Origin of the sequence: Paenibacillus agri, from assembly GCF_013359945.1 — a bacterium.
In the GTDB taxonomy this organism is placed as follows: domain Bacteria; phylum Bacillota; class Bacilli; order Paenibacillales; family Paenibacillaceae; genus Paenibacillus_AQ; species Paenibacillus_AQ agri.
The window spans coordinates 1-57,671 of sequence record NZ_JABWCS010000188.1 but is presented as its reverse complement, the minus strand read 5'-3'; the positions used below and the strand labels follow the sequence as shown (position 1 = coordinate 57,671).

56 protein-coding genes, 1 rRNA gene and 1 riboswitch (1 of these 58 running past the window's edge) are annotated in these 57,671 nt (G+C 50.0%); of the genes, 55 read left to right on the top strand and 2 right to left on the bottom strand.

The window, feature by feature from the left end; all coding sequences use genetic code 11:
* The 5 genes from holB to rsmI all read left to right on the top strand — a co-directional run.
* Positions 1-524 carry the 3' portion of a DNA polymerase III subunit delta' gene (gene holB / locus HPT30_RS04200; RefSeq protein WP_175370232.1) on the top strand. Its footprint begins 451 nt before the window's first position, so only the last 524 of its 975 coding nucleotides appear in the window; its start codon lies off the left edge, out of view; it ends in the stop codon at positions 522-524.
* 138 nt (positions 525-662) lie between these two features.
* On the top strand, positions 663-1,463 hold the full coding sequence (locus tag HPT30_RS04195; RefSeq protein WP_066367989.1) for a PSP1 domain-containing protein: 801 nt from the start codon (positions 663-665) through the stop codon (positions 1,461-1,463).
* Between the two features lie 30 nt (positions 1,464-1,493).
* Entirely contained in the window at positions 1,494-1,859 is a 366-nt protein-coding gene (gene yabA / locus HPT30_RS04190) for a DNA replication initiation control protein YabA (RefSeq protein ID WP_066367987.1), read from the top strand.
* A 97-nt stretch (positions 1,860-1,956) separates the two neighbouring features.
* Positions 1,957-2,727 carry a tRNA1(Val) (adenine(37)-N6)-methyltransferase gene (locus HPT30_RS04185; RefSeq protein WP_175370231.1) on the top strand — a complete coding sequence of 257 codons (771 nt, stop codon included), beginning with the start codon at positions 1,957-1,959 and terminating at the stop codon, positions 2,725-2,727.
* Positions 2,724-3,629 (top strand): 16S rRNA (cytidine(1402)-2'-O)-methyltransferase, encoded by a 906-nt coding sequence (gene rsmI, locus HPT30_RS04180; protein WP_175370230.1) that lies wholly within the window; start codon positions 2,724-2,726, stop codon positions 3,627-3,629. Before HPT30_RS04185 ends, rsmI begins: the two co-directional genes overlap by 4 nt.
* Positions 3,630-4,726: 1,097 nt before the next feature.
* On the opposite strand, the gene HPT30_RS04175 is transcribed toward rsmI, so the two are convergent.
* Positions 4,727-4,981 (bottom strand): AbrB/MazE/SpoVT family DNA-binding domain-containing protein, encoded by a 255-nt coding sequence (locus tag HPT30_RS04175; protein WP_042123095.1) that lies wholly within the window; start codon positions 4,979-4,981, stop codon positions 4,727-4,729.
* Between the two features lie 306 nt (positions 4,982-5,287).
* Between HPT30_RS04175 and HPT30_RS04170 the strand changes: the two genes are divergently transcribed.
* The 13 genes from HPT30_RS04170 (at position 5,288) to HPT30_RS04110 (ending at position 17,988) form a co-directional block, all read left to right on the top strand.
* Positions 5,288-6,571 (top strand): HD domain-containing protein, encoded by a 1,284-nt coding sequence (locus HPT30_RS04170; RefSeq protein ID WP_175370229.1) that lies wholly within the window; start codon positions 5,288-5,290, stop codon positions 6,569-6,571.
* Positions 6,572-6,640: 69 nt separating this feature from the next.
* Entirely contained in the window at positions 6,641-7,411 is a 771-nt protein-coding gene (locus tag HPT30_RS04165) for a TatD family hydrolase (protein ID WP_175370228.1), read from the top strand.
* A gap of 199 nt (positions 7,412-7,610) precedes the next feature.
* Positions 7,611-7,838, top strand: a riboswitch (cyclic di-AMP (ydaO/yuaA leader).
* Positions 7,839-8,121: 283 nt separating this feature from the next.
* Positions 8,122-9,285, top strand: coding sequence for a resuscitation-promoting factor (locus HPT30_RS04160; protein WP_175370227.1), 1,164 nt, complete (start codon positions 8,122-8,124; stop codon positions 9,283-9,285).
* A 173-nt stretch (positions 9,286-9,458) separates the two neighbouring features.
* Positions 9,459-10,010 carry a ribonuclease M5 gene (rnmV, locus tag HPT30_RS04155; RefSeq protein ID WP_175370226.1) on the top strand — a complete coding sequence of 184 codons (552 nt, stop codon included), beginning with the start codon at positions 9,459-9,461 and terminating at the stop codon, positions 10,008-10,010.
* Positions 10,007-10,891: a 16S rRNA (adenine(1518)-N(6)/adenine(1519)-N(6))-dimethyltransferase RsmA gene (rsmA, locus tag HPT30_RS04150; protein ID WP_175370225.1), complete on the top strand. Its 885-nt coding sequence runs from the start codon at positions 10,007-10,009 to the stop codon at positions 10,889-10,891. The genes rnmV and rsmA overlap by 4 nt, the downstream gene beginning before the upstream one ends.
* Positions 10,892-11,003: 112 nt before the next feature.
* Positions 11,004-11,903 (top strand): sporulation peptidase YabG, encoded by a 900-nt coding sequence (gene yabG, locus HPT30_RS04145; protein ID WP_175370224.1) that lies wholly within the window; start codon positions 11,004-11,006, stop codon positions 11,901-11,903.
* 334 nt (positions 11,904-12,237) lie between these two features.
* The gene (gene veg / locus HPT30_RS04140) at positions 12,238-12,513 is read left to right on the top strand and encodes a biofilm formation stimulator Veg (RefSeq protein WP_066367960.1); all 276 of its coding nucleotides are present in this window, start codon (positions 12,238-12,240) and stop codon (positions 12,511-12,513) included.
* 124 nt (positions 12,514-12,637) lie between these two features.
* On the top strand, positions 12,638-12,817 hold the full coding sequence (locus tag HPT30_RS04135; protein WP_066367955.1) for a small, acid-soluble spore protein, alpha/beta type: 180 nt from the start codon (positions 12,638-12,640) through the stop codon (positions 12,815-12,817).
* A gap of 158 nt (positions 12,818-12,975) precedes the next feature.
* Complete coding sequence (ispE, locus tag HPT30_RS04130) at positions 12,976-13,830, top strand: 4-(cytidine 5'-diphospho)-2-C-methyl-D-erythritol kinase (RefSeq protein ID WP_175370223.1); 855 nt, start codon at positions 12,976-12,978, stop codon at positions 13,828-13,830.
* Positions 13,831-13,905: 75 nt separating this feature from the next.
* Complete coding sequence (gene purR, locus HPT30_RS04125; RefSeq protein ID WP_175370222.1) at positions 13,906-14,730, top strand: pur operon repressor; 825 nt, start codon at positions 13,906-13,908, stop codon at positions 14,728-14,730.
* 245 nt (positions 14,731-14,975) lie between these two features.
* On the top strand, positions 14,976-15,263 hold the full coding sequence (gene spoVG, locus HPT30_RS04120) for a septation regulator SpoVG (RefSeq protein WP_020425826.1): 288 nt from the start codon (positions 14,976-14,978) through the stop codon (positions 15,261-15,263).
* A gap of 283 nt (positions 15,264-15,546) precedes the next feature.
* Positions 15,547-16,947 (top strand): bifunctional UDP-N-acetylglucosamine diphosphorylase/glucosamine-1-phosphate N-acetyltransferase GlmU, encoded by a 1,401-nt coding sequence (glmU, locus tag HPT30_RS04115; RefSeq protein ID WP_281364456.1) that lies wholly within the window; start codon positions 15,547-15,549, stop codon positions 16,945-16,947.
* Positions 16,948-17,034: 87 nt separating this feature from the next.
* Positions 17,035-17,988, top strand: a complete 954-nt coding sequence (locus HPT30_RS04110; protein ID WP_066367931.1) for a ribose-phosphate diphosphokinase — start codon at positions 17,035-17,037, stop codon at positions 17,986-17,988.
* 104 nt (positions 17,989-18,092) lie between these two features.
* Here the strand turns inward: HPT30_RS04110 and HPT30_RS04105 are convergent, their stop codons facing one another.
* A complete protein-coding gene (locus tag HPT30_RS04105; RefSeq protein ID WP_175370221.1) occupies positions 18,093-18,293 on the bottom strand; it encodes a hypothetical protein in 201 nt (66 codons plus the stop codon).
* Positions 18,294-18,410: 117 nt separating this feature from the next.
* On the opposite strand from HPT30_RS04105, the gene pth reads away from it, so the two are divergent.
* The 37 genes from pth to HPT30_RS03920 all read left to right on the top strand — a co-directional run.
* Complete coding sequence (gene pth, locus HPT30_RS04100) at positions 18,411-18,971, top strand: aminoacyl-tRNA hydrolase (protein ID WP_175370220.1); 561 nt, start codon at positions 18,411-18,413, stop codon at positions 18,969-18,971.
* A gap of 85 nt (positions 18,972-19,056) precedes the next feature.
* On the top strand, positions 19,057-19,287 hold the full coding sequence (locus HPT30_RS04095) for an anti-sigma-F factor Fin family protein (protein WP_066367922.1): 231 nt from the start codon (positions 19,057-19,059) through the stop codon (positions 19,285-19,287).
* A gap of 131 nt (positions 19,288-19,418) precedes the next feature.
* Positions 19,419-22,943: a transcription-repair coupling factor gene (gene mfd, locus HPT30_RS04090; RefSeq protein WP_175370219.1), complete on the top strand. Its 3,525-nt coding sequence runs from the start codon at positions 19,419-19,421 to the stop codon at positions 22,941-22,943.
* On the top strand, positions 22,930-23,958 hold the full coding sequence (locus tag HPT30_RS04085) for a peptidylprolyl isomerase (protein WP_175370218.1): 1,029 nt from the start codon (positions 22,930-22,932) through the stop codon (positions 23,956-23,958). Before mfd ends, HPT30_RS04085 begins: the two co-directional genes overlap by 14 nt.
* Positions 23,959-24,239: 281 nt before the next feature.
* Entirely contained in the window at positions 24,240-24,782 is a 543-nt protein-coding gene (spoVT, locus tag HPT30_RS04080; protein WP_175370217.1) for a stage V sporulation protein T, read from the top strand.
* A gap of 173 nt (positions 24,783-24,955) precedes the next feature.
* Positions 24,956-26,626 carry a putative polysaccharide biosynthesis protein gene (locus HPT30_RS04075; protein WP_175370216.1) on the top strand — a complete coding sequence of 557 codons (1,671 nt, stop codon included), beginning with the start codon at positions 24,956-24,958 and terminating at the stop codon, positions 26,624-26,626.
* 124 nt (positions 26,627-26,750) lie between these two features.
* Positions 26,751-28,247 (top strand): bifunctional methyltransferase/pyrophosphohydrolase YabN, encoded by a 1,497-nt coding sequence (gene yabN / locus HPT30_RS04070; protein ID WP_175370215.1) that lies wholly within the window; start codon positions 26,751-26,753, stop codon positions 28,245-28,247.
* 525 nt (positions 28,248-28,772) lie between these two features.
* Positions 28,773-29,045 (top strand): HU family DNA-binding protein, encoded by a 273-nt coding sequence (locus HPT30_RS04065; RefSeq protein ID WP_066367909.1) that lies wholly within the window; start codon positions 28,773-28,775, stop codon positions 29,043-29,045.
* Positions 29,045-29,323, top strand: a complete 279-nt coding sequence (locus HPT30_RS04060) for an RNA-binding S4 domain-containing protein (protein ID WP_066367906.1) — start codon at positions 29,045-29,047, stop codon at positions 29,321-29,323. The genes HPT30_RS04065 and HPT30_RS04060 overlap by 1 nt, the downstream gene beginning before the upstream one ends.
* Positions 29,324-29,510: 187 nt before the next feature.
* A complete protein-coding gene (gene yabP, locus HPT30_RS04055; protein WP_066367901.1) occupies positions 29,511-29,795 on the top strand; it encodes a sporulation protein YabP in 285 nt (94 codons plus the stop codon).
* Positions 29,792-30,355: a spore cortex biosynthesis protein YabQ gene (gene yabQ / locus HPT30_RS04050; protein ID WP_175370214.1), complete on the top strand. Its 564-nt coding sequence runs from the start codon at positions 29,792-29,794 to the stop codon at positions 30,353-30,355. The genes yabP and yabQ overlap by 4 nt, the downstream gene beginning before the upstream one ends.
* Positions 30,356-30,376: 21 nt before the next feature.
* A complete protein-coding gene (locus tag HPT30_RS04045) occupies positions 30,377-30,709 on the top strand; it encodes an FtsB family cell division protein (protein WP_175370213.1) in 333 nt (110 codons plus the stop codon).
* A gap of 124 nt (positions 30,710-30,833) precedes the next feature.
* A complete protein-coding gene (locus HPT30_RS04040; RefSeq protein WP_175370212.1) occupies positions 30,834-31,334 on the top strand; it encodes a S1 domain-containing RNA-binding protein in 501 nt (166 codons plus the stop codon).
* A 395-nt stretch (positions 31,335-31,729) separates the two neighbouring features.
* The gene (spoIIE, locus tag HPT30_RS04035) at positions 31,730-34,240 is read left to right on the top strand and encodes a stage II sporulation protein E (RefSeq protein WP_175370211.1); all 2,511 of its coding nucleotides are present in this window, start codon (positions 31,730-31,732) and stop codon (positions 34,238-34,240) included.
* 381 nt (positions 34,241-34,621) lie between these two features.
* Positions 34,622-35,368, top strand: coding sequence for a vWA domain-containing protein (locus HPT30_RS04030; RefSeq protein ID WP_175370210.1), 747 nt, complete (start codon positions 34,622-34,624; stop codon positions 35,366-35,368).
* Positions 35,358-36,296, top strand: a complete 939-nt coding sequence (locus HPT30_RS04025) for a serine/threonine protein kinase (protein WP_217622245.1) — start codon at positions 35,358-35,360, stop codon at positions 36,294-36,296. The genes HPT30_RS04030 and HPT30_RS04025 overlap by 11 nt, the downstream gene beginning before the upstream one ends.
* Before the next feature lie 61 nt (positions 36,297-36,357).
* The gene (tilS, locus tag HPT30_RS04020; RefSeq protein ID WP_175370208.1) at positions 36,358-37,800 is read left to right on the top strand and encodes a tRNA lysidine(34) synthetase TilS; all 1,443 of its coding nucleotides are present in this window, start codon (positions 36,358-36,360) and stop codon (positions 37,798-37,800) included.
* 46 nt (positions 37,801-37,846) lie between these two features.
* Positions 37,847-38,386, top strand: a complete 540-nt coding sequence (gene hpt, locus HPT30_RS04015; protein WP_175370207.1) for a hypoxanthine phosphoribosyltransferase — start codon at positions 37,847-37,849, stop codon at positions 38,384-38,386.
* Between the two features lie 108 nt (positions 38,387-38,494).
* On the top strand, positions 38,495-40,543 hold the full coding sequence (gene ftsH, locus HPT30_RS04010; protein WP_175370206.1) for an ATP-dependent zinc metalloprotease FtsH: 2,049 nt from the start codon (positions 38,495-38,497) through the stop codon (positions 40,541-40,543).
* Positions 40,544-40,772: 229 nt separating this feature from the next.
* Entirely contained in the window at positions 40,773-41,711 is a 939-nt protein-coding gene (gene nadA / locus HPT30_RS04005) for a quinolinate synthase NadA (protein ID WP_175370205.1), read from the top strand.
* Between the two features lie 36 nt (positions 41,712-41,747).
* A complete protein-coding gene (gene nadB, locus HPT30_RS04000; RefSeq protein WP_175370204.1) occupies positions 41,748-43,364 on the top strand; it encodes an L-aspartate oxidase in 1,617 nt (538 codons plus the stop codon).
* A complete protein-coding gene (gene nadC / locus HPT30_RS03995; RefSeq protein WP_175370203.1) occupies positions 43,354-44,229 on the top strand; it encodes a carboxylating nicotinate-nucleotide diphosphorylase in 876 nt (291 codons plus the stop codon). Before nadB ends, nadC begins: the two co-directional genes overlap by 11 nt.
* Positions 44,226-44,993: a type III pantothenate kinase gene (locus tag HPT30_RS03990; RefSeq protein WP_175370202.1), complete on the top strand. Its 768-nt coding sequence runs from the start codon at positions 44,226-44,228 to the stop codon at positions 44,991-44,993. Before nadC ends, HPT30_RS03990 begins: the two co-directional genes overlap by 4 nt.
* Before the next feature lie 303 nt (positions 44,994-45,296).
* Entirely contained in the window at positions 45,297-46,181 is an 885-nt protein-coding gene (gene hslO / locus HPT30_RS03985) for an Hsp33 family molecular chaperone HslO (protein ID WP_175370201.1), read from the top strand.
* 9 nt (positions 46,182-46,190) lie between these two features.
* On the top strand, positions 46,191-47,135 hold the full coding sequence (locus tag HPT30_RS03980; RefSeq protein ID WP_175370200.1) for a peptidylprolyl isomerase: 945 nt from the start codon (positions 46,191-46,193) through the stop codon (positions 47,133-47,135).
* A gap of 89 nt (positions 47,136-47,224) precedes the next feature.
* Entirely contained in the window at positions 47,225-48,163 is a 939-nt protein-coding gene (gene cysK / locus HPT30_RS03975; protein WP_175370199.1) for a cysteine synthase A, read from the top strand.
* A 464-nt stretch (positions 48,164-48,627) separates the two neighbouring features.
* Positions 48,628-50,244, top strand: a complete 1,617-nt coding sequence (locus tag HPT30_RS03970; RefSeq protein ID WP_175370198.1) for an anthranilate synthase component I family protein — start codon at positions 48,628-48,630, stop codon at positions 50,242-50,244.
* Positions 50,241-50,822, top strand: a complete 582-nt coding sequence (gene pabA, locus HPT30_RS03965; protein WP_066367848.1) for an aminodeoxychorismate/anthranilate synthase component II — start codon at positions 50,241-50,243, stop codon at positions 50,820-50,822. The genes HPT30_RS03970 and pabA overlap by 4 nt, the downstream gene beginning before the upstream one ends.
* Positions 50,819-51,700 carry an aminodeoxychorismate lyase gene (gene pabC, locus HPT30_RS03960; RefSeq protein ID WP_175370197.1) on the top strand — a complete coding sequence of 294 codons (882 nt, stop codon included), beginning with the start codon at positions 50,819-50,821 and terminating at the stop codon, positions 51,698-51,700. Before pabA ends, pabC begins: the two co-directional genes overlap by 4 nt.
* Positions 51,697-52,554, top strand: coding sequence for a dihydropteroate synthase (gene folP / locus HPT30_RS03955; RefSeq protein WP_175370196.1), 858 nt, complete (start codon positions 51,697-51,699; stop codon positions 52,552-52,554). The genes pabC and folP overlap by 4 nt, the downstream gene beginning before the upstream one ends.
* A 26-nt stretch (positions 52,555-52,580) precedes the next feature.
* Positions 52,581-52,943, top strand: a complete 363-nt coding sequence (gene folB / locus HPT30_RS03950) for a dihydroneopterin aldolase (RefSeq protein WP_175370195.1) — start codon at positions 52,581-52,583, stop codon at positions 52,941-52,943.
* A 10-nt stretch (positions 52,944-52,953) separates the two neighbouring features.
* Positions 52,954-53,502 (top strand): 2-amino-4-hydroxy-6-hydroxymethyldihydropteridine diphosphokinase, encoded by a 549-nt coding sequence (gene folK, locus HPT30_RS03945; protein ID WP_175370194.1) that lies wholly within the window; start codon positions 52,954-52,956, stop codon positions 53,500-53,502.
* Positions 53,469-53,660, top strand: coding sequence for a helix-turn-helix domain-containing protein (locus HPT30_RS03940; RefSeq protein ID WP_217622246.1), 192 nt, complete (start codon positions 53,469-53,471; stop codon positions 53,658-53,660). Before folK ends, HPT30_RS03940 begins: the two co-directional genes overlap by 34 nt.
* Before the next feature lie 26 nt (positions 53,661-53,686).
* Positions 53,687-54,709, top strand: coding sequence for a tRNA dihydrouridine synthase DusB (gene dusB, locus HPT30_RS03935; protein ID WP_175370192.1), 1,023 nt, complete (start codon positions 53,687-53,689; stop codon positions 54,707-54,709).
* 202 nt (positions 54,710-54,911) lie between these two features.
* Complete coding sequence (greA, locus tag HPT30_RS03930; RefSeq protein WP_175370191.1) at positions 54,912-55,391, top strand: transcription elongation factor GreA; 480 nt, start codon at positions 54,912-54,914, stop codon at positions 55,389-55,391.
* Positions 55,392-55,635: 244 nt separating this feature from the next.
* Positions 55,636-57,156, top strand: coding sequence for a lysine--tRNA ligase (lysS, locus tag HPT30_RS03925; RefSeq protein ID WP_175370190.1), 1,521 nt, complete (start codon positions 55,636-55,638; stop codon positions 57,154-57,156).
* 450 nt (positions 57,157-57,606) lie between these two features.
* A 16S ribosomal RNA gene (locus HPT30_RS03920) occupies positions 57,607-57,671 on the top strand; the annotation flags it as partial.

Below are 57,671 nucleotides of genomic sequence, written 5' to 3'. Positions count from 1 at the left end.
TGCCGACGATACAATCGCGAACTCAGCGTATCCCATTCAGTCCTGTACATCCGGATCTAATGCTGCAGGCGCTTGCTTCTGACGGAGTTCCGCTTCCCTTGGCCCGCTGCGGCGTATCCTTGACCTCCGGTCTTGAGGGCTGCAGGCAACTTTTGGAACAGAATTGGTTTGCAGAAATGAGAAATCTAGTGTTACAATTAGCAAAGGAGTCTTTGGGCAAAGGCAGCTCCGCGCTTGCAACTGCGGGGGTGAAGCTGTTCAAGACCGGGCTCGGTGAACATTTGGATACTCTATTCAGCATGTTCCATCTATGGTTCAAAGATATGCTCTACTTCCTGTACCGAAAGCACGAAAGTATCGTTTTCATAGATCAGTTAGACTTTATTTCCAGACATGCCCGTCAGCGGACTACGGAACAGTGGGTTGGATACATGGAGTTTGCTGCAGAGAGCAAAAGAAAGCTGCGCTCCAATGCCAATGCCCAGCTTTGTCTGGAGCAGTTCTTAATCCGTCTGGAAAGCTAAAGGATAATTATGAATATCCTCCATATGTCGCTTCAGCCTGGAAATATTGGTGTAACCGATGAGGAAGGACAAGCATGCATTACCAGGGAGCGGACTTGCCCTTAGGTTCCTTTTACCGGCAAACAAGGGGGTTAATTTTTGTACAGCGTAGTAGGTGTCCGCTTCAAAAAAGCGGGTAAAATATATTACTTCGATCCGCTGGATTTTCCGATTGAACGGGATCAGTGCGTGATTGTTGAGACGGCACGTGGGGTGGAGTACGGTAAAGTCGTCATTGGCAAAAAAGAGGTGCAGGAGTCTGACGTTGTGCTGCCTCTGAAGAAAGTCATGCGTATTGCCGGTGAAACCGACGCACGTGTGGTGGAAGAGAACAAGGGTGCGGCAAAAGATGCCTTTACCACCTGTTTAAATAAAATTCGTGATCATGGCCTTAAAATGAAGTTGGTGGATGTCGAATTCACGTTTGACCGCAACAAAATCATCTTCTATTTCACGGCTGAGGGACGTGTCGATTTCCGTGAATTGGTCAAGGATCTGGCAAGTATCTTCCGTACCCGGATCGAGCTTCGGCAGATTGGTGTGCGTGATGAAGCTAAAATGCTGGGTGGACTGGGTCCCTGCGGGCGGGTTCTCTGCTGTTCATCCTGGCTGGGCGATTTCGAGCCGGTATCTATCAAAATGGCCAAGGATCAGAACCTTTCGCTCAATCCGACCAAAATTTCCGGATTATGCGGACGGCTTATGTGTTGCTTGAAGTTTGAGCATGATAATTATGAAAGTGTGAAGGAAGAAATGCCGGCAGTCGGTAAGATGGTCATTACCTCTTTAGGGGAAGGCAAGGTTGTAGGCATTAATGCCGGAAACCGTACGATTCATGTGCAGCTGTTTGAAGTGGGCAAAGTGAAGGAACTTCCAATGGATGATGTTGTCGTCAAGTAAACCATATAAGGTTACTTTCGGGGTGGAAACTTGGAGAAGAAAAATATATTTGCACACATGCAGGATATGGAAGCGCAGATGGAAACGATGCGCGCCAATCTTGGCGAATGGAAACAGACGGTAAAAGAACTGATGGAAGCCAATCAAAGGCTCAGTCTCGAAAATGAACAACTTAGAAAAATATTAAAGAGGGAAGCACCCCTAGATCCTAACGTGGATTCGGCGGAAGCAGAAGCGCTTCTGGCGGCAAGCGAAGGAACAGAGGAGGTTGTCGGGGAAGGTTATGATAACCTGGCCCGTCTATACCATGAGGGCTTCCACATCTGTAATGTTTACTTTGGGCATTTGCGTACAGAGGGTGATTGTCTGTTCTGTCTTTCTTTTCTTAATAAATGAGGATATCCAGCCGTAGGGGATTTACGCCTACGGTTTTTTTGTAATATAGAAGAGATTTATGGTATTTCAATTTTTCAAGGGTAAGGAGAGCTACAAGATGAATTCGTTCAAAGATTCAGCCATTCCGCTGCTTCCGTCGGAGCGAGTGGATGATTTATTGACCCATGATTTGCATATTATACAAAGCGATGAGGTATTCAGCTTCTCGATGGATGCTGTGCTGCTGGCCCGATTCGCAGGTATTCCGCCGCGTGGAAGAGTGCTTGATCTCTGCACCGGTAATGGCGTTATTCCTATGCTCCTGACTACACGTACTAGTGCTTCTATAGAAGGAATCGAGATTCAACCTCGTCTTGCTGACATGGCCCGCCGCAGTGTGGCTATGAATGGCCTGGAGGAGCGGATTGTCATTCATGAAGGCGACTTGCGGGAGCTGCATACAGTGGCTGGCTATGGCGTATATGATGCAATCACCGTGAATCCGCCATACATGCCGCTGAACGGGAGTGATCTCAAAATGAACACACACCAGGCGATGGCCCGTCATGAACTGGGCTGTACACTGGAGGAGGTCATTCAGGCCTGTGTCCGGCTTGTCCGTACTGGAGGTAAAGTGAGTATGGTACACAAGCCGCAGCGTCTTGCAGATATTATCAGCCTGATGCGGCAGTATAGACTGGAGCCGAAAAGTATCCGTTTTGTGCATCCGCGTGCACATCTTGAAGCGAATATGGTGCTGATCGAAGCAGCGCGTGACGGGAAGCCGGAGGTGCGTTTGCAGCCGCCGCTGATCGTTTATAATGAGAACAATGAATATTGTCCGGAGATCATGGACATCTATTTTGGAGCCGGAGAGGGTAGATCATGACAATATCTTGCCAGAGTAGTTTTCAAAACAGTAAAGATGGAGGGCGTCCAGAAGGGAGCGGTTCCCTTTATCTTGTAGCTACACCGATTGGCAACTTGGAGGATATGACTTATCGTGCTGTGCGCACCCTCCAGGAGTGCGATATTATCGCTGCTGAGGATACACGAAATACGCGAAAACTGCTGAGCCATTTTGAAATTACCCCATCCATGCTGTTCAGCTATCACGAGCATAATAAGGCGGCAAGTGGGCCGGAGCTGATACGCTATATAATAGAAGGTAAAAATTTGGCGCTTGTCAGTGACGCTGGTCTGCCGGCCATTTCTGACCCCGGTTCTGACCTCGTCGCGCTTGCTATTAGCCATGGTATCCCGGTCATTCCTGTGCCTGGTGCTAACGCTGCGTTGTCCGCGCTGATCGCTTCCGGCTTGCCGACGACAACGTTCACTTTTGCCGGTTTCTTGCCCCGGGAGCGAAAAGACATTCGTGCAGTATTATCCCCTCTGCGTTCTGCCCAGGGAACACTGTTGTTTTATGAGTCTCCGCATCGGGTACTTAAGACCTTGGAGCATTTGCTGGAGACGTTCGGCAACCGCCGTATCGTTCTGGCCCGTGAGCTGACCAAGCGGTACGAGGAATTTCTGCGTGGAACGATTGAAGAGTGTAGCGCCTGGCTAGCTGACTATCCTCCGCTTGGGGAATATGTCATTGTCGTTGAAGGCGAGAGTAAAGAAGAGGCAGCTGCTGCCGAGTCCGCTTGGTGGCGTGAGCTGAGCATTGAAGAACACGTTGCCCACTACGAGACCAACGACATCCCCCGTAAAGAAGCTATGAAAAAAGCGGCTTCCGACCGCGGCGTCGCCAAACGGGATATTTATAATGCGCTGCTGGAGCGGGAATAGCGTTCGAAGAAATTCATTAATATGGATTTAAATGTATAAATTGGACAGTGAAAATGATGTTTGATAATGCTGAGGGAATATTGGGAAAACATTAAGTGGTTATTTTGAAGAAGTAATGTTTACGCCGAAGTAAGGCAATTCCCGAAGGGAGAGCCGCTGCGGTCCGCTCATCGCAACTCATCAGCCGAATTCATTGTACGCCAACCGCCGACGTCAGCCGATTCCCGAAGGGAGAGCGATGAAGCCCGTCGTCAGAAGCTCACTCAGGGTTAGACGTATCACCCAGCGCTAACGTAAGGCAATTCCCGAAGGGAGAGCGGCCGCAATCCGCACGACGTAACTCATTCGCCGAATCAGCTGTACGCCTATCGCCGACGCAAGCCGTTTCCCGCAGGGAGAGCGATGACCCCCCCGCCATCTGTAGCAAGCTGGGGTTAGACGTATCACCCGGCGCTAACGTAAGGCAATTCCCGAAGGGAGAGCCGCTGCGGTCCGCTCATCGCAACTCATCAGCCGAATCCATTGTACGCCAACCGCCGACGCCAGCGGATTCCCGAAGGGAGAGCGATCCCCCCCCGTCGTCAGTATCTGACTCGGGGTTAAACGTATCACTCAGCGCTAACGTAAGGCAATTCCCGAAGGGAGAGCCGCCACAGTACGCACGACGTAACTCGTCCGTCAAATGAACTGTAGGCCAACCGCCGACGCCAGCGGATTCCCGAAGGGAGAGCGATCCCCCCCGTCGTCAGTATCTGACTCGGGGTTAGACGTATCACTCAGCGCTAACGTAAGGCAATTCCCAAAGGGAGAGCCGCCGCAGTCCGCTCGTAGTAACTCACCCATCCGCACCGCATGACAAGGCCCAGAGGGCCGGGCCTACCACTACCGCCTGCTTCCGTCTGCGATTGTCGAACTGTCCGCGGGTGTGCCCTTTCGGGTGTCCAGAGGGCTGGCAGCCCTTTGGGGCCCTCCCTACAGGGAGGGTTTGGGAGGGTGCCCCCACAAAAAAAAGTGCCCCCCGCATAAACGGAGGGCCAAGGAGATATAAAAAGGTTAGAATTAACAATTTGATTTATTCTTATTATATACTATTTGTTTTAGTTTGTCACAGGGGTAGGGATAGTAGAAATGCATTCATGACAAACAATTTTTCCTTTGAAATAAGTTACGTTCTCGGCATTGCCACAGAAGATGCAGGCAGGCTCATATTTCTTAAGCATGATCCGCTCACCGTCCACGTAAATTTCGAGCGCATCCTTTTCACCAATGCCAAGCGTACGGCGCAATTCAATTGGAATAACAACCCGTCCCAGTTCGTCTACTTTTCTTACAATTCCTGTTGATTTCATCATAGCCATCGTTGCCCCTTTCAAATATCTAAAGCGTCATTATTCGACATTCTTCACTGTTTTATGATATCCATAATACCAACGATTCCCAAAACAGTCAACCTTTTTTCTAACGAATTTTAGGGTGATTTTATGGAAATGTACAGTGCTGTTAGGTTTGAAGCAAAACCACCCATAAATTACATAAATAAATTTTGTCGATTCAACCACTCATTTTGTGTCATAATTCGACAAAGTGCGACATTATTACCCATTATATACCGCCAAGCGCGAAATGACTAATTAAAATTAGATGAAGGAGTTGATCTCATGAAGAAGCCGCTCACAGAAGAGAAGGTTTTCAAAGATCCGGTTCATAATTACATTCACGTGCAGGATGTAATCATCTGGCGTTTGATTAATACTAAGGAATTCCAACGCTTGCGCCGGATTCGGCAACTAGGTACCTCTTATCTGACTTTCCATGGTGCAGAACACAGCCGATTCTCGCATTCTCTTGGTGTCTATGAAATTACCCGTCGAATTATTTCCCAGTTTGAACGGAGTGGATATAAAGGTTGGATACCGGAAGAACGATTGCTCACGCTCTGTGCAGCGCTGCTTCATGATTTGGGGCATGGCCCGTTCTCGCATTCTATAGAAGAAGCATTTGAAATGAACCATGAAGACTGGACGTGCCGGATCATTCTGGAGAACACAGAAATCACCAATATTCTGCGGGATGTAGAGGAAGATTTTCCTCAAAAAGTCGCTTCAGTTATCGCCAAAACCTATGAGCACGAAATTGTTGTCAATTTGGTGTCCAGTCCCCTCGATGCTGACCGGATGGATTATCTGCTGCGGGATGCATATTACACTGGCGTGAATTACGGTACGATTGATATCGACCGAATTCTGCGAGTGCTTCGTCCCTATAATGGAAGAGTTGTAGTTAAAGAATCAGGAATGCATGCGATAGAGGACTATCTGATGTCGCGGTATCAGATGTACTGGCAGGTATATTTTCACCCGGTAACCCGGAGTTCTGAAATCATTTTACGACAGATTTTCCGCCGGGCTAAAGAGCTGTACTTAGAGGGATATAATTTTAAATTTATGATTCATCCGCTGGGTGATTTGCTTCAGGGGGAAGTGACAGTGCAGCAGTATTTGCTGCTAGATGAAGCGTTAGTTCAAACGGCCTTCATGCAATGGACACTGGAGGAGGATGGACTGCTGAGCGACTTGTGCAGCCGGTTTATTCATCGTAAACTGTATAAATATGTGGAGACGGAGAGTCTCAATCAGGAGACAATTGACGAAATCCGCCGCAGTTTTGCGGGAGCCGGGCTGGACCCGGAATATGATCTGGAAATTGATTTTCCGTCAGACCTTCCGTATGATGTGTTTCGTCCGGGAGAGGGTTTTGACAGCAATCAAATATTGCTGCTTGACCGGAAGGACCGGCTCCGTGAAATCTCGGAAGTCTCAGATATTGTACGTTCCATCAGCGGCATTCACCGTGGAAGATATCACCTGTATTTTCCTCAAGACAAGCTGAATAAGGCGCTTTCACAACTGCCTGACTCTGTTGCTGAAATATTCGCAAAATAAAGATTAAATAGTCATCTTTAAACATAGAAACCAAGAACATAGAGACCAAGACCGGGAGGACAACAGTACATGTACTTATTCGACACACATACCCATCTGGATGCTCCGCAATTCGACGAGGACCGCGAACAGGTCATTGCTCGTGCGGTAGAGGCCGGTGTCAGCAAAATGATTAATATCGGATTCAATCGGGAGACGATCCCAACCACGATGCAGCTCGCAGAAAAGTATGATTATATTTATGCAGCAGTGGGGTGGCATCCACAGGATGCGATTGACATGAAGGAGGGGGACCTTGATTGGATTGCCTCGCTATGCAGCCACAAAAAGGTCGTCGCCATTGGTGAGATCGGCCTCGATTATTACTGGGATACCTCTCCCAAGGACGTGCAGCACGAAGTCTTCCGCAAGCAGATCGGACTAGCCCGCGAGCTGAAAATGCCAATCTGTATTCATGATCGAGATGCTCATGAGGACGTAGTGAGAATTCTCCGCGAGGAGAAGGCTAACGAGATTGGCGGTGTAATGCATTCCTTCTCCGGTAGTTGGGAAACAGCGAAAATGTGCTTGGATTTGGGATTCCACCTATCCTTCGGAGGCCCGATAACGTTCAAGAATGCAAGGGTTCCCAAAGAGGTGCTGGCGCAGACGCCGCTGGACCGTTTATTGATCGAAACAGACTCCCCGTATCTGACGCCACACCCCTTCCGTGGGAAGCGAAATGAGAGCGCCCATGTCAAGTTGGTGGCAGAAGCTGCGGCAGAAATTAAAGGGATAACTTGGGAGGAATTGGCTGAAATTACGTATGCGAACGCACTGGAACGATTTGGCATTGAGTGAAATCGGGAGCAAACACGGTGAAAAATAGAGTATAGCCGATGTATTAAACTTTTTTAACAAAAAAACAGCCGAATATTACAATATTTTAACCATATATTTGCGTAAACGTGGTTGAATCGTCCTTTACAACATGCATCAAAACAGGATATCATCTTTTCAGTGCAGTGAGCTGTTGTTACAGTGACAGCCCACGCTATCATGGATCGTCTCGCTGAGTCTCCGTATGGAGAACGGGGGAACCAATATTGTTTGCCGTATACAGAGTACATCAAGTACAGCTTAGAATGCCGCAGACAGTAGTTGATTTCTTCACGTGGTCTTTGGGGTGAATTTTAGGGCAACCGCCGTGAGCGGGTGACCCGAGATAGGGCGTCTCTCTTTCGTCCGAACCCGACAGCTAACCCCGTAAGCGAAAGTAAGAGAGGAAACCTCGTGCATGAGCCGCGTATTCTGACATCGGAGAAGCCACGAAAGAGTCCTCATAGAACTCTTTTAGGCTTCTTTTATTTTGAATATTGCGCATGTACCCTGCATACTGTTATATAACAGATGTGGGGGGAGCACTATGCCGGGCAGGCGATCCATGAGCAGGAGACGCAAAGGTATTGCAAATAGCGTGTCCTGTGACAATCTCGAATAGTTTCGTCCGAATGATAACAGTCATCTTGGTATACAGCTGACGACGGGGCTATGTAAGGAGGATGGAGAGAATGGGCGTATTCCAACCAGAAGTATCCCATGATTCGCAATCATCCAGCAGGTCTTACGCTTTACGGTGGGAACAAGTGAACTTTCGCGTACTTTCACTTGCCGGCGTGTTATCGATTTTGATCACGCTGATCATTCTGCTGTACGTGCACGGTCAAAGCAGCAAGCAGATCACTTTAGTAATTGACGGGAAAACGCAGTCTCTGGAAACGCGTGAAGCGATTCTCAGTGATGCACTAGCAAAAGAGCAAATTTCGCTGCAGCCGCATGATCAACTATCTATAGGCCTTAGTGATGAAATAAAAGACGGCGACCGTGTCGTGATTAACCGTGCGCAGCCATTCAGTCTTACTGCGGATGGTGCAAAAAAGATTTTTTATACGACCGAGAAAACAATCGGTCAGGCCATCAAGAAGCTGGGTATTGCCCTCGAAGGCCATGATAAGATTTTCCCTTCGCTAGATACCACTATCTCTGCCAATATGGATATCAAGATTGTCCGCATTAACAAACAAACTGTACAACGGACAACGAACTTGCCATATCGAGTCATCAAGACGGCAGACCCCTCCCTTACTAAGGGAACAGTTAGAGTGGCACAGGCGGGCGCACCAGGCGTCATGATCCAGCACATCGAAAAGATTTATCAAGACGGTGAACTGGCTTCCATGCGTATGGTCGGGAAAGAAGTACAGACGGTGACCAAAGACAAGATTATCGCCGTTGGCACAAAGCCTCTCCCTAAACCTGTTACAGTGGCCCAAACAACAACTTCCAAAACAGCTAACGCTACCAATTCAACAAAAACCAGTGCCAAGAGCAGCAATGTCGCCACTAAATCGGGCGTCAATTTTGAATACAAGAAATTAATCAAGAACGTCTCGATGACTGCTTATTCTTCAGAAGAACCGGGCATTGGAACTCGTACCGCCTCCGGCACACGCGTAACGGAAGGACGTACGATTGCAGTGGACCCTAATGTGATTCCTATCGGCTGGTGGGTATATATCGAAGGCCTGGGCTTCCGCCGTGCAGAAGATACTGGTGGTGCTATCAAAGGCAATAAGGTGGATGTCTACTACGATTCGTTGAACCATGCACGTAACTTCGGACGCAAGTCGCGTACGGTGTATGTGATTGGACCTGTAAAACCGGAGCTTAACTAAGCCCTGGCTTTTGCAAAATTAGGTTGAATCAGCTATAGTGAGGGTAGCAGTTAAGAATAACATGTGCTCATGAAATGATCGCAGAGCTACCGCTCATCACTTATACATTCTTTAGCCAAAAAGAAGGGGAGCGAATCCTCTTCTTTTTGCGTTTACGAGAAGGAGTCAACACTATGATCAAGGAAGTGATCGTTGTCGAAGGCAAGAGCGACACGATAGCCATCAAGCGGGCGGTGCAGGCTGATACCATTGAGACTGGCGGCTCCGCGGTGGACAAGAAGGTAATTGCCAAAATCGCGCTCGCCATGGAGCGGCGGGGCGTGATCATTCTAACCGATCCGGACCACGCGGGAGAGCGTATACGCAAGATTGTTTCAAGCAAGGTGCCAGGCTGCAAACATGCCTTCATCCCCGAGAAGGATGCGACCCGTAAGGGTGATATTGGCGTGGAGAATGCTACACCTGAGGCGATTCGCCACGCGCTGGCACATGTACATACGTCCTTTGAGGGCGCACCGGCCCTGATCGGGCTGGATGACCTGATGGCAGCAGGTATGCTCGTGCATCCCCGGGCCGCAGAGCGGCGGATGGCACTTGGCAATCTGCTTGGTATTGGGTACTGCAATGGCAAGCAGCTCTTCAAGCGGCTTGCAATGTTTGGTATTACGCGGGAGGAGTTTGCCGGAGCCCTCGCCCAAATTGAACAGGGAGGCATAACTTCATGACTGACAAAGAGAGCGTTTCAACCCCTAAACGGACAAAGGAAATCATTCAACGGTACGGATTCTCATTCAAAAAAAGTCTGGGCCAGAACTTTCTGATTGACCAGAATATTCTCGACAAAATTGTAAATGCTGCTGAACTGGACGATACTGCAGGTGCTTTGGAGATCGGTCCTGGAATCGGGGCGCTGACAGAGCGCCTGGCACAAACGGCGGGTGCGGTAACGGCGGTGGAAATCGACAGACGGCTGATCCCGATTTTGAAGGATGTACTGTCGCCATATCCTCATGTGAAGGTTCGTAATGATGATGTCCTGAAGGTGGACTTACAGCAACTGTTCAAGGAGGACTTTGCCTCCGTAGATCGAGTAAGCGTAGTTGCTAACTTGCCCTACTACGTTACAACGCCGATCCTTATGAAGCTGCTAGAAGAGAAGCTGCCGCTTGATAATATCGTTGTTATGATCCAGAAGGAGGTTGCCGAACGGATGGCAGCATCTCCAGGTGGCAAAGAGTATGGCAGTCTGAGTATCGCCGTGCAGTATTACAGTGAGCCTGAGTTGGTCTGCATTGTGCCGCATACCGTATTCATCCCGCAGCCAAATGTGGAGTCGGCAGTGATCCGACTCAAGGTACGGGAGCGTCCGCCTGTAGAGGTTGCCGATGAGAAGCACTTCTTCGATGTGGTACAGGCCTCCTTTACCCAGCGGCGCAAGACGATCGCTAATAACCTCAAGGCCCGTTTCTTCCCGGGAGAGGGACGCGAGCGCCTGGAGGCGCTGCTAAGCGAAGCAGGAATCGAGCCAACAAGACGCGGAGAGACACTTAGCTTGGAGGAATACGCCCGGCTAAGCGGAGTTCTTTTGGCTGCAGGAGTCGTCTGAGTTAAGCAGAAACGTCTCCCAGCCTTAACTGGAGGCAGATATTTTAAAATCACGCTGGAATATGAACCAACCGCGGCCTTTGCCCATACGATGGGGTAAAGGTGGTGTTTTGATGAATTCAGGAGACTTGGTCGTTCGCAAATCTTATGGCGGTGACGTGACTTTTCGAGTAGAGCGCATCGTACAGACCGGAGCCGTTATCAAGGGGACAGAATTCCGTCTGCTGGCGGATTCCCCCCTGGACGACTTGGTACAGGTGCCTCCTACCCGGATCACAGAGCTGGGGCAGCGAGCGCAGATAAAGGCAAAGGAATCGTTGACACAGCTGCACAAGGACCGTCAGGACCAGACACAGCGCAGCGGTAACAGTACGGGCGGGCTGTGGAATCAATCCTCTGCAGAAGCGGCTTATTTTGAAGTGCCAGGCAAAGTGCTGCATTTGGACGGGGATGCGTCCTATTTGAATAAAAGCCTTAGCTTGTATGAGCAATTGCGGATTCCTGCGGAGGGTCACCATGTTCATGAGGCTTCCATGGCGGATACGCTACACCGGCTACTGCCCCGTGTCCGTCCGGATATAGTGGTGATTACCGGTCATGACGGGGTGTTAAGGCAGCAGCATACTTATGATCTCTACAGCCTGAACAGCTACAAAAATTCGCAGAATTTTGTGTCCGCGGTTCGGGTCGCCCGAGAGTATGAGCGGAATTTTGACTCGCTCACCATTATTGCGGGTGCTTGCCAATCGCATTTTGAGGCACTGCTGGGCGCAGGCGCTAACTTTGCCAGCTCGCCGGGACGGATTCTGATTCACGCCCTGGACCCTGTCTATGTGGCCGCCAAAGCGTCATTCACCTCCGTCCGGGATACGGTTAACCTGAACGATGTGCTTAACAATACCATCAGCGGCAATCAGGGTGTGGGGGGCATTGAGACACGCGGCAGCTTCCGGGTGGGGATGCCACGCTTGCAGAACCTCTCTGCGCTGAAGGTTACCCCTTCAGTCGTTTAACACGCGTTTACGTGTCTTAGAGAAAGAGGGAGCCGTCTCACGGCTATATAAATTATCAGAGCCGGGCGGAAGCCCGGTTCTTTCTTTTTCTGGAAAAAAGGGTCATTCGCTCATAATCTGGCGGGAACAGGACACACTCCTCATAAGGACAATTCAAGCTCAATCGATTCAGATGAACAGCTATTACCGATAACAAGGTAATTATTACAGCCGATCTTTCCTCTGGAAAAAATCCATTGACATCCCTTTTGGCATAATTTATAATTATTTATTTACTTTGACAAGGACTGTAAAATGATGTATAATGGACAAGGAAAGAGGTGGTCGTCAGGCAATGGCTAATAACGCGCTGTTGGAAATCAAACGCAGTCTCGAAGCTCACGTCGGTCATAAGATTACGCTACGTGCAAATGGTGGTCGCCGTAAAACCGTCGAACGCACCGGTGTCCTGGAAGAAACGTACCCTTCTGTTTTTATTGTCAAACTAGATCAGGAGCAGCAAACGTTCAAACGAGTCTCCTACAGCTATGCCGATATACTTACCGAATCTGTGGAAATCACAGTGTGTGAAGATGACGGGCAGATGCGGATCATGTATATTAAATCTTAACGATTCATGGGCAGCCTCCTTTTGGGGGGCTGTTTTTTGTTGGATGAATGATCTCTTCCGCTGGCAAGCATACTAGTAAGGCAAGTTGCTCATCATCAAATATGCATTAAGGGAGGAACCTTAAGTGAGCCGAAGAAGACGTAGCACGATGTCGGAGGAACTGAAGACCGAGCTGGCCAAGGAACTGGGCTTCTATGATACTGTGGAGCGTGAAGGCTGGGGCGGAATCAGAGCGAAGGATGCCGGGAATATGGTCAAGCGGGCCATTCAGCTCGCTGAGCAGGCTGCACGCAGATCGGATTGAGGCTTAGGGTGTATGAACCAGGAGAGGACGCTGCCACAATGGGGCGTCTTTTGTGCTGTCTTGAGGCCCATTACATTTGAAGAATGGACTTCGATACCAGTTTCTCATATAATATGTTAAGTTGTTTTTAGGGGAAAAGCTGAAGGTGGGTGAACGCCTTGAAAATGTACGAAAAAGCGCCGGCCAAAATCAATTTGATGCTGGACGTATTGCATAAGCGCGCTGACGGTTTTCATGAGGTGGAAATGATAATGACGATGGTGGATCTGGCAGACCGTTTGGAGCTATCAGAGACGCCGAGGGATTCGATTATAATATCCAGCCAGGCGGGGTACATCCCCCTGGATGAGAAGAATTTGGCCTTTCAGGCAGCAAGGCTGATTAAAGACCGCTACAATGTGCGGAGCGGTGTACATATCCATCTGGATAAAAGAATTCCAGTCGCTGCCGGGCTCGCCGGCGGCAGCAGTGATGCCGCAGCTACGCTGCGCGGCCTTAACCGGCTCTGGCGCCTTGGGATCCCGGCGCAGGAGCTGCAAGAGCTCGGCGCCGAGCTGGGCTCGGACGTGCCTTTCTGCGTGACGGGCGGCACAGCCCTTGCGACGGGCCGTGGGGAGCAGCTGACGCCGATTGCAAGTCCCCCGCAGTGCTGGGTGGTGCTGGCGAAGCCGCCGATCAATGTATCGACGGCTGAGGTGTACGGCCGCGTGCGTGCCGGGAATATCGCCGCACATCCATCCGCTAGCGAAATGCGCGCGGCGATTGAGGCTGGAGATTTTCACGGCGTGTGCAGCAAGCTAGGCAACGTCCTGGAGGACGTGACGCTGAAGCTGCACCCGGAGGTGCAGCAGCTCAAGGATGCGATGATCAAGCTGGGGGCCGACGGTGTGCTGATGTCAGGCAGCGGGCCAACCGTGTTCGGACTGGTGTCCAAGCAATCTAAAGTAGCGCGGATCTATAATGGACTGCGCGGATTTTGTAAGGAAGTATATGCAGTACGGTCGCTGACATAGCAGGCTTCTCTTGTATAAACCCGTACAAAAGTGATATATTTTTCTATAATATTCGGTTTTGGCGAGGAGTATTCTGTGAAGAAACTAAAACGAAGTCAGCGTTTGGTTGACATGACCCAATTTTTGCTGGAGAAGCCGCATGATCTGCTGCCGCTGTCCATTTTTGCGGAGCGTTACGGTGCGGCGAAGTCATCCGTGAGTGAAGATCTGGCTATTATAAAAGAGGTATTTGAAGGTGAAGGCATGGGCGAGCTTCAGACCCTGGCTGGTGCAGCGGGCGGAGTGCGCTATATTCCGATGATTCCAAAGGAAATGGCGCTAGAGTTTGCCAAGCGTCTGTGCGAGCAGCTCGAACATAGTGATCGCATTCTTCCGGGCGGATATTTGTACATGTCTGATCTGCTTGGACTCCCTTCCTTGATGGAGCAGGCTGGCAAGATCATTGCTACTGCTTACAGCAATCAGGACATCGATGTAGTTATGACGGTAGAGACCAAGGGGATCCCTCTGGCTTATGCCACGGCAGCCCAGCTGGGATTGCCAGTCGTAATTGTGCGTCGTGACCATCAGGTGACGGAAGGTTCGGCGGTGAGCATTAATTATGTGTCCGGATCGCATAAGAGTATCCACACAATGTCGCTATCCAGACGGGCCTTGAAGGAGAAATCCAGGGTTCTGATTGTGGATGACTTCATGAAAGCAGGAGGAACCATTCGCGGAATGGTGGATCTGCTCGGCGAGTTCAACGCTGAAGTGGCGGGTGTTGGTGTGCTGGTGGAATCAGGCGCGGTAGAATCAGAAGAGCGGCTGCTGCACGAGTATGTGTCGCTGGTGAAGCTAAGCGAAGTGGACGCCAAGGAACGGAAAATTTCCGCACATCCGGGAAATTACTTTTTTTGACGGAAATGTGAATTGAGATACGCGGGTCGGCTGCAATGCCAGGTCCGCGTATTTTTTCAAATACGGAGTAATTTGTCGAAATTATGAGGAATAAACAGTAAACCGCCCGAAATGTGTCGAAAACAATGGATGTTCAAAAATATTCTTCTTAAACAGTCATTTTTTGGTATGAAAAAGAAGGATTTCGCATTGCTGTGTGGAATTATACACCAAGTCTCTGATGGAAAAAGGTGGTGAACACACACATGCAAATTACGGATGTCAGACTCCGCCGAGTTAACTCTGAGGGGAGAATGAAAGCAATTGCATCCATTACCATCGACAACGAGTTTGTTGTTCATGACATTCGCGTCATCGACGGTAACAATGGGATGTTCGTTGCTATGCCGAGCAAGCGTACACCGGACGGAGAATTCCGCGATATCGCACACCCGATCTCTTCGGGCACACGCGAGAAGATTCAATCTGCGGTTCTGGCCGAATACGATCGCGCCGCTACGGAAGAAGAAGAAGTCATCGAAGAGGGAGCTTAGGATGCGCTTTCTACTCGCTGACAGCTGCCCTTCGGGGCGGTGCCAGGCCATGCCGTTATTTATAATATCAGAAAGTATGAGCATCCCTTTGAAGTGACTTCCTGATATTGCAAAATGGGCCGCCTTTACTGATGGTTTTCTATACATCATTTAAGGTCCAGCATGAACGGTCTTTCTCATTGGGGTTCGGAGAAAAGGGAACCATGCCTACATGGTTCTCTTTTCTTTTTGCCCGGAATGAGATATATTCAGTAGTGAGTTCAAGAGTAGGAGGTTGGCATTCTTGAAAAGAATGGCTGTAGTACTTGCCGCAGGCCAGGGCAAGCGGATGAAATCTAAATTATACAAGGTGCTGCACCCCGTTTGCGGAAAGCCGATGGTTGGGCACGTGCTTGATACAGTAAAAGCGACCGGATGCCAGCGGAGTATTGTCATCGTCGGACACGGCGCGGAAGCGGTTCAGGCTTATTTGGGCGACAAGGCGGAATATGTGCTGCAGGAACAGCAGCTCGGAACCGGCCATGCCGTGAAACAGGCCAAGGATTTGCTGGGCGGCGAGGAAGGAACAACAATTGTGATCTGCGGGGACACCCCACTGGTTACAACTGAGACGCTTAACGGGCTGATGACGCTGCATGAAGAGAACCAGGCGGCAGCAACCGTGTTAAGTGCCGTTATGGATGATCCAACAGGATACGGACGCATTATCCGCGGGGAAGACGGCGGAGTACAGAAGATTGTCGAGCAGAAGGATTGCACCGCCGAAGAAGCTGCTGTACAGGAGATTAATACAGGCACTTATTGTTTTGATAATGCTAAATTGTTTGCTGCTCTGGAGAAGGTTACGAACAGCAATAATCAGCAGGAGTATTACTTGACCGATGTAATCGGTATACTGCGGGCTTCGGGCGAGGTTGTACTGGGTTACCAGACAAAGGATGCCGCGGAGTCTATTGGTGTGAATGACCGATTGGCACTGTCAGAGGCTGAAGGCCATATGCGTAGCCGTATCAACCGTTACCATATGCTTAATGGAGTAACCATTATCGATCCTGCCTCAACTTATATTGGAGCGGACGTAGTCATTGGTGCTGATACTGTTCTGTATCCGGGGACAATCCTGAAGGGCTCAACCGATATCGGAGAGAACTGCGTGATCGGTCCTTCAACAGAAATCGAGGATTCCCGTGTGCTTGACGGAGCCGAGATCAAGCAATCCGTATTGAATCAGGCAGAAGTTGGCGCACGGACCACCGTTGGGCCTTTTGCGTATTTACGTCCTGGTGCTGTACTCGGTGAGGAAGTCAAAGTCGGCGATTTCGTAGAAATCAAGAATGCCACGATCGGCGACGGTTCCAAGGTATCGCACCTTAGTTACATTGGTGATGCATCAGTCGGCTCCAATGTAAATGTGGGCTGCGGTGCAATCACCGTCAACTATGATGGTTATAATAAAGCCAAGACAGAGATTGGCGATGATGCCTTTATCGGCAGCAATGTGAATCTTATTGCTCCCGTTAACGTGGGCAAAGGGGCCTATGTTGTTGCGGGCTCAACCATTACCCGTTCCGTTCCGGATCATGATCTTGCCATTGCCAGAGTGCGGCAGGAGAACAAAGAGGGCTATGCGGTCAAGATCCGCGCCCGTGCGAAAGCTAAGAAAGACCAATCTAGTCCATCGTAAAGTCCTGCTGTAACCGCCGGACGGACTGAACATCTCCGCTCCGGCGCCTTTGGAAAGCTAAATTCCGTCACGGAGGGTTTATATTTTATGACTTATTGTGATTCCAAGCTAAAAATTTTCACCTGTAATTCTAATCCCAAGCTGGCCAGTCAAATTGCGGACTATATCGGTATTCCGATGGGTGAATCGCATACTACCAGCTTTAGCGATGGCGAGATTCAGGTGAAGCTGTCGGAAAGCGTACGGGGCTGCCATGTATATGTAGTACAGTCAACCTGTGGTCCAGTCAATGACAACCTGATGGAGCTTCTCGTCATGGTCGACGCACTCAAGCGTGCTTCCGCGAAGAGCATCAACGTTGTTATTCCATACTACGGGTATGCACGTCAGGACCGTAAAGCGCGTTCACGCGATCCGATTACGGCCAAGCTGGTGGCGAACCTGATTGAAAAGGCAGGAGCACACCGCGTCATTACGATGGACCTTCACGCAATGCAGATTCAGGGCTTCTTTGATATTCCGGTGGATCATTTGCTCGGCGTGCCGATTTTGGCCCAGTATTTCCGCTCGAAACAAATCGAGAATCCTGTCGTTGTGTCTCCTGACCACGGCGGTGTGGTTCGCGCCAGAAAACTGGCTGATTTCCTGAATGCTCCGCTGGCCATTATCGACAAACGTCGTCCGGAGCCAAATGTCAGTGAAGTTATGAACATCATTGGTAACATTGAAGGCAAAACAGCGATTCTGATTGACGATATCATTGATACAGCCGGAACGATTGTACTGGGCGCTAATGCCCTGATGGAAGGCGGCGTGAAGGAAGTATACGCTTGCTGTACCCACCCGGTCTTGTCCGGACCTGCGCATGAGCGTCTGGAGAACTCGCCGATCAAGGAGATTATCGTGACGGATACCATTCCAATCCGCAGCGAGAACCCTACTTCGAAGCTAAAAGTGCTATCCGTTGCTCCACTGATGGGCGAAGCCATCATCCGCGTGCACGAGGAGCTGTCGATCAGCAAGTTGTTCGAGATTGAATAAGATTGATAGACTAGAAGTAACTGTATAATAAATAAAGGGTTACACCTCTCCTATCAGGAAGATGTAACCCTTCTCGGCGTGATGCCGGGAGAAGCGTATGGCTTCTAGTACCCGGGACGGGAGATGAAGGTATAGCGATTGCGGTTGTACAGCGTACCCTGCAGCTCGACAAAGCCTTCATCTACTGCCGTCAGTATACCGATGTCTATGTGCACATTGTCCAGGTAAATCTCGACAGGCACAGCATACTGGATGTGATACTGGAAATGGCGGTGAAGCATTAATTTCTCGCCCTGGCGTAACATAGAATAATCACCTGTCTTCGAAAGTGTAATGTCGGTCCAAGAAGCTCTTATGCTTCCATTGTACCAAAAACAGGAATCACTTGCGCAAAAGAGCCGAAGAGAAAGGAACGTTCAGCAATGAAATGGATAGTTGGACTCGGAAATCCCGGTCCGCAATATGCGAAAACCAAGCATAATGTCGGATTCATGGCGCTGGATGAACTGGCAGCCAGACATGGAATTTCCTTGAATCAGAACAAATGCAAATCGATTATCGGTGAAGGGGTGATCGGCGGCGTCAAGACCGTACTGATCAAGCCAATGACCTTCATGAACCTTTCCGGTGAAGCCGTACGCGCATATATGGATTATTACAAGGTTCAGCTTGAAGATATGATCGTAGTCTACGATGACCTGGATACAGAGCTAGGCAAGGTCCGACTGCGTTATCAGGGAAGTTCTGGCGGGCATAACGGAATTAAATCCATCATACAGCACACAGGAACCCAGAACTTTAATCGGGTAAGAATGGGTATCTCCCGCCCTGAGCCAGGTTATGCAATAGTGGATTATGTACTGTCCACTTTTGCCAAGAAGGACGGGGATAAGCTGCAGGATACGATTACGAGTACCTGTGATGCGCTCGAGTTCAGTCTCAAGAATACGTTTGAGCAGACCATGGCCAAATTCAACGGCTAATATGTAGCAATGGTCTTTGTACCAGGCTAAAGACAGTGTCAGCCGGGCATACTGAAGGTATATACTACCTTCAGGAGGCATATAGATGGCAATAAACTATGTATGCAGGCACTGCAGAACCTTTCTGGGCAGCATTCACAGAAGCGATGCGACAGAAGTGCAGCTAGGCCTACATTCCTTGACCCCTGCGGAGCGCAGAGATATCATAGCGTATGATTCAGAAGGTGAGATTACGGTAAAGGTTACTTGCGATTACTGCAAGCAGGCCTTGGATAACAATCCCGAGCTCAGCCTACTGGCCAGTCCGCTTCAGTAAGTGGAAGCGCCTGTCTCTATCGTCATCCGCAAGCCTTGGCGTTACAGCTGAGGCTTGTTTTTCGATTCCAATCATAACAGGTGAGGCGGCATCAGCCGCCTTCAGCCTGTTTAGTAAGAGAGGTGCGCCTGTTGTTACAAGGTCTTATAGAAGCTTTTTCCAAAGATCCCGATTTTCAATCTGTCACCCGCGGTATTGCAGCAGGTATGAAGGAACAGCTCATATCCGGCTTGTCCGGATCTGCCCGACAGATCATGCTGGCGGCGCTGCATGAAGAGACAGCACGCCCACTGCTCGTGGTGACGCATAATATGTTCTCGGCTCAGAAGATGGCCGATGATTTGCAGGAAGCGCTTTCTCCGGATCGCGTGCTGCTTTATCCTGCCAATGAACTGGTGGCCGCTGAGGCGGCGGTATCCAGTCCAGAGACGTTAGCTCAGCGGATTGATGTGCTGACACGATGTGCTCAGGGCTTCCGTGGCATTGTAATCGCCCCTTATTCAGGTGTGCGCCGTCTGCTGCCCTCCCCTCATGTTATGGCTGGAGCGCAGGTGACAATCTCACAGGACGGTACACTTAACCTTGAGGAATTCCTGCTGTCCATGATCGAAATGGGCTATGAGCGGGTAGAACGGGTAGAGAACCGTGGCGAGCTAAGTGTAAGAGGGGGGATTGTTGACTTTTATCCAATGACCTCTGCCTTGGCATACCGGGTGGAGCTGTTCGACGAAGAAGTCGATTCTATCAGAACCTTCGATCCGGCCGATCAACGCTCGATTGACAAAGTACGTAGTGTGAAAATTACTCCAGCCAAGGAGATCATCGCGGACAAGTCCCGCCAGGAAGCGGCTGCTGCTGAGGCGGCAGTTCTGCTGGAACGCCAGCTTGAGAAGATGACAGACCGCCAGGCGAAGCTGCGTCTGCGGGAGGAAATGGGCCGTGAGCTGGAAATGCTCCGCCAGGGCACTTATTTTCCGGAAATCTATAAATATATCAGTTTGCTTTATCCTGAACGTTCCCATCTGTATGACTATATGGTCGAGGATACACTGCTTGTATTCGACGAGCCAGCACGGCTCTTGGAGACGGCTAAGCAGTTGGAACGGGATGAATCGGAATGGAACCTTCATTTGCTGCAGAATGGCAAGACGCTACCGGATCTGCAGCTCTCTGTAGAGACTGACACGGTAATGTATCACCGTCCGTTCCAAAGTCTGTTTATGTCGATCTTTCTCCGCCAGGTTCCACATGTTCAGCCTCAGAACATACTGGGGTTCATCAGCCGCGGGATGCAGGATTTCCATGGACAGATGAATGTGCTGAAGTCAGAGATGGAACGCTGGCACAAATCCGGCGTTAAAGTCATTATGCTGGCGAATGGCGAGGAACGTATTGAGCGTGTGCGCAGAGTCCTTTATGACTACGGTATTGAGGAGCCAACCATTGTTCAGGGAAATCTGGGCTCCGGCTTTGAGCTCCCATCTATTCACCTTGCCGTGATTACCGAAGGCGAGATGTTCTCCCAGAAGCAGCGCAAAGCGCGCAAAGTGTCGAAGGGTATAGACAACGCTGAACGAATCAAGAGCTACACGGAATTGAAAATAGGCGATTATGTCGTTCACCAGAACCACGGGATTGGTAAATACATGGGGATCGGTACGCTGGAAGTCAGCGGGATCCACCGTGACTACATGCATATTATGTATGCTGGCGGCGACAAGCTGTCTGTGCCGATCGAACAGATTGACCTGATCCAGAAATATGTCGGTTCCGAAGACAAAGAGCCTAAGGTATACAAGCTGGGTGGAAATGAATGGACCCGTGTCACTAATAAGGTGCGTTCTTCGGTACAGGATATTGCCGACGATCTGATCAAGCTGTATGCCGAGCGTCAAAGCGCGATGGGATACGGATTCGAGAAGGATACTCAGGAGCAGCAGGAGTTCGAAGAGGTATTCCCGTACGAGGAGACTCGTGACCAGCTGCGGGCGATTGAGGAAATTAAAAAGGACATGGAGCAGAACCGTCCGATGGACCGTCTGCTATGCGGCGATGTCGGTTATGGTAAGACTGAGGTAGCCATTCGTGCCGCCTTCAAAGCAGCCATTGAAGGTAAGCAAGTGGCTGTATTAGTGCCGACGACGATTCTAGCCCAGCAGCACTACGAGACATTCCGTGAGCGGTTTTCCAATTACCCGCTGAATATTCAAGTGCTAAGCCGATTCCGTAGCCGCAAAGAGCAGAATGATACGATCAAGGGTGTCAAACAGGGAACTGTTGATGTGGTAATCGGTACACACCGGTTGCTCTCTCAAGATCTGGTCTTCAAAGATTTAGGTTTGTTGATTGTGGATGAGGAGCAGCGTTTCGGTGTGACGCATAAAGAAAAGCTGAAGAAGCTGAAGACGAACGTGGATGTACTGACATTGACCGCAACACCGATTCCCCGCACACTGCACATGTCGATGCTTGGGGTACGGGATTTGTCTGTTATTGAGACGCCACCGGAGAACCGCTTTCCCGTACAGACGTATGTCGTTGAACATAGCCAGACTCTGACCCGTGAGGCAGTGGAGCGGGAGCTCGCACGCGGGGGACAGGTCTACTATCTGTATAACCGTGTCCAAGGTATTCAGGAAATGGCTGCGCAAATCTCCATGCTGGTGCCGGAAGCACGCGTTGGTATCGGTCATGGCCAGATGTCGGAGCAGGAGCTGGAGAAAACGATCCTGGACTTCCTTGATGGCGAATACGACGTGCTCGTCAGCACAAGTATTATCGAGACCGGAGTAGATATTCCTAACGTTAATACGCTCATTGTGCATGATGCTGATAAAATGGGCCTTTCCCAGCTCTATCAGCTGCGGGGACGGGTAGGCCGGTCCAACCGGATCGCTTACGCCTATTTTACGTATCAGCGGGATAAGGTTCTGACTGAAGTGGCGGAGAAGCGGCTGCAGTCGATCAAGGAGTTCACGGAGCTTGGCTCCGGGTTCAAAATCGCTATGCGTGACCTCTCCATCCGTGGGGCGGGGAACTTGCTGGGGGCAGAGCAGCACGGTTTTATCGCCTCAGTGGGCTTTGATCTATATTCGCAGATGCTGGCAGAGGAGATTCGCAAACGCAAAGTAACTGTACTTGGCGAGGAAGATACCTCGCTGAAGGAAGGTAATACAGTCATTGATTTGTCGATTGACGCCTATCTCCCGTCAGAGTATATTTACGACAGCATCCAAAAAATTGAAATTTATAAAAAGGTAGCTGCTATTTCCGCCTTTGACGATGCTTCCGAGCTTGAAGACGAGCTGCTTGACCGCTTCGGGGAGCTGCCGGAGGCAGTCGTTAACCTCTTGTCTGTAGCAAGGCTGAAGGTCTATGGTAAGATGTACGGCATCGACGCTATGGTGCGGCGGGGAGACGAGGTCTCGCTCAATTTTTATGAGGACCGGATCGGAGCTTTTGATACGACAAAGCTCGCTAAAGTTGGAAATCGTTTCGAAAGACGTGTACAATTTGAAAAGGATGCAAAAGCCGTCATCCGGGTCAAGTCCAAACGACTCGGGGACAAAGAGCTGCTTGACTTACTCGAGCAATTCCTGGAGGAAGTTAAACAGGCTTTCAAATCGAAGGGAGAACTTCACAATGTCGTTAAATAAAACAAAAACCTGGAAAGTGCTGCTCGTATCACTGGCAGCAGCGCTTTCCTTCTCTGTACTATCTGCTTGCAGCAGTAAGGGGGGCAATGCCGCGGATAATAGTACGGCAGTTGCTACTTATAAAGGTGGTACTATTACAGAAAAAGCATTTGATCTGGATCAGAAGATCATGAAATTCCTGTCACCGGATCAGGCACAATATTTGCAAATTGATGCCTTCAAGGAGTCCATCCTCAAGCAAGAGGTAGCCTTCGAGTATTTGGCTGGACAAGCTACCGACGAGGCCAAGAAAGAAGCCAAGAAGGAAGCCGATGCCCAAGTTGAGGCTATGAAAAAAGGTCTTGGCAAAACGTATAAAGATACTTTGAAGCAGCAAGGGATCACGGAAGAAGATATTCATGCGTACATGGTGCGTGTACTGACTGTGTATCAGGACATGCTGCTCAAAGTCACGGATGAAGACGTGAAAAAAGAATTTGAAGCGACAAAGGGCGACTTTACCGTAGCTACTCTGCGTCATGTCCTGATTGGCTTTACAGATGCCGACAAGAAGGAACGCAGCAAAGAGGATGCTTTGAAGCTCGCGAAGCAAGTAAAGGCGGAGCTTGACGGGGGAGCCGATTTTGCAGAAGTTGTGAAGAAATACACCGACGATACGGCTTCCAAGGAAACGGGTGGCGAGTACAAAGATAAACCACTTGGTACCTATGTAGAGTCGTTTAAGAAGGCTGCACAAACCCTGCCGCTGAACACGATCAGTGAACCGGTAGAGAGCCAATTCGGATATCACATTATCAAGGTGGAATCCCGTACGGAGAAGACCTTCGACCAACTGACCGATGAGCAGAAGGAAAACATTAAGCAATCATTGGCTTCGAAGAGTCTGGAGAACTTCATGGAGAAGGAACTCGACGGCATCATTGAGAAGATCAACCTGCCGAAGAGCTCTGCCCCTGCTGATGAAAAAGGCACAGAGCCAAGTGCGTCTCCTGAGGCAACAAAAGCTGCTGAATAAGCCGGGACAAGCTCCCCTTTATAATCCATTGCACTGAAGAAAGCATCTTTGCTTTCTGTTTCAAATACCGCCCTTGTGGGCGGTATTTTTTGTTTTATTCAGGTTATTCGCAGTAATGGGCGAAGATTGCCCGAGATTTTTTATACAGGCAATGATATGTATAAGGAACTGGGAAGAGATGAATACTATGGGCAGATATTACGATAAATCACTGGGATTATCCATTCCCATAATGGACAGTAGTTGAACAATACTTCTTAAGAAAGCGGGGCAACATGTGAATGAAAGCTACTGGAATTGTACGACGTATTGACGACCTCGGAAGAGTGGTGATTCCTAAAGAAATTAGACGGACGCTTCGGATCCGGGAAGGGGACCCTCTGGAAATCTTCGTTGACCGCGATGGTGAGGTCATTCTGAAGAAATACTCTCCAATCGGCGAGCTTGGTGATTTTGCCAAAGAATATGCCGAGTCGCTGTATGAAAGCACAGGTCATATTACCATCATCTCAGACCGAGATACCTTCATTGCACTTGCAGGCGGTTCCAAGAAGGAGTATTTGGAGAAGCAAGTCGGTGTGCTGCTGGAAAAGGTAATGGATGGCCGCAAAACAGTGCTGGAAACGAACGGTGGCAATTATGAGATAGGCAAAGACCATCCAGAACTGCTGTCTACTTATGTAGCATCACCGATTATTTCCGGAGGCGATCCGATCGGCTGTGTAGTGATGCTAAACAAGGATGATTCGGTGAAGATGTCTCAGATGGAAGTCAAAATGACTGAAACGGCTGCCGCATTTTTGGGCAAGCAGATGGAACAGTAATATCTACGGTACTATGGCTCCTGCTCTCCTTTTGGTATGATGTACAAAGGAAAGCGGGAGTTTTGTCGTTCAGGGCATACATACGTTATAATTAAGCTTGTTTTGGCTACGGTTGTTTGACTGGGTGGCAGTTGCGTTTCTTTCCAAATTCAGTGTTAAAAGCAGGTAATCTCATGAAATCGACAACACAAGCGTCCCGGTTGCTCCAGGGAGCCTTTATTCTTAGTGCGGCGGCGATTATCTCGAAGCTGATTGGCACTTTGCAAAAAATTCCGCTGCAAAATCTGGGCGGTGATGCTGTATTCGGCATCTACAATACGGTTTATCCGCTATATACGATGCTCATAACTATCGCCATGCTGGGCTTGCCTTCAGCCATATCCAAATTCGTGGCAGAGGCATCCGCCGGAAGACGGGAAGATGAAGGCCGCAGAATCCTTCTGCTGTCCACGCTGATTACTGGCCTCTGTGGTTTGGGGCTTGGTCTCCTCACCTATGCTGGCGCGCCTCTTATTGCTGTATGGGTCGGCAGTTCCCATGTCATACCGGCACTACGCAGTGCAGCGTGGGGGCTTGTATTCGTTCCGGTCATGGCGGCATTACGGGGTTATTTCCAGGGTCTTCACAATATGACCCCCACTGCGGTATCACAAATTGTGGAGCAGTCGGTCCGCGTAGCGGTAATGATTGTCCTGCTGCTTTATTTGACTTCACACGGGGCCGGAGTGGAGAGTATTGCGGCTGGTGCTCTGCTTGGCTCTGCCGGGGGCGGGGCCGCCGGCTTGCTAGTGATGCTGCTGTACTGGCGGAGACACCGGCGCAATACGGGGCTTTCCGCTGTGGCAGAAGTGGCGGCTACTGCAGAAGTAACGAGGTCCCAGGGTGCAGCCAAGTCCCTGCAGGGACAAGCTTCAGGAATTAAGGCCAGCAGCCTGCTGGCCTATGGGGTTCCTGTAATGCTGGGGGCATTGGCCCTTCCACTGATCGGACTGGTCGACGTATTTACTGTACCTCGTTTGCTCTCGGAGGGTCTCAGTGAAAGTGCAGCCATGGCACAGTTTGGCATCTACAACCGCGGCCTTCCGCTTGTGCAGATTGTGACCATGCTTGCCACATCGCTGTCCGTCGTGTTCATTCCCGCACTGGCAGAAGCCAAGTACAACGGCGATCTGAAGCTGATCGAGACCCGCTGCAGTTTGTCACTGCGCTGGTTCTGGCTCTTGGGCCTCGCAGCCGCCGTGGGGCTGGCGGTGCTGGCCGAGCCGATTAACATCGCGCTCTACGGCGATACTGCCGGCAGCAGCACGATGATCTGGCTGGCCTTCACCGCCGCCGGCGGCACGGTCAGCATCATCTCGGCCGCGCTGCTGCAGGGGCTGGGGCATGTGCGCGCCCCAGCACTACATCTCTTGGCCGCCGCGGGGCTCAAGGCGGCCCTCAACCTGCTGCTTGTCCCGCAGCAGGGCATTACCGGCGCGGCCATCGCCAGTGTGGCCGCGCACCTGCTGGCAGCAGCGCTGAATGTGCTGCTGCTGCACCGCCAGGGCTATCTGCGGCTTCGCTTCGCAGATGCCCTGGCCAAGCCCGCGGTGCTACTTGCGGGCCTGGCCGCCGCCGCTGCGGCCGTCAGCTATGGAGCTGACGCGCTGTTCGCGGCGGCAGGGCTGGCGGGCGGGCGTACCGCCAGCCTGGCCCAAAGCCTGCTCGGCGTGACGGCGGGCTGCGCCGTCTTCGCCGTGGGCGCGATCGCCCTGCGGCTGCTCAGCGAGAGCGAGTTGCGCCAGCTTCCGGGCATCGGCCCGTCCCTGGCGAAGGGCTTTAGCAAGCTGCGGTTGTTCCGCTAGCCGTTATAAATGAATCATTCACTGTCTTTTGGCCTCGCGTAGCGAGCCCAGAAGAACATTCAAGGATAGAGTGCCTTCTGCCTGTTGTTAAGGCTAGAGAGGGTCAATAAGGAGATGAACAAGCATGAGCGCATCATTAACGATTGTCGGACTGGGTTCCGGCAATCCCGATCGGCTGACGCTGGGTATTATCAAGAAACTGAAGGCAGCCTCCACCGTGTACGTACGCACCAAGGAACATCCGATGATGTCCGCGCTTGCGGAGCTGGAGATTAAATGGAAATCGTTCGACGGATTGTACGAGTCTTTGTCCTCTTTCCCCGAGGTCTATGAGGCAATTGCCTCCCGTCTAATTCAAGAGGCTTTTAATGCCGAGCAAGGCACGGAAATTGTCTATGCGGTGCCAGGGCATCCCATGGTCGCCGAATCTGCGGTTTCTTTACTCCGGCAACGCTGCCCCGAATGGGGCATAGAGCTGCAGATTCTGGGCGGCGAGAGCTTCCTGGACGAGGCTTTTGTGCGGCTCGGCTTTGACCCTATCGAAGGGTTCCAGCTGCTAGATGCTTCCGGTATTCGCCGCTCACATCTTCAGCCCGAGCTGCACACTCTGATCGGTCAGGTGTATGACACCTTCACCGCTTCGGAGACCAAGCTGTGCCTAATGGAGCTGTATCCACCCGAATATGAGGTTGTGGTGGGGCATGCGCTTGGGGTAGAGAACGAGGAACAAATTCTGAAGGTGCCTCTCTATGAGTTGGACCGTCTGGACGGGTACGGCAACCTGTCGCTCATCTATATTCCGGCGAACCATGCGGAAGACGTGCGGAATCGCACCTTTGCCCGTTTGCATGAAATTGTCGATATTCTCCGCAGCCCGGAAGGCTGTCCTTGGGACCAAGAGCAGACCCATGAATCGCTGCGCAAGAACCTGATCGAAGAAACCTACGAAGTGCTGGAAACCATTGATGAGGATGACCCGGACCACATGAAGGAGGAACTGGGTGACCTGCTGCTGCAGATCATGCTGCACGCTCAGATGGAAGAAGAAGTGGGAACGTTCAATGTGTTTGACGTTATCGAGGGACTGAACAACAAGCTGGTGTTCCGTCATCCCCATGTATTCGGCGACCGGGAGGCCGGCAATGCGGATGAGGCACTACAGAACTGGGAAGGCATGAAAGCAGAGGAGAAGCGGCGTAAGGGTGTGAAGCCGGAGGAGCAATCTGTCCTTGATGGCGTCCCCCGGGATTTGCCGGCCTTGATGAAGGCCTATAAGCTGCAGAAGAAAGCCTCTAAGGTAGGCTTTGACTGGGACAATGCACTGGACTGCCTGGTGAAGGTTCGCGAGGAGGCAGATGAGCTGCAGGAGGCTATTGATAGCGGAGCCCCTGCGGAAGAACAGATTCTGGAGCTGGGTGATCTGCTCTTTGCAGCCACTAATGTGGCCCGGTTTATCAGCGCCGATCCGGAAGATGCGCTGACTCGAACCAACCGCAAATTTGTCCAGCGGTTCCAATATATCGAACAAAGTCTGCGCAGCAAGGGGAAGAGCGTGCAGGATAGCAGTCTTGATGAGATGGAGGCACTTTGGCAGGAAGCCAAGGTCCAGGAGCGCAAGTAACGACAGGTACTGCGCGTAGGGGGATTTTGGAACTGTAGGAGCGATAGCGACCGCCTGAAAGCTTTCCGCAGGAAAGCTAGCATCGGAAGCATAAGCTCTGCAGATTTCTACTGCTATTAGCGGTTAAAATCAATAAATCTGCAGAAGGGCAGCGGCCGGAAGTCCAAACATTCTCTGGAGTCACGGCTCATCCCAAAATAGAAAAATTATAAGTTCAATCTATATAGGAGATGAAAGCTCCTTAGCCGTATATATACACGAAGAAGCGGCTATGCTATGAATATAGCGGCTATGAATCTTTGATTTGAAGCAGGGATTGCAGTTTATAATGTAATAGTGCTATACTCTGCTAACCCTCTTCTTGCCAGGAAGAACGAAGCCTGCTTTTAAAAAAAACGGCGAGTCATGGCAGGATTTTCGGGTGGCATCCAGAATATCATAAAGACGAAATGGTGATTTGTGGCTGATAATGGCGATAAATCTCGTTTCATTTATTTTTTCGTATCCTAGGAGGAACCTTAAACTATGAACAAGACAGATTTGGTTAACAACATTTCCGAGAAAAACGGATTGGCAAAGAAAGACGTAGAAGCAGTACTGAATGGATTCCTGGGCGAGATCACCGAAGCTCTGGCTAAAGGCGATAAAGTCCAATTGATCGGTTTCGGCACTTTCGAAACCCGCAAACGTTCCGGTCGTACCGGCCGTAACCCGCAAACGGGCACAACTATTGAAATTCCTGAATCCACTGTACCGGCCTTCAAGGCAGGTAACAAGCTTAAAGAAGCCGTCAACTAATGCGTCTCGACAAATTTTTGAAAGTCTCCCGTTTGATTAAGCGCCGTACGGTGGCCAAGGATGTGTCCGAACAAGGCCGGGTGCTGATTAATGGACGGGAATCCAAACCTAGCAGCACAGTAAAGCTCGGCGATGAGATTACAGTGCAGTTCGGTCAGAAGCTGGTGACGGTCAAGGTAGAAAAACTGGTGGAGACGACCCGCAAGGACGAAGCCGCTGGAATGTACACCCTGCTCCGGGAAGAGCCGGTTGCGAAGAGCAACGGGCTGGAGTGGTAAGTGCCGGTAACTTAGCTTATACGGATACCTGATGAAAGAAAGCGTAACTTTACAATAATGTAGAGTTGCGCTTTTTTTGCGTGGATAAGAGGGCTTCAGAGAGACTAAGCATATTTTTAAAACAAGCCCTTGTTCTATCTTAAACTCCCTCACCATAGATTAGAGATAAGAAGGAGGGGTACATGCTATGATCGAACCAGTAAAAGCCAATAAGCAGCACGATCTGCATATGCACGACCGCAAGCAGCTCGAACTTACGGGCGTGCAGAATGTGGAGAGTTTCGACAGCGAGGAGTTTCTGCTTCGTACAGAACTCGGCCATCTAACCATTCGCGGGAGCCATTTACATATCAAAAATCTCAGCCTGGAAAACGGACTCCTGTCGCTAGAAGGCAATGTTCATTCTTTGATTTATCTTGATCCCGGTTCGCAGGGCAAAAACAAGGGAATTATCGGCAAGCTCTTCAAATGAACCCCGGGGTCCAATGGGTAACCCTGCTCTACATGATGCTGGCCGGGGTGGTAATGGGACTCGCCTATGACGGCTACCGGGTGCTGTCGTTCAAGTTAAGGTTTCCCAACTGGCTGTGCGCCGCCCTGGATTTGCTGTACTGGCTGTGGGCTGCCCTGCTTGTGTTTCGTCTGCTGTATGCCGGTAATCAGGGGCAGTTGCGGTTCTACGCGTTCCTTGGTCTATTTCTGGGTGTATGGATCTATTTTTTGATCTTCAGTGTTACGGTGCGGCGTTTTGTGGTAATGTTAATTCAGTTGGTTCATTCTGTGTTCAAATTCCTTTGGAAGCTTGTAACCATCCTGATCGGGATGCCGCTTCTGTGGCTCTGGCGTCTTCTCAAAGGGATACTAACGCTGCTCGGACGTATTGTGCTGTTTGTTCTCAAGCTGCTCCTGCGTCTAACAAAGCCGCTTTGGATACTGCCTGTTAGATGGCTTTCTCCCTATTGGGCACGGCTTGTTCATAGCACATGGATGACAACAATTACTACTTGGCTGACTAGGCGATGGAAACGCTGACCTTGAAGAGGGGGACGCAGCATGAACAGATTTTCTGCAGAAGAGAAGAATGCGAATAAAGCTTCAGCTGCCGGCGCGAAGCGAAGGAAGTTTATCTGGCTGGTCGTTGTGACGGTTTTTTTCGGCTGGGCGGGTTATATTTTCTTTTCCCAGCACGCGTTGATCGCGGACAAGAGTGCCGATCTGGCTAAGAAGCAGGAGACCAAGGATAGTATTACCAAATCGCTGGATCAATTGAAATACGATGTATCCAGGCTGAATGATGATGAGTATATCGGCCAATTGGCGCGTAAATGGTATAATATCTACCCTCAGGGGGAGACTCCGATCCGGACAGAGCAATCAGGGAAATAAAGCAGGTCAAAAGGGCTTTGCGCTCTGTTGCCTTGCTGTTCTCTTTACTGTATAATCAAATCACCGCAGACAGGATGACCTTAATATTCGTCTGTATATTTTTAAGGGAGGATCATTTTATTCTATGGCAATTGAAGTGGGCACCAAGTTAGAAGGCAAGGTGACAGGCATCACGCATTTCGGAGCATTTGTGGATCTGTCAGGAGGTGTCACAGGTCTCGTTCACATCTCGGAAATCGCCGATAATTACGTCAAGGATGTCAACGATCATCTGAAGATTAGTGATGTAGTAACAGTCAAGGTGATCAACGTCGACAAGGACGGTAAGATCGGACTTTCCATCAAGCAGGCCGTAGATAAGCCGGCATCGGAAGTACGTCCCCCAAGAGCACCAAGACCTGAACGTCCAAGCGGTGGAGACCGTTTCGGCGGCGGTGGAGGTAACGGTGGTGGAGGCGGTGGATTTAATCGTGAACGGGGAGGGCGTCCATTCAAGCCTGCAGCCGGTAAACCTTCATTCGAGGATAAAATGTCACGCTTCCTGAAAGACAGCGAAGAGCGCATGTCTTCGATTAAGAAGAACACAGAAGGAAAACGCGGAGGCCGTGGAGCCAAGCGCGTATAATCCCAAACTTGAACATCATAAATAACCGCAGGGGCCTTTGGCCCTTTGCGGTTTTTTTGTTTTTTGTTTAGTAGACAGACAAGGTTTCACGACCCTTAACTTTTTTTGTCGGGGACCGCCAAATCGGCGACAGCATCCTCGCCAATCTCGCATTAGTTTGGGGCAATCGCTGGCGAATGCCTGCTGTCATTCACTGACAGAAAGCCGGCATTGCTTCTGTTCAAACAGAGTAAGCCACTGTCCCATAAGGAATAAAGGGCCTTTTTCCGAGGTTTGTCGGGACAGGCTTTTTTGTCGGAAATTTCTTATGACTTACCTTCCGTTTCTGACAAACTTTCTCAGAACCGCCACTATATAATGAGAACCATAAATTTGGAAACGGGTGGTGTAGAGTAATGAGTAAAAGCAATGTGGTTAATTTGCCGGAGTGGACAAGAACAGGAAACAAGGACAACAAAGCACAAAAAGAAGGCTTGGGATCGCGTCTGAAGACATGGGCGCAGAACCAGCGGGCCCTTCAGCTGCTGGCAGCGAAGAAATGGATGCTGCTCCTTAGCGTTATGGGTTTCCTGCTTGGACGAGCTACCATCTTGAATGAGCTGTCCCCGTTCGCTATTGCTTATTTTGCCGTCATTATGTTTATGCGCAGAGACTCTATGCTCCCCGTGGCCGTAGCGATTATCGCAGGCAGCCTCTTCACGCCTTTCCCTGGAGGCCTGGTAATTGCCGCAGAGTTGATAATATTTATGTTGGTCTATAAGGGAATGGAAAGCTTCCAGCGTATTGACCTTTCTTATGCCCCGCTTATGGTCTTCGTATCCTCCTTTATGGTCGGTCTGTTCCAAATCGTGATTGGCCCTTCATTCACCTGGTATCCAATGATGATGATGACCCTCGATGCAGGGCTTGGGTTCGTACTGACGCTCGTATTCGTGCAGGCGCTTCCGCTATTGACCTTTAGGCAGAAAAGCCGATCGCTGCGTAATGAAGAAATTCTCTGCTTGATCATATTGCTCGCCTCCGTAATGACCGGATTGGTCGGCTGGTCTGTAGGAGGGCTGTCTCTGGAGCATATTCTTTCCCGATACCTTATCCTATTATTTGCAATGGCTGGCGGTGCCCCGCTAGGGGCCGCTGTTGGGGTCGTTACAGGGCTAATCCTCAGCTTGGCTGATATTGGGGCGATCTATCAGATGAGCCTGCTAGCTTTTTCCGGGATGCTGGCGGGCATGATGCAGGGAGGCCGGAAAGGTGCTGTTTCGATCGGAATGCTGCTGGGCTCCAGTATTCTGTCCGTCTATTTCACGGGTCCGGGTGACATGATGGTTTCAACATGGGAGACTTGTGTAGCGGTGGTGTTATTTCTTCTGACTCCGCGCAGCATGATTTCGGCAATTGCCAAATATGTACCGGGTACAGCCGATCATAGTCGATCTCAGCATGAATATGCCCGCAGGGTACGGGATATTACGGCAGAAAGGGTGACACAGTTCTCGCAGGTATTCCGCCAGCTGTCCAGCAGCTTTGGGCAAATCTCACGCGCCGGAGAGGCGGGAACAGCCGAACGTGAAATGGAGGATTTCATGAGTACGGTGACGGACAATGTCTGCGCAGGTTGCGTGCGCCGTGGTCATTGCTGGGATGCGAAATTCTATCAGACCTATCGTTATATGACGGACATGATGACTACCGTGGAAGAATGCCCGGATGTGACGGCCGCTCAACTCCCCCCTGAGTGGAACCGGATTTGCGGCAAGACGGGTGAGGTTCTGGAGTTCATGAAGGGTCAATATGGCCTTTACCAGCATGATATGCGGTGGAAAAGACAAATATACGACAGCCGGCAATTTGTTGCCGAGCAGCTGTCCGGCGTCTCCCAGGTGATGGAGGACCTGGCCAAAGAAATTAAGCGGGAAGGACAGGCGATGTATCGCCAGGAAAGCCAGATTCGTGAAGCCTTGGAGAAGCTGGGCTTGTCCATCCATAGCATTGATATATTAAGCCTTGACCCCGGACGCGTAGAAATTGAGGTCGTTCATGCCTATACTCGTGGGTTCGATGAATGCCGCAAAATGATTGCCCCGCTGCTCTCGGACATTCTTAATGAGAACATAGCTGTCATGAGCGAGACGGCAGTCCATCCCCGTGAAGGGCTTTCGATGGTTACGTTCGGATCGGCAAAAGCTTTTGAGGTGAATACCGGGATAGCTAATGCGGCCAAAGGAGGGGATTTACTGTCCGGTGACAGCTTCAGTACCGTCGAACTGGGCAACGGTACCTTTGCTGTATCGATCAGCGATGGAATGGGCAACGGCGAGCGTGCACGGATGGAGAGTAGCGCGGCGCTGGGAATGCTGGAGAAGCTGCTGCAATCCGGCATGGATGAGAAACTGGCGGTGAAATCCGTCAATTCGGTGCTGATGCTCCGTTCCCCTGACGAGTTCTATGCTACCGTGGATATGGCGCTGATTGATCAATATTCTGCACAGACTACTTTTATGAAAATCGCCTCCGCGCCTAGCTTTATCCGGCGGGGAAGCGAGGTGATTCCTGTGACAGCTAGCAATTTGCCTATCGGCATTATTCAGGATATGGAGGTGGACCTGATCACCTTGCAGCTCCATCCGGGCGATATTCTCATTATGATGACCGACGGTATTTATGATGCACCGGGATATGCCGTTAATAAAGAGATATGGATGAAACGAATGATACAGGAGCTTGAGGGCCATGATCCGCAGGATATGGCTGACACCCTTCTAGAGAAGGTCATTCGTTATCAAGGCAATGAAATTCATGATGATATGACCATCGTCGTCAGTCGGATCGACCATTATCATCCGGAATGGTCCAGCTTGCAGCTGCCTGGAATTGGGCGAATGGAGCGCCCGCGTACGGTGAGCTAGAGTGCAACTGCTCTGTTCTTTTGTGTCTAAACTGCCGAGTCGAATGAAATGATGACTCGCCACCACTTGTTCCTCCCCACCCAAACACCGCAATTTATGGTGGTGTTAGGCTTTTGAAAAAGTGAATGGTATGGAACGAAAGAGAAATTTTGGAGCTGTAGAAGCGAAGCGTTCGCCTTTATTCTCTGATTTCGACCACTATAACGGTTCTGATGAAAGAAATCAGAGAATAACAGCGATCGAAAGCCCAACATTTCTCGCAGTTCCCCTTCATTCACAGTCTTTCTAAAAGCCTTTCACATCACAAAATGCGAGTTTGAAATCTCTCATTTCTGGACATGCTAGAAACAGAGGTTTCAGACAAAAGGGGAGTGAATGGTTATGAAGCAGATTCTGCTCATTACAGACGGATGTTCGAACGTGGGGGAAAGTCCGGTGATGGCAGCGGCTCATGCCCTGCAGGAGGGAATCACCGTTAACGTGGTCGGTGTGATTGATCATGGAACAATTGGCGAGCTGGGTAGCCGGGAGATTGCCGATATTGCGAAGGCCGGAGGGGGGCTGAGCCGTATAGTCGGAACACCGCAATTGGCCCAAACGATACAGATGATGACGCGAAAGACTGTAGTTCAGACCATTCAGCAGGCGGTTAATAAAGAGGTGAAAAAAATACTCGGTGATGGCTCGCTGGAAGAATTGCCACCGCTACAGCGTTCTCAGGTCGTCAATGTCGTGGACGAGCTGACGGAAACATCGCCGCTGCGTATTGCTCTGCTTATTGATGCCAGCGCCAGCATGAAGCCCAAGCTTGCTGCGGTAGAGGATGCTATCCGAGATCTGGCGCTAAGTCTGGAGGCACGGGAAGGTAAAAGCGAGATCGCTGTCTTTCATTTTCCCGGACGCACCAGCAGTGAGGATGCAGAGCTTGATATGGACTGGACCAGCAACGTGTCTGGTGTCCGCTCTTTGTTCTCCAAGCTGCGGATGAGAGGCGCCACTCCTACAGGACCAGCGATTTTCAGGGTGCTTGAGCATTACCGTTATGATACACTGGATGGACATCATGGACGCCTGATGACTGAAGATCCAGACGAAAGAGAAGGGATGATTGGTGGGTATGTCGTCTAATCCGCCTTATCCTCTCGGCACCGTTATCACCGGGAAATGGCGGGGAAACCGTTATGTGATACAGCGATTGCTGGGCAGGGGCGCGAATGGAACCGTATATCTCGTGCAGCGACAAGGGAGGCGGGAATACTATGCGCTTAAAATAGGATACGATGCGCTTGATCTGCAATCCGAGATCAATGTGCTCACTTCCTTGCAGTCCCGCCGGAAGCGCAATGAATACCGCGCCCAGCGGGAATCGCCCTTGTCGTCCTATCTGCTGGAAGCAGATGATTACAGGGAGGACGACAATAAGCCGTTCTACGTAATGAGATATGTGCAGGGCAGACCGCTGCATCATTTTCTTTCTAAGAACGGACCGGACTGGCTTGGGCTTGTGGGCCTGAAACTGCTTGATAAGCTGCGCAGGCTTCATGAATGCGGCTTTGTATTTGGTGATTTGAAGCCGGAGAATGTTATGGTTTCTGACGTCGGAGAAGCGGAACTGATTGACTTTGGCGGCGCAAGCCCAATGGGCCGGAGTGTGAAGCAATTTACTGAATGGCATGACCGTGGCTTCTGGAATGCTGGCAGCCGGACAGGGGATGAGGCTTATGATCTGTTTGCCTTTGCCGTTCTCTGTCTTCGCCTGCTCAATGAACCTGGTCTGAAGAGTGCAGCTCTGCAGCTTCCGCAGACGCGAAGTGTGGATGAACTGTTGAAGCTTGCCCGCAGCCTGCCGGATAAGAAGTTGTCCTCCTGGATTTGTCATGCGCTGAAAGGTGGATTCAACGGCTCGGCCGAGGCTATGGAGATTTGGAAGAATCATATATATGGCTCGCGTAAGGCCAGACCAGAGCATATGGCCACGCCCCGCTGGCTGAAAAACGCGTTTGGCTTGTCTTTATTCATGCTGGCCTTTACAATTTATTGGCTACTGCGATTTTGAAATTATACATACTGCCGGTATACGAACCTGTGCAAACGGCCGGGCGGGAAGGGAGCCGCATATGGAGCAAATGAACGGACTGGTGGATGCTGTACTGGAGTCTGCAGCTGAGCATGGGCTGTGGTCGCCTCATGACACCATTGTAGTCGCAGTATCCGGCGGACCGGATTCTGTGGCTCTTTTGCATGTACTGCATGAAATTGCGGCAAATCGGACACCTTTAAAACTAATATGTGCCCACGTAAATCATGGATTCAGGGTGGAGTCGGTAGAAGAGGCAGAGCTTGTCCGTCAGTTGGCGGCAGAACTCGATATTCCTTTCGAAATGGCGGAGTTTGATATTCCTACTCTGGCCAAGGACAGTGGTCTTGGTCCGGAGGGAACTGCCCGGGAGAAGCGTTATCAGTTTCTTATTGATACCGCTCACCGGTATGGGGCTCAAGCTGTCGCGCTGGCCCATCATGCCGATGATCAGGCTGAGACCGTACTGATGCGGCTGTTGCGTGGGAGCGGGCTCTCGGGACTGGCCGGCATGAGATGGAAGCGGTCTGAAAAAAAGGTGCAACTCATTCGCCCCTTCCTCCGTATTAACAAAACGGCCCTTGTGGGCCTGTGCCAGGAGAATGGTTATCCCTATGCGGAAGATGCCAGCAATCTGCTGACGCAATATACGAGGAATGCTGTGCGGCTGGAGGTGCTGCCTTTTCTGGAAAGATACAATGGACGCTTGGGACATTCTTTGCTGCAACTGGCAGAGATTGCTGGAGCCGAGGATGATTATATGGAGGAAGCTGCTACCAGATGCTTTGATGAACTGGTTTCCGTAAATAGCGGGAAATATACATTTGAAAGGGTATCCTTTGCGGCCGTACCCTCCGCTTTACAACGGCGTTTGATTAAACTAATATTAAATTATCTGTCGGCGGATTCTTCCATTACGGATTTCTCCAAAATTGAATCTGTACGGCGGCGGACATTACAGGAATATCCTACGACCTGGAGTCTTGATCTGGGCGGGGGGCTTACCTGTATCCGGCAATATGACATGATGTTGTTCTCGTCCAAGCCTCCGAAGGTGCAGGCAAGCTATACATATCGGATTTCTTTGCCCCAGACCCGGCTTTCGCTCGGTGAGATTGGGAAAGTGATGACGATGACGGTGCTGGAGAGAGAAAGCTTTTTTTTACGCGGGGAGCAGTCTGAATTGATGTCGGCATGGTTTGACTTAGATGAATTGGTCTTTCCGCTGACCATCCGTTCCAGATTGCCTGGAGATACCATTAAGGTTATGGGATTAAACGGAAGCAAAAAGGTAAAAGATATTTACATTGATGATAAAATACCTTCTTCCGAGCGATCTATAATTCCCCTCGTGTGCGATGGTTTGGGCAATATCGTCTGGATTCCGGGCGTAAGACGCTCGATGCATGCCGCAGTAGGGCGGCATACGGCCGCGGTCCTTCTCCTGTCGCTAGAAGACGGTGATGGGACTGAAGAAACGTAATGGTCGAAGTAAGTCTTTCATAGTATAACTTAGGAGGTCTCGCAAGTTGCAAAATGATATTAAAGAGGTTTTAATCAGCGAAGAGGAAATTCAGCAGAAAATCAAGGAGCTTGGCACTGTGCTGAGCAAGGAATATGCAGGACGTAACCCTTTAGTGATCTGTGTTTTAAAAGGTGCGTTTATATTTATGGCAGATTTGGTTAAAGTCATTACAGTACCTCTGGAGATGGACTTTATGGCGGTATCGAGCTATGGAGCATCTACAAAGTCTTCCGGCGTTGTCAAAATCATTAAAGATCTTGATGTGTCGGTAGAGGGCCGTGATGTGCTGATCGTTGAGGATATCATCGACAGCGGCCTTACGCTCAGCTACCTGATCGAGCTGCTGCGTAATCGTAATGCTAAGTCAGTCTCAGTAGTTACCCTGTTTGACAAACCTGCGGGACGTACAGTCAACCTTGAAGCAGAGTACACAGGGTTTGTATTGCCCGATGAATTTGTTGTGGGCTACGGATTGGATTATGCCGAGCGGTATCGGAACCTCCCTTACGTCGGCGTGCTGAAGCCTGAAATTTATTCCAACTGAACAATTGACAGCCTTACAGCTGGTGATCAGACTCCAGGACTTCCCTTATTTGAGGTGTCCCGACAGGCTATGGTACAATAACTTGAGTGTTGTGAGAGGAGGTAGGGGATGAATCGGTTCATCCGGAATTCTGGTTTTTATTTGATTTTATTTTTAGTCGTGGTGGGCATTGTCCAGTTTGTAAGCAATGGAAATGAATCCGCCGATTTCCCTAGATATGACCAGTTAAGACAGGAAATCAAGAGCGATAATGTGAAGAGCGTAACGGTTCAGTTTGAAGGCAACGCGTTCCTGGTTACAGGTGAGTATAAAGAGCTGCCGGCAGACAAAAAATCTAAAAGCTTCTCCACATATATCCCTCCTACAGATGCTGCTCTTAACGAATTGGTTAAGGCCAGTGATGAACACGGCGTAGAGTATGAGCAGAAGAAGATGCAAGGCGACAGCATTTGGCTGACGTTCCTCTCCTCCATTATCCCGCTGGTGATCATGTTCATCCTGTTCTTCTTCCTGTTCAATCAGGCGCAGGGTGGCGGCGGCAAGGTCATGAATTTCGGCAAGAGCAAAGCCCGGTTATATAATGAAGAGAAGAAGCGAATCAGCTTTGAGGATGTTGCAGGGGCCGACGAAGAGAAGCAAGAGCTTGTCGAGGTCGTGGAATTCCTGAAAGATCCACGCAAATTCGCTGCTGTGGGTGCACGTATCCCTAAAGGCGTATTGCTCGTAGGTCCTCCGGGAACAGGTAAAACCTTGCTGGCCCGTGCGGTAGCTGGTGAAGCCGGTGTTCCATTCTTCAGTATCTCCGGTTCTGACTTTGTGGAAATGTTTGTCGGTGTCGGTGCTTCCCGTGTACGTGATTTGTTCGAGAACGCCAAGAAGAATGCGCCTTGTATCATCTTCATTGATGAGATTGACGCAGTCGGACGCCAACGTGGCGCTGGCCTCGGCGGTGGACACGATGAGCGTGAACAGACACTCAACCAATTGCTCGTTGAAATGGACGGCTTTGGTGGCAACGAAGGTATTATCATTGTAGCGGCAACTAACCGCGCAGATATTCTTGACCCAGCCTTGCTTCGTCCGGGACGTTTTGACCGTCAAATTACGGTTGACCGCCCTGATGTGAAAGGCCGTGAAGCAGTACTGAAAGTTCACTCCCGTAACAAACCGCTGACGAAGGATGTGAAGCTGGATGTAATCGCCAAGCGTACAACTGGATTCACGGGTGCTGATCTGGAGAACCTCCTGAACGAAGCGGCATTGCTCGCTGCACGCCGCAACCGCAAGGATATCTCCATGCGTGAAGTGGATGAAGCGATTGACCGCGTAATTGTGGGTACGGAGAAACGCAGCCGTGTTATCAGCGACCGCGAGAAGCGTATTGTGGCTTACCACGAAGCGGGTCATACCATTGCTGGTTACTTCCTGGAGCATGCCGATATGGTGCATAAAGTAACGATCATCCCGCGCGGACGCGCAGGCGGATATGTCATTATGCTTCCTAAGGAAGACCGGATGCTTGCAACCAAGCAGGAATTGCTTGATAGAGTAACGGGATTGCTTGGTGGCCGTGTCGCTGAAGAAATGTTCATCGGCGAAATCGGTACAGGCGCATACAGTGACTTCCAACAGGCTACGTCTATTGTTCGTAGCATGATTATGGAGTACGGTATGTCTGATAAGCTGGGACCTCTGCAGTTCGGAACATCCCAAGGCCAAGTATTCCTGGGCCGCGATATCGGGCATGAGCAGAACTACAGTGACTCCATCGCTTATGAAATTGATCAAGAAATGCAGAACTTTATCCGCACGTGCTACGAGCGTTGTAGAGAACTGTTGACCAAGTACTCCAAGGAAATGCACCTTATTGCTAACACCTTGCTTGAGAAGGAAACACTGGAGCTGGATCAGATCAAAGAACTGATCGAGCAGGGTTACCTGTCTGAAGATGGCAAGCCTGAGGAATCCGAAGGTGTTGCCCATGAGGGTGGAGAGCCAGTAATTGATTCTATCGGAGATGTGCGTGTGCGTATTCAAGGCAAGCCTGAGGATACCCAGTCCACATCACCGGATCTGGCCAAGGATATCCCGAACAATCCGGGATCTGAAGGCAATGATGGATCGGATGATAATAAGGGCGGCGGAAGTCTTTCCTAAGTTGTCTTTTAACTAAATTAACTGCTGCAAATCCGGAGAACGGTTATGTTCTCCGGATTTTTTGTGTCTGCACTCTGGAAAAGAAGTCGTGGGCTGTCTTTCCAGTTACATTGACAGGGGCTGGAACGTTGTGTACATTAGTGATTAATATTACTTACTTTTTATATGATCCAATTTGACATGAACGTGCCGGCCTCAAGCCGCGAAGACATAAGGGGGAGTACAGACCATGGAAGCTTTGGCGCTGGAGCGCAAGCAGGAACAGAATCGTGAACTTCGTATACGTCTCGAACAGCTTAAGAAAGAACGAAACGCAATCATTTTGGCTCATTACTATCAACGGGATGAAATTCAGGAGGTTGCTGATTTCCGGGGTGACTCGTTTTTGCTGGCTCAGAAGGCAGCGGAGACAGATGCAGAAGTGATTGTGTTCTGTGGTGTGCATTTCATGGGGGAAAGTGCTAAAATTTTGGCGCCTAACAAGACAGTAATCATTCCTGATGAACGCGCCGGCTGCCCAATGGCTGATATGGTCAATGTGGAAGGACTTCGTAAGCTGAAGGCTCAACACCCTAATGCTAAAGTCGTTACTTATATCAATTCGTCCGCAGAAATCAAGGCGGAGACGGATATTTGCTGTACCTCCGCGAATGCGGTGAAGGTCATTGAATCGCTGGATGCCGAAGAAATCATCTGGGTACCGGATAAGAATCTCGGACAATATGTTCAAGATCAAACCGGCAAGAAGCTGATCATTTGGGAAGGCTACTGCAATACCCACGACATGTTGACAGTCAAGGATGTAGTGGAGATGAGAGCCAAATATCCTGACGCAGAGTTCGTGGTTCATCCAGAATGCCGCCCTGAAGTTGTAGCCATGGGGGATTATGTTGGTAGCACCACCTCGATTTTGGAATACTGCCGCAAGTCGGATCGCAAGCAGTTTATTGTTGGCACCGAAGATGGTACCGGATATCAGCTCCGTAAGGATAGTCCGGATAAAGAGTTCCATTTTGCCACAAAGTTTCTTGTGTGCCCTAATATGAAGGTTAATAATCTCAAAAAATTGGTGAAGGCCCTGGAAACGATGAAACCGCAAATTTACGTTCCACCCGCTATCGCCGACAAAGCCAGAACTTCCTTAGAGCGCATGCTACTAGTCAAGTAGCATGCGCTACTCTTTCGTTGAAACAGGTGAGCGGTCATGATTCCACAATATTTGGTTGATTTTGATCTCCGGGATATTCCAACTGTAAAAACGGATTGCATTGTCATAGGCTCCGGAATTGCCGGATTATTCACAGCAATTAAAGCCAGTGAAGACCGGCGTGTCATTATGATTACTAAGAAGTCGCTGATGGAGAGTAATACCCGCTATGCACAAGGTGGAATTGCTGCAGTTATTTCCGATGATGATTCCCCGGCCTACCACCGCCAAGATACCTTAATGGCGGGAGTAGGCCTCTGCTCTTCTACTGCTGTGGATGTCCTCGTCAATGAGGGTCCAGAGGGTGTGCATGAGTTGATCAGACTTGGTACATTGTTCGATAAGGAAGATGGTGTTCTGGCGCTGACCCAGGAAGGGGCACATAGCCATCGTCGTATTCTCCATGCCAACGGGGATGCTACAGGCTATGAGATTGTAAGGGCCTTGGGGCAGCAGGTGGCGGAGCATAACAATATTGAAGTATGGGATGATCATTATGTTATAGATCTCATTACTGAGGATGGGGAATGCGTCGGCGTACTGTTGCAGCAGCCAGATGGCGGAAAGCTATTTCTGCAAGGGGATGCAACAATATTGTGTTCGGGCGGGGCGGGGCAGTTATACCGTTATACGACTAACCCTGAGGTTGCTACCGGTGACGGTGTGGCCATTGCATATCGGGCAGGTGCTCATATTCGTGATATGGAGTTCATTCAGTTTCATCCTACAGCACTCAGTTACCCCGGCGCCCCTCGGTTCCTGATCTCGGAGGCGGTACGCGGGGAAGGTGCGGTGCTGCGTAATATCAACGGGGAACGCTTCATGGAGCGGTATCATGAATTGCTCGAACTGGCACCACGTGATATAGTTGCCCGGGCGATTGTAAGTCAGATGGAGCTGACCAAATCGACTTTTGTCTATTTAGATATTACCCATGAATCGGCAGAGATGGTAAAGCATCGTTTTCCAACCATATATGAGACTTGCATGAGCTACGGACTGGATATTACCTCAGATTGGATTCCAGTGGCTCCAGCTGCGCATTATATGATGGGGGGCATCAAGACTGACCTGAACGGGGAAAGTAATATTTCACGCTTGTTTGCCTGTGGTGAAGTGTCTTCTACAGGTCTACATGGAGCAAACCGCCTGGCGAGTAATTCTTTGTCCGAAGCTGTTGTATTCGGCCGACGGATTATTGATCGGGTTCGTGAACTGCCACCTCTGGGTCGTGATGTGAATGCTGTCAGCATTCAGGAAGGACGTACGGAAGCTTCGACCCAGGCTATTGTGGAACGCCGTTTGAAGCTGCAAAAGGTGATGGTCCGCTATGCCGGACTTCGGCGTAATGAGGAGATGCTGTCTAAAGGTTTGGAAGAGCTGAAGCGGCAGGTGCCGATCTTTGGGGCATCATTATCTAAGCGTGAAGAATACGAATTCGCCAACATGCTGACCTGCTGCCTGCTGATCACAGAGTCGGCGCTCGCTCGGCAAGAAAGCCGTGGAGCGCATTACCGTGAGGATTATCCGCAGCGCAATGATGAGGAGTGGCGCAAACACCTGCTCCAGACTCGTGAGCTGGGAATAGTGGAGGAATTAAGCGATGATGTTTAACGGATATAATGAAGAACTGGTACAATCCATCAAGTCATGGCTACGTGAGGATGTGGGCTCGGGTGATATTACTACCCAGACTACAATTCCTGCCGGACATGAGTCGAAGGCTATAATACATGCTAAGGAGAGCGGGGTCATTTGTGGCCTGCCTGTGGCGGAGCTAGTGTTCGAGGTAGTAGATCCGTCACTGACGTTTACGGCCCATGTTCAGGAGGGTCAGATGCTGGAAAAAGGCACTGTTATCGCCGAGGTAGAGGGAAGCACACATGCTATCCTGACAGGTGAACGACTTGCTCTTAATCTGATGCAGCGGTTATCGGGGGTGGCTACACGCACATCTTCTTTTGTGCAGGAGCTTGAAGGCCTATCAACCCGACTGGTCGATACTCGCAAAACGACTCCGGGCCACCGGATGTTGGAGAAATATGCAGTTCGAGTGGGTGGCGGGGCGAATCACCGTTTTGGATTGTATGATGCGGTGATGATCAAAGACAACCATATCAAAGGTGCTGGTGGAATCCGGCAGGCAATCGACCGGGCGCGAAAGAATATACCGCATACGATGACCATCGAGGTCGAGACGGAGAACCTGGAGCAGGTAGAAGAAGCATTGGCTGCTGGAGCCGATATCATTATGTTGGATAATATGTCTACCGACATGATGAAGGAAGCTGTAGCCAGAATTAAAGCGAAAGCGCCGCATGTGAGAACTGAAGCCTCAGGCAATGTGTCGCTGGAGACCGTACGGGGAATGGCTGAGACAGGTGTCGACGTGATTTCTGTTGGCCGCCTAACGTATTCTTTCTCCTCGCTGGATATCAGCCTGGACCTTAACGCCAAGAAGGAGGGTCCTGTCTCATGATGCTGGCAGTCGATATCGGTAATACTAATATTGTCCTTGGTGTATATAAAAAGCGGGAGCTACTGCATCACTTTCGGCTGAGCACCGCTCGTCAATCAACGGTAGACGAATATGGTGTGCTGATACACAATTTGTTTCATATGTCGGATATCTCGGTCAAGGATGTAGAGGGTGTCATTATATCCTCAGTGGTTCCTCCACTGGTTCAGACGATCGTTGATATGTGTGTAAAATATATTGGTAAAGATCCCTTGCTGGTTGGACCAGGGATTAAGACAGGACTTAATCTCCGGTATGAAAACCCGCGTGAGGTAGGAGCAGATCGGATCGTGAATGCTGTTGCAGCTATTGAACAGTATAAATGTCCACTTGTTGTTGTTGATTTCGGGACCGCGACTACGTTTGATTGCATTGATGGTGATGCTAATTATCTTGGCGGTGCCATTGTCCCTGGTCTAGGCATTTCTACCGAAGCGCTGTATCAGCGGGCTTCCAAGCTGCCTCGCATCGAACTGGAGAAGCCGAAAAAGGTGATTGGCCGTAATACAGTTCATGCGATGCAGGCTGGAATCATTTTTGGTTACGCAGGTCAGGTTGAAGGGATTGTCAAACGTATCAAGATCGAAATGAACGCGCCGGAGCTGAAGGTTATTGCAACGGGTGGGCTAGCCCCGCTTATTGCCGGAGAGACGGAATGCATCGACGAGATCAATCCGCTGCTCACGCTTGAAGGACTGCGCATTGTATACGAACGCAATAAATAAGGTTGCCTAAAGAGACATATAAGATGAACAAAAGAAAGTAACAAAAAGCGAGGAGGAACGAAGGGGGAAGTTTGGAACTGTAGGAGCGAAGCGCTCGCCTGAAAGCTTTCCACAGGAAAGCTCGCAACGGAAGCCTAAGCTGTGTCCAGATCTCAACCGTTAGAAGCGGTTAAAAAAAGGAAATCTGGACACAACAGCGACCGGAAGTCCAAACATTCCACCGTAGTGACGAACGAGCCTTACGTTAGGATCTTAATTTTATCTTATATAGTCAAAATAAATGATAGGAGGAGTATGCACCCAATGGAAAATAAGAAGGATCGGCTTGTCCGGGGAACGGCATTTGACGGGAGAGTAAGAGCGTTTGCGGTCCGCACGACAGAATTGGTTGAAGAGCTGCGGCGTAGACACGATACATTTCCGGTGGCTACAGCCGCTCTGGGGCGCACCGTTACTGCTGCGTCCATGATGGGAGCCATGCTCAAGGGCCAGGAGAGACTTAACATTAATGTTAAAGGTAATGGGCCACTAGGTCGAGTATTGGCAGAGTCCAACGCTCTGGGAGAAGTTCGGGGATATGTGCACAACCCGCATGTTCATCTGCCGAGCAATCGTTTGGGCAAACTCGATGTGGCAGGTGCTGTCGGCACTGAAGGATTTATTGAGGTCATTAAGGATTTGGGAATGAAGGAGCCGTACCTTGGCAGTGTCCCGATTGTCTCCGGAGAACTTGGTGATGATTTTACCTATTACTTCGCGGTTTCGGAGCAAACACCGGCGGCTGTAGGCTTGGGTGTATTAGTAGATACGGACAACTCCGTCATTGTTGCCGGAGGTTTTATCATTCAGCTGCTTCCGGGTCTTACGGATGCCGAGATCACAGAGATTGAGCAAAAGCTGGGGACGATGCCTTCCGTTACCGCACTGCTGGAGCAGGGCTTGGAACCTGAAGAGATGATGCGCTGGCTTTTGCCGGATGCTGTGTTGCTGGATGAACTGGATGTTCATTTCGCATGCCAGTGTTCACGTGAACGGGTGGAGCAGACCTTGATCAGTTTGGGCCAGCATGAGCTGGAGCGTCTGATCGAAGAGGATGAAAAGGCTGAAGTAGTATGCCATTTCTGTAACGAAGCATATCAATTTAATAAAGAAGAAATGCAGGCGATCCTGGATCAAGCGACATCGTAGGGCCGGCAGATGATGACAAGACAGGAACGCGCGCTGCGCAATGCCGTTGTCCTATTAGCTGCTGCGACCTTGGTATGCGGAGGGCTGCTAATTTGGAGCCTGCGTGCCATGGCCGTTCTTGAAGGAAACGAAGGTGATTCGGAATCGCCAGATGTTGCTGCGGCGGGTGGACAAGAAATCACCGAACAGCAATGGATTGCTGAGTTAAAAAAGAAACACGGCTATGAGGTGCTATTGGAAATAATCAATCACATCGTTGTTGGCCAAGAAGCGCAGACCTTGGGAATCCAGGTGACGGATGCCGAAGTCAAACGAGAGCTGGAGCGCGTCATTGCTGGTTATCCGTCAGAAGAGCAGTACTACGCTCAAATGCAGTCTGAACTGGGCCTATCTCGTAATGATGTGCGGGAAGAGACCGTGTACCGGCTCACGCTTCAGGCCATAGCTACCGTTGGAATAACGATTAATGATTCCGACATTGACAGCTATCTGGAGCAGAACGAGGATCGCTATCGCCCTAAGAGAGAAATGCAGCTTTCTATGATTGAGGTGTCTACCTACAAGATGGCACAGCGGGTCATGGACCGTTTGGAGAAGGGTGAGGATTTCGCCGCTTTGGCGAAGGAACTGTCTATTAACGAAGAGAGTCGCTTGCAGGGCGGAAATCTGGGAACTGTAGAGGAAGATGATCCCTTCTGGCCGAAAGAGCTGCTGAGTACAGCGGCAGGACTGGATATCGGGGACATTGCGGGTCCGCTTCAGACGGAGGCGGGCTACGCTGTAATCCGATTGGAACACAAAATTGAGCGTCCAGTACCGGATACAGAGGAGATACGATCTCAGATTCGTCAGGAACTGGCTTTGGAGCAGGCGCCTACGCTTCGGCAAGTGGAGAGCGATTTGCGTCTCAAATATGAAACTTTAATAAATATTGACAATGGTCTGGAACATTGATAATATGAGATTATTGAAAACCTACTGATTTAGTCGGAAATAATTCATTGCACTAATATTCATTTACCATTCCAAGGAGGTTTTTGCTCATGGCTAAAGTCGTCAACAATGTTACAGAACTTATCGGAGGAACTCCACTCGTTCGTTTGAACCGCATTGTACCGGAAGGAGCAGCTGAAATCTATGTGAAGCTGGAATATCAGAACCCGGGCTCCAGTGTAAAGGACCGCATTGCAATCAGCATTGTGGAAGAGGCTGAGAAGGAAGGCCGTCTGAAACCAGGTGACACCATTGTGGAAGCGACCAGCGGTAATACCGGTATCGGTCTGGCTCTTGTGGCTGCTGCCAAAGGGTACAAGGTTGTTATTGTGATGCCTGAAACCATGAGCTTGGAGCGTCGGAACCTGCTGCGTGCTTACGGAGCGGAACTGGTGCTGACTCCGGGAGCAGAAGGTATGAACGGTGCGGTTAAGAAGGCAGAAGAGATTCTGGCCGAGAACCCAAGCTATTTCATTGCAGAGCAGTTCAAGAACAAAGCGAATGTGAAGATTCACCGCGAAACTACAGGACCTGAGATCGTGGAAGCGATTGAGTCCATCGGCGGACCGCTGGATGCATTCGTTGCAGGGATTGGAACTGGCGGTACAATCACTGGTGCTGGCGAAGTGTTGAAGAGCCAATATCCGGGCGTGAAAATCTATGCGGTAGAACCTGCAGCTTCGCCTATTCTGGCTGGTGGCAAACCAGGCCCACACAAGATCCAAGGGATCGGTGCGAACTTCATTCCTGAAATCCTCAACCAGGATGTTTATGATGAAATCGTTCATGTTGAGAATGAAGAAGCCTTCGAAACGGCACGTCGTGTAGCGAAGGAAGAAGGCATTCTGTCCGGTATTTCATCGGGCGCTGCGGTATTTGCTGCGATCAAGATCGCCAAGGAACTGGGTGCTGGTAAAAAGGTAGTCGCTGTGATCCCAAGTAACGGCGAGCGTTACCTGAGCACACCGCTCTATAATTTCGAAGTTTAATTAACTGCGTCTGTTCGGACGCTTCAGGGCCTTCGTCCCACCATATGGTGGAGGCGAAGGCCCTTTTTGATGTTTTAACACGATCATTTTGTTGTCGATTCTGCCTTGTAATGCGTAATTTCTTACCTTGTACTTTGCCGTTGGTGGAGTTATTTTGCTGTGCGGTCTTTTCAAAAGGGCCAAATGTACAGTATACTGACAGGCAATATACCGATAATTAATAATGACTATTTGAAGTAATGCTCAACAAAACTTAAGTGAATGCTTACGGAGTAAGTTTTGTTACGTAGTGAAATCAAAGAAGCGTAGCTTCACAAAACTTAAATGGCTGCTTATGAAGCGAGTTTTGTTACGTAGTGACACCAAAGAAGCGTAGCTTCACAAAACTTAAGTGGGTGCTTACGAAGCAAGTTTTGTTACGTAGTGACACCAAAGAAGCGTACCTAAACAAAACTTTTAGGAGGATGGCTTTGGAAATCTTAACGACACGGCAGTGGTGGGAGCAGTGGGCGAATGAAGGCTGGAGCACCCTGCCATTACTTATACAATCACAACAACAGTCCAGGGGTTTGCCTGCATCATGGAAGGCGGCATGGGAATTGGCATCTCCATACTCTGTCCTGCTGGAAAGCGGTAAAGGTGGCAGATACACGTATCTCGGTCTTACACCTGCTTCCGTACTGCAAGGGAAAGGCGATTCTGCCAAAGTAATCGACCCTTCGGCTGAAACAACTGATCTGGGATCGGGTGGCTCAACGCAAGCGGCGGCGAGCCTGCTGCAGGGTCAACCGCTGGAGGTGCTGCAGCGCTGGATGTCGGGCTACACCTGCCCGCGACTGCCTCTTGAGGGCGTTCCGCCGTTTACGGGCGGCTGCCTCGGGTTTCTCGGCTATGATGTTGTCCGTTCGCTAGAACGCTTGCCGTCCCTGGCCGAAGACGATCCGGGGTTCCCTGATTATCTCTTCATGAGAATGGAAGAAGTATGGATTTATGATCATGAAACGGACATGCTCTATTGCGCAGTGCATGTGCCGCTGTCAGGGAAGGATTCGCCTCGCTCAGATGAAGTGGAACAGCTATACGATGATGCGCTGGGCCGTGCCGAGCGAATGCTGGCTCAGTGGGGTACGATCACATCCGCAGCGGGGCTAATAGATGACAGCGCCGAAATAGCCAAAATCTATGACCGTGCCACCGGAGAATGGCCGGGTATGTCCTCAGCCTTTACTAATGAGCAATTCCAGCAGGCTGTGCTGGACGTTCAGGAATACATCCGCAAGGGCGATGTATTCCAGGTGAACCTGTCGCTGCGTCAGGAAGCAGTGCTGAAATCGCAGCCAGAGGATATCTACGAGTGGCTGCGCAGACTTAACCCGTCCCCGTACATGGGGCTGCTGCGCTCTCCTGGCTTCGCGCTCTCCAGCGCTTCGCCCGAGCTGCTCGTCAAGCTGCACGGGGACAGCGTCAGCGCACGCCCCATCGCCGGCACCCGGCGGCGTGGACTGACTCCCGCTGAAGATGCTGCCATGGAGGCAGAGCTGCGCGGGAGCGAGAAAGAGCGCGCCGAGCATATTATGCTCGTCGATCTGGAACGCAACGACATTGGACGTGTCGCTGCTTACGGCTCGGTCCATGTGCCCGAGCTGATGACTGTGGAGCGCTACTCCCATGTCATGCACCTGGTCTCGCAGGTAGAAGGCACCATTGCTCCTGGCAAAGACGCCTATGACGTCATCGCAGCCCTCTTCCCGGGCGGAACGATCACTGGCGCGCCTAAGGTGCGCACCATGGAGATCATTGAGGAGCTGGAGCCGGTCCGGCGTGGCCCATATACTGGGTCTATGGGCTGGATTGACTATAACGGCAATATGGAATTAAATATTATTATACGAACACTAGCTGTGCAGAACGGTATCGGATACATTCAAACGGGCGCGGGAATCGTGATCGACTCCGATCCGTACCGTGAATACCGGGAATGTCACAATAAAGCCAAAGCGATAGTCACAGCAGTTCTTTGTAGTGAACACACACAAGAATTGCAGGCTTCCGGCGGCGCCGAAGGGGGAGCAACATTATGATCTTGGTCATCGACAATTATGATTCCTTTACGTATAACCTGGTACAGTATTTAGGAGAGCTGGGCGAAGAAGTGAAGGTATCCCGCAACGACGAGATTAGCATTGAGGAGATTGAAAAGCTGGCTCCGGACCACATCCTGATTTCCCCAGGACCTTGTACTCCAAATGAGGCAGGTATCAGCCTTGAAGTGCTGCAGCATTTCAAGGGGATCATTCCGATCTTCGGGGTGTGTCTGGGCCATCAGGCGATCGGACAAGCCTTCGGAGGCAACGTCATCCGTGCTGAACGTCTAATGCATGGCAAGACCTCTCCGATCCACCATCACGGTACCTCGGTGTTTGAAGGACTGGAATCACCCTTCACAGCAACACGCTACCACTCGCTGATCGTAGAGCGGGAGACCCTGCCGGACTGTCTGGAGATTACCGCTGAGACTGAAGAAGGCGAGATCATGGCCTTGCGCCATAAAGAGTACCCGATTGAAGGTGTACAATTCCATCCCGAATCCATTATTACGAATCATGGTCACACTATGCTGCGCAATTTCCTGAAACGGAGAGCCGGAGAAACGGCATGAACTATATAGGGATCAATGATGGTGTAGTCGACGCCAAGGAAGCCGTGGTTTCTGCTCTGGATCACGGCTTTTTGTACGGTATAGGACTGTTTGAGACCTTCCGCACTTATAACGGAGCTCCTTTCTTGCTGGAGCGGCATTTGCAACGGCTGGCGTCAGGTTGCCGGGAACTGGGTATTCCTTTTGAACAGGAGCAGGGACGTCTATTGCAGTGGATCAAGCGGGTAATGGATAAGAACGGTCTGCAAGAGGCTTATATCCGCTATACAGTAACTGCAGGTGAGGATATTCTGGGATTACCTGCGGGAGACTATAGTCAGCCTAATCACCTTCTATATATCAAGGAATTGCCTAAACTATCAGATAAGCTTTATACCGCAGGCAAGCCATTGCAATTATTGTCCCACCGCCGGAATACGCCGGAAGGGACGCAGCGATTCAAGTCATTGCATTATATGAATAATATTTTGGCCAAGCGTGAGCTTTCGGGCTATGCCTCTTCTAGTGAAGGGGCCGAAGGCCTGATGCTTACTGCTGATGGCTACCTGGCTGAGGGAATAGTCAGCAATCTATTTTTTGTTCATCATAATGTGCTATATACGCCTTCACTTTCTACAGGCATTCTTCCAGGCATTACCCGGGAAATGGTATTGGAGCTGGCTTCTGGTGCCGGAATGAGAATTGAGGAAGGACAATATGATTGGGAGCGCTTAAGATCTGCGGACGAGGCCTTTCTGACCAACTCCGTGCAGGAGCTAGTCCCAGTTAATGCATTGTGGGAACAAAACGAGCGTCACACCGTCGGCAGCGGAAGCTGCGGTGTCATCACTAAAGAACTGATCTCTTTATACAAAGAGAGAACGGGGGTGAAGCAATGAAACCTGTAATTTACAAGCGAACCTACCGCTGTGGCGATACAGAACTAACCTTGGGGCAGCGGACACTAGTAATGGGGATTCTCAATATCACCCCGGATTCCTTCTCCGATGGTGGACTCTGGAATGAGCCGGAGAAGGCTGTTGAACATGCGCTACGAATGGCTGCTGATGGTGCAGATATTATCGATATCGGTGGGGAATCCACACGTCCCGGCCATCAGCCGGTTAGTCTGGAAGAGGAATTGGAGCGGGTCCTCCCGGTCATCGAAAGCATCCACCGCGCCGCACCCCACCTGCCGTTATCGATAGATACCTATAAAGCAGAAGTGGCACGTCAGGCACTCCTGGCAGGTGCGCACATTATTAATGATGTATGGGGAGGCAAAGCTGATCCAGCGATGGCCAGTGTGGCCGCAGAAGCAGACTGCCCGGTAATTTTGATGCACAACCGTCATGATCGCAATTACACTGATTTCATTATGAATATGTGCGAGGATTTAAAAGAGAGTGTACATCTCGCTATTCATGCAGGTGTCAAACCGGAACGAATTATCCTTGATCCCGGAATCGGTTTTGCGAAGGATCAAGATGAGAACCTGAAGGCAATGATGGCTCTTGATACTTTAGCCGGATTAGGTTACCCGCTGCTGCTGGGTACTTCGCGCAAAAAATTCATCCGCACTGTGCTAGATTTGCCACCGGACGATGTCCTGGAGGGAACTGCTGCTACAGTAGCCTTTGGATTGGCTCAAGGCTGTCAGTTTGTGCGGGTGCATGACGTGGCTCTTATCAAGCGTACAGTGAAGATGTGCGATGCCATGCTATATGCTGCACCACCCGTGGTGCAGGAATAATTGATATTTGGAAGGGCGGCTGTCAGATGGATAAAATGAAACTGCACCGAATGGAGTACTATGGGTACCACGGAGTTTTTGAGGAAGAACGTAAGCTGGGTCAACGATATTATATTGATCTGGAGTTCGATATGGAGCTGCAGAATGCTGGTCTGAATGACGATCTCACACAAACAGTAAATTATGCCGAAGTGCATGATTTGGTTAAAAATATTGTCGAAACCAAGTCCTTTAAGCTGATTGAAGCTTTGGGTGAATGTATTGCATCACATGTACTGGACACTTATACTATTATCAATGCGGTAACGGTCAAAGTTACCAAGCCGCATCCGCCGTTCGACATTCATTTTCAGGGAGTGACCGTAGAGCTGCGCAGAACCAGAAAGTGAGAGTCGAATCATGAATAACCATTCCACCTCTGAGGAATCAGAGGCTTATATTGCTTTAGGGGCTAATTTGGGCGACCGTGAGGGAACCTTGAAGGAAGCCTTGCATCGGCTGGACAATCATGATGGAGTTCAAGTCGTTCGTAGTTCGGGCGTGTATGAGACAGAGCCGGTCGGTTATCTGGATCAGCCGCAGTTTTTGAATATGGCAGCTGCGCTGCGCACGACCCTTGCACCGGAGATGTTGCTGGACGTCATGTTGGAGATTGAAAATCAGCTCGGCCGTACCCGCGATATTCTCAATGGTCCAAGAACGGTAGATCTCGATTTGTTGTGGGTAGAAGGACAGACCTTCGATACTCCGAAGCTGACGCTGCCCCATCCGCGTATGCTGGAGCGCGCGTTTGTGCTTTTTCCGCTGAATGACATCGTTCCAGAGCAAGAACCCTCCGGACTTCGTGCCAGGGTCACAGAAGCGCTTCAAGATGTAGATGGAAAGGAAGGAATTCGGCTGTGGACAACAAGCGTATGGGAAGGCGGGTCAGGGCATTCCGTAAGCTGAAGGGCTATACTCAACAGGAATTGGCCGATAGTACGGGAATATCCTTGGCTGTGCTTGGTGCAGTCGAGCGTGGCAATAGACGATTAGAGGATCAAATTTTAAATAAAATTGCGGATGTTTTAGGAGTCACGGTTCAAGAACTGTCCGATCCAACGTAACTCCAAAGAACAAAGGAGTGAAAGAAATGTTGAAGATTGGCGGCATCGAGATGAAAAATCAGGTTGTTCTGGCACCGATGGCCGGCGTATGTAACCCTGCTTTTCGTCTGATCGCCAAGGAGTTTGGCACGGGACTGGTATGTGCGGAGATGGTAAGCGATAAGGCGATCATCCACGGCAATAAGCGGACGCGTGAAATGCTATTCGTAGACGAGCGTGAGAAACCGCTGAGCCTGCAGATAGTTGGGGGTGACCGCGCTTCATTGGTGGAAGCGGCTAAAGTAGTCGATAAGGAAACCAACGCCGATATTATCGACATTAACATGGGCTGCCCTGTCCCTAAAGTAACCAAGTGTGATGCCGGTGCCCGTTGGCTCTTGAACCCGGATAAGATCTACGAGATGGTGTCTGCGGTTGTAGATGTCGTGGAGAAGCCGGTTACAGTTAAAATGCGGATCGGCTGGGATAGCGAGCATATTTTTGTCGAAGAGAATGCACGTGCAGTGGAACGGGCAGGAGGTCAAGCGGTCAGTGTGCATGGTCGTACTCGGGAGCAGCTTTACACCGGACGTGCAGATTGGAACTATATCAAAATGGCCAAGGAAGCTGTGTCGATTCCCGTGATCGGCAACGGCGACGTGAACACGCCAGAAGATGCGCGGGCTATGCTGGACCAAACCGGCTGTGACGGTGTCATGATCGGTCGTGGGGCGCTAGGCAATCCATGGATGCTGTACCGTACCATTCAATATTTGAGTACAGGAGAATTGATGCCTGAGCCGGGAGCGGAAGAGAAAATCAAGGTAGCCATTCTCCATATGGACCGTCTGATCGCGCTCAAAGGTGAAGCTGTAGCCGTGCGTGAAATGCGTAAGCATCTTGCTTGGTATTTGAAGGGCTTGAAGGCTGCGGCGCGGGTGAAGGACGTCATTATGGAAGAGACGAAACGCGATGAAATGGTGAAGATTTTGAATGATTTTGTCGAACAGTTGAAATATGAGGGAGATAACAGCAACCCGGGTACTGGAGCGACTCTTACTGCGGTGTAACCTTTCTTCGGCGAGCATGGTTTGAATACCCACAACATTATATGTGCCATCATTGACATTTTGTAGCGGTTCCAATATAATTTCTCAGTATAAAATCGCCGTTACAGTTAGATCAATGCAGCAAGGAGGGTTCTTAACCCTTCAGATTCGCATATAGTTATGGTGTTTTCAATAAATGTATACGACAGGAGAATCGGTTGAGATGAGCGATAAAGAAGTCATCCTTACCCCGGACGGACTGAAGCGTCTGGAAGAAGAGCTAGAGAACCTCAAATCCGTGAAACGCCGCGAAGTGGCCGAACGGATCAAAGTAGCGATTGGCTACGGAGATATCAGCGAGAACTCGGAGTACGAAGACGCGAAGAACGAGCAGGCTTTTATCGAAGGACGCATCATCACTTTAGAGAAAATGCTTCGCAACGCGCGTATTATCAATAGCGACGAGATCGTTACAGATGTTGTAAGCATTGGTGTTACCGTAAGTGTAGAGGATATGGAGTATGGCGATGTTATGGAATATACGATCGTCGGTACGGCTGAATCCGATCCGCTCAATAACAAGATTTCCAACGAAAGCCCTGTGGGCAAAGCCATCATCGGCAAGAAGCAAGGCACTATTGTGGATGTAAGTGTACCTGCAGGCGTTATTCAATATAAAATTCTTGATATCCGAATGAAGTAAGCACGGACGCTTGCCGTCTGATATAGCATTGCTGTGGCAAACACCGGTTTGGCTGAACCGGGCTGCAGACGCGGGAACATGTTTGGGAAAGCTTCCTTAGGGAAGCTTTTTTCAACATCAACCGGCAATACAGAACCACATATAGTTTCCTAAGCTGGAACGGGACTGTCCTCACAAAGGCTGAAGGGCGGCGCCGTTTCTTCTTGCGTATATGACATTAATGAGTTTAGAGGGGATGAAAGGCATGACTGAAGAATTGAACAACGATGAGATTCAGGAGAATGAGTTAAGCGAATTGCTGCAGATCCGCCGGGCCAAATTGGACGAGCTGCGGGGACTAGGAATCGATCCTTTCGGCAAAAAGTATGAGCGTAACGCCAATGCAGGTGATCTGCTGAAGGAGTACGATAGCTTCACACAGGAAGAGCTGGAAGAGAAGAATGTCCAGGTCAGCGTAGCTGGTCGTATTATGGGTAAACGTAAGATGGGGAAAGCCAGCTTTGCGCATATTCAGGACCTTTCCGGCAAAATCCAAATTTATGTTCGTCAGGATAGCATACCTGAGACCCAATATGCAGCATTCAATATTCTGGATCTGGGCGACATTATCGGTATAAAAGGTACCGTGTTCAAGACCAAAACAGGCGAGACCTCCATTAAGGTGAAGGATCTTGAAGTTTTGTCGAAGTCTCTGTTGCCGCTACCTGAGAAATATCATGGTCTGAAAGATGTAGAATTGCGTTATCGTCAGCGCTATGTCGATCTGATCATTAACCCGGAAGTTCAGCAGACCTTCATTGCCCGTTCTAAAATCATCCAATCTATGCGTCGTTATCTCGATTCGCTCGGTTATCTTGAAGTCGAAACGCCGACTCTTCATGCCATTGCCGGCGGTGCCGCTGCTCGTCCCTTCATTACTCACCATAATACGCTCGACATGCAGCTTTACATGCGGATCGCCATCGAACTGCATTTGAAGCGTCTGATTGTTGGCGGTTTGGAAAAAGTATATGAAATTGGCCGTGTCTATCGTAACGAAGGTATCTCTACGCGTCACAACCCGGAATTCACGATGATTGAGCTGTACGAAGCCTATGCGGACTACCAGGATATCATGAACCTGACGGAGAACCTGATTGCTCATATCGCACAAGAGGTGCTTGGAACTCAGAAGGTTAACTACCAAGGGCAAGAAGTAGACCTCTCCCCTGGCTGGCGTCGTGTCTCCATGGTGGACGCTGTTAAAGAAGTAACCGGTGTTGACTTTGGTGTGCAAATGACTGATGAGGAAGCTCAGCAATTGGCGAAGGAGCACCGTGTGCCTGTTGAGAAGCATATGACCTTCGGACATATTCTCAATGCGTTCTTTGAGCAATTTGTAGAAGAAACGCTGATTCAGCCTACTTTTGTTATGGGACATCCAGTAGAGATTTCTCCTCTGGCGAAGAAGAATGATATTGATCCGCGGTTTACCGATCGTTTTGAGTTGTTCATCGTAGCTCGTGAGCATGCCAATGCCTTCAGCGAGTTGAATGATCCGATTGATCAACGCCAGCGGTTTGAAGCGCAGCTTCATGAGAAAGAGCAAGGCAACGATGAGGCGCATGAAATGGACGATGACTTCATCCGCGCGTTGGAACACGGAATGCCGCCTACTGGTGGACTCGGTATCGGTGTAGACCGTCTGATTATGCTCCTGACCAACTCTGCGTCCATTCGTGATGTGCTGTTGTTCCCACATATGCGCAATCGTACTGCTGAGTAAGTGCAGTCTTAGTAATAGATAAAGCAAGAAGAGCCAAGGGGACCTATACAAAGGGTTCTGCTTGGCTCTTGTTTTATTGAATCTATTAATTTTCAAAAAAACACTTGCAATGGTCTTCTATACATGGTATATTCTAATTCCGGCCAAGAAATAACAATGCCGAGCTCGAAAATGAAGTTCGAAAAACGAAATTCAAAAAAAGAGCTTGACATTAAAACGCCGGACATGATATAGTATAAGAGTTGCTGCTGAGACATTGAGCAGACAACAAGAACAGCTTGATCTTTGAAAACTGAACAACGAGTGAGTATCGAATTCACGAAAGTGAATTCAAAAAGAGAATTTTTAATTCTCGTCAGATGTTTCAAAATGAGCAATCGCTCTTTTCGATAATTTTTCGGATGGTTATTTTCTCGGAGTAATTCGAGGAAGTGATCGCTCGAAAAAACCTATTTGGAGAGTTTGATCCTGGCTCAGGACGAACGCTGGCGGCGTGCCTAATACATGCAAGTCGA

Excerpts from the sequence above, each read along its gene's own strand:
- HPT30_RS04185 (WP_175370231.1), top strand. The coding sequence starts at position 1,957 with ATGAATTCGTTCAAAGATTCAGCCATTCCGCTGCTTCCGTCGGAGCGA.
- rsmI (WP_175370230.1), top strand. The coding sequence starts at position 2,724 with ATGACAATATCTTGCCAGAGTAGTTTTCAAAACAGTAAAGATGGAGGG.
- HPT30_RS04175 (WP_042123095.1), bottom strand. The coding sequence starts at position 4,981 with ATGATGAAATCAACAGGAATTGTAAGAAAAGTAGACGAACTGGGACGG.
- HPT30_RS04170 (WP_175370229.1), top strand. The coding sequence starts at position 5,288 with ATGAAGAAGCCGCTCACAGAAGAGAAGGTTTTCAAAGATCCGGTTCAT.
- HPT30_RS04165 (WP_175370228.1), top strand. The coding sequence starts at position 6,641 with ATGTACTTATTCGACACACATACCCATCTGGATGCTCCGCAATTCGAC.
- HPT30_RS04160 (WP_175370227.1), top strand. The coding sequence starts at position 8,122 with ATGGGCGTATTCCAACCAGAAGTATCCCATGATTCGCAATCATCCAGC.
- rnmV (WP_175370226.1), top strand. The coding sequence starts at position 9,459 with ATGATCAAGGAAGTGATCGTTGTCGAAGGCAAGAGCGACACGATAGCC.
- rsmA (WP_175370225.1), top strand. The coding sequence starts at position 10,007 with ATGACTGACAAAGAGAGCGTTTCAACCCCTAAACGGACAAAGGAAATC.
- yabG (WP_175370224.1), top strand. The coding sequence starts at position 11,004 with ATGAATTCAGGAGACTTGGTCGTTCGCAAATCTTATGGCGGTGACGTG.
- veg (WP_066367960.1), top strand. The coding sequence starts at position 12,238 with ATGGCTAATAACGCGCTGTTGGAAATCAAACGCAGTCTCGAAGCTCAC.
- spoVG (WP_020425826.1), top strand. The coding sequence starts at position 14,976 with ATGCAAATTACGGATGTCAGACTCCGCCGAGTTAACTCTGAGGGGAGA.
- HPT30_RS04110 (WP_066367931.1), top strand. The coding sequence starts at position 17,035 with ATGACTTATTGTGATTCCAAGCTAAAAATTTTCACCTGTAATTCTAAT.
- HPT30_RS04105 (WP_175370221.1), bottom strand. The coding sequence starts at position 18,293 with ATGTTACGCCAGGGCGAGAAATTAATGCTTCACCGCCATTTCCAGTAT.
- pth (WP_175370220.1), top strand. The coding sequence starts at position 18,411 with ATGAAATGGATAGTTGGACTCGGAAATCCCGGTCCGCAATATGCGAAA.
- HPT30_RS04095 (WP_066367922.1), top strand. The coding sequence starts at position 19,057 with ATGGCAATAAACTATGTATGCAGGCACTGCAGAACCTTTCTGGGCAGC.
- HPT30_RS04085 (WP_175370218.1), top strand. The coding sequence starts at position 22,930 with ATGTCGTTAAATAAAACAAAAACCTGGAAAGTGCTGCTCGTATCACTG.
- spoVT (WP_175370217.1), top strand. The coding sequence starts at position 24,240 with ATGAAAGCTACTGGAATTGTACGACGTATTGACGACCTCGGAAGAGTG.
- HPT30_RS04075 (WP_175370216.1), top strand. The coding sequence starts at position 24,956 with ATGAAATCGACAACACAAGCGTCCCGGTTGCTCCAGGGAGCCTTTATT.
- yabN (WP_175370215.1), top strand. The coding sequence starts at position 26,751 with ATGAGCGCATCATTAACGATTGTCGGACTGGGTTCCGGCAATCCCGAT.
- HPT30_RS04065 (WP_066367909.1), top strand. The coding sequence starts at position 28,773 with ATGAACAAGACAGATTTGGTTAACAACATTTCCGAGAAAAACGGATTG.
- HPT30_RS04060 (WP_066367906.1), top strand. The coding sequence starts at position 29,045 with ATGCGTCTCGACAAATTTTTGAAAGTCTCCCGTTTGATTAAGCGCCGT.
- yabP (WP_066367901.1), top strand. The coding sequence starts at position 29,511 with ATGATCGAACCAGTAAAAGCCAATAAGCAGCACGATCTGCATATGCAC.
- yabQ (WP_175370214.1), top strand. The coding sequence starts at position 29,792 with ATGAACCCCGGGGTCCAATGGGTAACCCTGCTCTACATGATGCTGGCC.
- HPT30_RS04045 (WP_175370213.1), top strand. The coding sequence starts at position 30,377 with ATGAACAGATTTTCTGCAGAAGAGAAGAATGCGAATAAAGCTTCAGCT.
- HPT30_RS04040 (WP_175370212.1), top strand. The coding sequence starts at position 30,834 with ATGGCAATTGAAGTGGGCACCAAGTTAGAAGGCAAGGTGACAGGCATC.
- spoIIE (WP_175370211.1), top strand. The coding sequence starts at position 31,730 with ATGAGTAAAAGCAATGTGGTTAATTTGCCGGAGTGGACAAGAACAGGA.
- HPT30_RS04030 (WP_175370210.1), top strand. The coding sequence starts at position 34,622 with ATGAAGCAGATTCTGCTCATTACAGACGGATGTTCGAACGTGGGGGAA.
- HPT30_RS04025 (WP_217622245.1), top strand. The coding sequence starts at position 35,358 with ATGTCGTCTAATCCGCCTTATCCTCTCGGCACCGTTATCACCGGGAAA.
- tilS (WP_175370208.1), top strand. The coding sequence starts at position 36,358 with ATGGAGCAAATGAACGGACTGGTGGATGCTGTACTGGAGTCTGCAGCT.
- ftsH (WP_175370206.1), top strand. The coding sequence starts at position 38,495 with ATGAATCGGTTCATCCGGAATTCTGGTTTTTATTTGATTTTATTTTTA.
- nadA (WP_175370205.1), top strand. The coding sequence starts at position 40,773 with ATGGAAGCTTTGGCGCTGGAGCGCAAGCAGGAACAGAATCGTGAACTT.
- nadB (WP_175370204.1), top strand. The coding sequence starts at position 41,748 with ATGATTCCACAATATTTGGTTGATTTTGATCTCCGGGATATTCCAACT.
- nadC (WP_175370203.1), top strand. The coding sequence starts at position 43,354 with ATGATGTTTAACGGATATAATGAAGAACTGGTACAATCCATCAAGTCA.
- HPT30_RS03990 (WP_175370202.1), top strand. The coding sequence starts at position 44,226 with ATGATGCTGGCAGTCGATATCGGTAATACTAATATTGTCCTTGGTGTA.
- hslO (WP_175370201.1), top strand. The coding sequence starts at position 45,297 with ATGGAAAATAAGAAGGATCGGCTTGTCCGGGGAACGGCATTTGACGGG.
- HPT30_RS03980 (WP_175370200.1), top strand. The coding sequence starts at position 46,191 with ATGATGACAAGACAGGAACGCGCGCTGCGCAATGCCGTTGTCCTATTA.
- cysK (WP_175370199.1), top strand. The coding sequence starts at position 47,225 with ATGGCTAAAGTCGTCAACAATGTTACAGAACTTATCGGAGGAACTCCA.
- HPT30_RS03970 (WP_175370198.1), top strand. The coding sequence starts at position 48,628 with ATGGCTTTGGAAATCTTAACGACACGGCAGTGGTGGGAGCAGTGGGCG.
- pabA (WP_066367848.1), top strand. The coding sequence starts at position 50,241 with ATGATCTTGGTCATCGACAATTATGATTCCTTTACGTATAACCTGGTA.
- pabC (WP_175370197.1), top strand. The coding sequence starts at position 50,819 with ATGAACTATATAGGGATCAATGATGGTGTAGTCGACGCCAAGGAAGCC.
- folP (WP_175370196.1), top strand. The coding sequence starts at position 51,697 with ATGAAACCTGTAATTTACAAGCGAACCTACCGCTGTGGCGATACAGAA.
- folB (WP_175370195.1), top strand. The coding sequence starts at position 52,581 with ATGGATAAAATGAAACTGCACCGAATGGAGTACTATGGGTACCACGGA.
- folK (WP_175370194.1), top strand. The coding sequence starts at position 52,954 with ATGAATAACCATTCCACCTCTGAGGAATCAGAGGCTTATATTGCTTTA.
- HPT30_RS03940 (WP_217622246.1), top strand. The coding sequence starts at position 53,469 with ATGGGAAGGCGGGTCAGGGCATTCCGTAAGCTGAAGGGCTATACTCAA.
- dusB (WP_175370192.1), top strand. The coding sequence starts at position 53,687 with ATGTTGAAGATTGGCGGCATCGAGATGAAAAATCAGGTTGTTCTGGCA.
- greA (WP_175370191.1), top strand. The coding sequence starts at position 54,912 with ATGAGCGATAAAGAAGTCATCCTTACCCCGGACGGACTGAAGCGTCTG.
- lysS (WP_175370190.1), top strand. The coding sequence starts at position 55,636 with ATGACTGAAGAATTGAACAACGATGAGATTCAGGAGAATGAGTTAAGC.